At 53.3% G+C, this 42,504-nt stretch carries 44 protein-coding genes; 13 read left to right on the top strand and 31 right to left on the bottom strand.

The genetic code is table 11. From position 1 onward, the window contains the following. Positions 1-328: 328 nt before the first annotated feature. The 3 genes from CEE36_09005 (at position 329) to CEE36_09015 (ending at position 2,260) form a co-directional block, all read left to right on the top strand. Positions 329-1,312 carry a hypothetical protein gene (locus CEE36_09005; protein ID TKJ40871.1) on the top strand — a complete coding sequence of 328 codons (984 nt, stop codon included), beginning with the start codon at positions 329-331 and terminating at the stop codon, positions 1,310-1,312. A 9-nt stretch (positions 1,313-1,321) separates the two neighbouring features. Continuing rightward, positions 1,322-1,564 carry a hypothetical protein gene (locus CEE36_09010; protein ID TKJ40872.1) on the top strand — a complete coding sequence of 81 codons (243 nt, stop codon included), beginning with the start codon at positions 1,322-1,324 and terminating at the stop codon, positions 1,562-1,564. A gap of 258 nt (positions 1,565-1,822) precedes the next feature. Further along, positions 1,823-2,260, top strand: a complete 438-nt coding sequence (locus CEE36_09015) for a hypothetical protein (protein ID TKJ40873.1) — start codon at positions 1,823-1,825, stop codon at positions 2,258-2,260. Positions 2,261-2,414: 154 nt separating this feature from the next. Here CEE36_09015 and CEE36_09020 read toward each other — a convergent pair whose 3' ends face one another. From CEE36_09020 to CEE36_09065, 10 genes are all read right to left on the bottom strand, one after another. Further along, positions 2,415-3,242 carry an MBL fold metallo-hydrolase gene (locus CEE36_09020; GenBank protein ID TKJ40874.1) on the bottom strand — a complete coding sequence of 276 codons (828 nt, stop codon included), beginning with the start codon at positions 3,240-3,242 and terminating at the stop codon, positions 2,415-2,417. A gap of 39 nt (positions 3,243-3,281) precedes the next feature. Continuing rightward, entirely contained in the window at positions 3,282-3,860 is a 579-nt protein-coding gene (locus CEE36_09025) for a hypothetical protein (protein ID TKJ40875.1), read from the bottom strand. A gap of 166 nt (positions 3,861-4,026) precedes the next feature. Beyond that, a complete protein-coding gene (locus CEE36_09030; GenBank protein ID TKJ40876.1) occupies positions 4,027-7,710 on the bottom strand; it encodes a hypothetical protein in 3,684 nt (1,227 codons plus the stop codon). A 139-nt stretch (positions 7,711-7,849) separates the two neighbouring features. Then, entirely contained in the window at positions 7,850-9,088 is a 1,239-nt protein-coding gene (locus CEE36_09035) for a hypothetical protein (GenBank protein TKJ40877.1), read from the bottom strand. Positions 9,089-9,104: 16 nt separating this feature from the next. Beyond that, a complete protein-coding gene (locus CEE36_09040) occupies positions 9,105-9,413 on the bottom strand; it encodes a DNA methyltransferase (GenBank protein ID TKJ40878.1) in 309 nt (102 codons plus the stop codon). Further along, positions 9,410-9,943 (bottom strand): hypothetical protein, encoded by a 534-nt coding sequence (locus CEE36_09045; GenBank protein TKJ40879.1) that lies wholly within the window; start codon positions 9,941-9,943, stop codon positions 9,410-9,412. The genes CEE36_09040 and CEE36_09045 overlap by 4 nt, the downstream gene beginning before the upstream one ends. A 9-nt stretch (positions 9,944-9,952) precedes the next feature. Further along, positions 9,953-10,393, bottom strand: coding sequence for a hypothetical protein (locus CEE36_09050; protein ID TKJ40880.1), 441 nt, complete (start codon positions 10,391-10,393; stop codon positions 9,953-9,955). Then, complete coding sequence (locus CEE36_09055) at positions 10,394-10,918, bottom strand: GNAT family N-acetyltransferase (GenBank protein ID TKJ40881.1); 525 nt, start codon at positions 10,916-10,918, stop codon at positions 10,394-10,396. A gap of 112 nt (positions 10,919-11,030) precedes the next feature. Continuing rightward, a complete protein-coding gene (locus CEE36_09060; protein TKJ40882.1) occupies positions 11,031-12,494 on the bottom strand; it encodes an MFS transporter in 1,464 nt (487 codons plus the stop codon). A 55-nt stretch (positions 12,495-12,549) separates the two neighbouring features. Continuing rightward, positions 12,550-13,209 (bottom strand): hypothetical protein, encoded by a 660-nt coding sequence (locus CEE36_09065; GenBank protein TKJ40883.1) that lies wholly within the window; start codon positions 13,207-13,209, stop codon positions 12,550-12,552. A gap of 159 nt (positions 13,210-13,368) precedes the next feature. Between CEE36_09065 and CEE36_09070 the strand changes: the two genes are divergently transcribed. From CEE36_09070 to CEE36_09085, 4 genes are all read left to right on the top strand, one after another. After that, on the top strand, positions 13,369-13,731 hold the full coding sequence (locus CEE36_09070; protein ID TKJ40884.1) for a hypothetical protein: 363 nt from the start codon (positions 13,369-13,371) through the stop codon (positions 13,729-13,731). 659 nt (positions 13,732-14,390) lie between these two features. Then, positions 14,391-15,338, top strand: a complete 948-nt coding sequence (locus CEE36_09075; GenBank protein ID TKJ40885.1) for a mechanosensitive ion channel protein MscS — start codon at positions 14,391-14,393, stop codon at positions 15,336-15,338. 34 nt (positions 15,339-15,372) lie between these two features. Further along, a complete protein-coding gene (locus CEE36_09080; GenBank protein ID TKJ40886.1) occupies positions 15,373-16,533 on the top strand; it encodes a hypothetical protein in 1,161 nt (386 codons plus the stop codon). Positions 16,534-16,659: 126 nt separating this feature from the next. Next, complete coding sequence (locus CEE36_09085; GenBank protein TKJ40887.1) at positions 16,660-18,111, top strand: hypothetical protein; 1,452 nt, start codon at positions 16,660-16,662, stop codon at positions 18,109-18,111. Between the two features lie 126 nt (positions 18,112-18,237). Here CEE36_09085 and CEE36_09090 read toward each other — a convergent pair whose 3' ends face one another. Both CEE36_09090 and lexA read right to left on the bottom strand, forming a co-directional pair. After that, positions 18,238-18,885, bottom strand: coding sequence for an NYN domain-containing protein (locus CEE36_09090; GenBank protein ID TKJ40888.1), 648 nt, complete (start codon positions 18,883-18,885; stop codon positions 18,238-18,240). Positions 18,886-19,143: 258 nt separating this feature from the next. Next, entirely contained in the window at positions 19,144-19,707 is a 564-nt protein-coding gene (gene lexA, locus CEE36_09095) for a repressor LexA (GenBank protein TKJ40889.1), read from the bottom strand. Positions 19,708-19,789: 82 nt separating this feature from the next. On the opposite strand from lexA, the gene CEE36_09100 reads away from it, so the two are divergent. Next, positions 19,790-19,999 (top strand): hypothetical protein, encoded by a 210-nt coding sequence (locus tag CEE36_09100; GenBank protein TKJ40890.1) that lies wholly within the window; start codon positions 19,790-19,792, stop codon positions 19,997-19,999. Between the two features lie 104 nt (positions 20,000-20,103). Beyond that, a complete protein-coding gene (locus CEE36_09105; protein TKJ40891.1) occupies positions 20,104-20,328 on the top strand; it encodes a hypothetical protein in 225 nt (74 codons plus the stop codon). Positions 20,329-20,368: 40 nt separating this feature from the next. Here the strand turns inward: CEE36_09105 and CEE36_09110 are convergent, their stop codons facing one another. The 3 genes from CEE36_09110 to CEE36_09120 form a co-directional block, all read right to left on the bottom strand. Beyond that, the gene (locus tag CEE36_09110) at positions 20,369-20,614 is read right to left on the bottom strand and encodes a hypothetical protein (GenBank protein TKJ40892.1); all 246 of its coding nucleotides are present in this window, start codon (positions 20,612-20,614) and stop codon (positions 20,369-20,371) included. A 601-nt stretch (positions 20,615-21,215) separates the two neighbouring features. After that, positions 21,216-21,635, bottom strand: coding sequence for a hypothetical protein (locus CEE36_09115; protein ID TKJ40893.1), 420 nt, complete (start codon positions 21,633-21,635; stop codon positions 21,216-21,218). Beyond that, on the bottom strand, positions 21,601-22,065 hold the full coding sequence (locus tag CEE36_09120; protein ID TKJ40894.1) for a transposase: 465 nt from the start codon (positions 22,063-22,065) through the stop codon (positions 21,601-21,603). The genes CEE36_09115 and CEE36_09120 overlap by 35 nt, the downstream gene beginning before the upstream one ends. Before the next feature lie 915 nt (positions 22,066-22,980). Here CEE36_09120 and CEE36_09125 point away from each other — a divergent pair. From CEE36_09125 to CEE36_09135, 3 genes are all read left to right on the top strand, one after another. Then, positions 22,981-24,429, top strand: coding sequence for a hypothetical protein (locus tag CEE36_09125; GenBank protein TKJ40895.1), 1,449 nt, complete (start codon positions 22,981-22,983; stop codon positions 24,427-24,429). Continuing rightward, positions 24,426-25,718 carry a hypothetical protein gene (locus tag CEE36_09130; GenBank protein ID TKJ40896.1) on the top strand — a complete coding sequence of 431 codons (1,293 nt, stop codon included), beginning with the start codon at positions 24,426-24,428 and terminating at the stop codon, positions 25,716-25,718. The genes CEE36_09125 and CEE36_09130 overlap by 4 nt, the downstream gene beginning before the upstream one ends. A 196-nt stretch (positions 25,719-25,914) precedes the next feature. Continuing rightward, entirely contained in the window at positions 25,915-26,430 is a 516-nt protein-coding gene (locus CEE36_09135; GenBank protein ID TKJ40897.1) for a hypothetical protein, read from the top strand. A gap of 95 nt (positions 26,431-26,525) precedes the next feature. Here CEE36_09135 and CEE36_09140 read toward each other — a convergent pair whose 3' ends face one another. Further along, the gene (locus tag CEE36_09140) at positions 26,526-28,100 is read right to left on the bottom strand and encodes a hypothetical protein (GenBank protein TKJ40898.1); all 1,575 of its coding nucleotides are present in this window, start codon (positions 28,098-28,100) and stop codon (positions 26,526-26,528) included. 172 nt (positions 28,101-28,272) lie between these two features. Here CEE36_09140 and CEE36_09145 point away from each other — a divergent pair, with 172 nt between their 5' ends. Further along, a complete protein-coding gene (locus tag CEE36_09145; GenBank protein TKJ40899.1) occupies positions 28,273-28,644 on the top strand; it encodes a hypothetical protein in 372 nt (123 codons plus the stop codon). A 126-nt stretch (positions 28,645-28,770) separates the two neighbouring features. Here CEE36_09145 and CEE36_09150 read toward each other — a convergent pair whose 3' ends face one another. From CEE36_09150 to CEE36_09220, 15 genes are all read right to left on the bottom strand, one after another. Further along, a complete protein-coding gene (locus CEE36_09150; GenBank protein TKJ40900.1) occupies positions 28,771-30,423 on the bottom strand; it encodes a hypothetical protein in 1,653 nt (550 codons plus the stop codon). Beyond that, positions 30,224-31,345 carry a hypothetical protein gene (locus CEE36_09155; protein ID TKJ40901.1) on the bottom strand — a complete coding sequence of 374 codons (1,122 nt, stop codon included), beginning with the start codon at positions 31,343-31,345 and terminating at the stop codon, positions 30,224-30,226. The genes CEE36_09150 and CEE36_09155 overlap by 200 nt, the downstream gene beginning before the upstream one ends. Positions 31,346-31,669: 324 nt before the next feature. Then, positions 31,670-32,590, bottom strand: coding sequence for a cysteine synthase A (gene cysK / locus CEE36_09160; GenBank protein TKJ40902.1), 921 nt, complete (start codon positions 32,588-32,590; stop codon positions 31,670-31,672). Between the two features lie 51 nt (positions 32,591-32,641). Beyond that, positions 32,642-34,138 carry a hypothetical protein gene (locus tag CEE36_09165; protein TKJ40903.1) on the bottom strand — a complete coding sequence of 499 codons (1,497 nt, stop codon included), beginning with the start codon at positions 34,136-34,138 and terminating at the stop codon, positions 32,642-32,644. Between the two features lie 115 nt (positions 34,139-34,253). Continuing rightward, the gene (locus CEE36_09170) at positions 34,254-34,511 is read right to left on the bottom strand and encodes a thioredoxin family protein (GenBank protein TKJ40904.1); all 258 of its coding nucleotides are present in this window, start codon (positions 34,509-34,511) and stop codon (positions 34,254-34,256) included. 227 nt (positions 34,512-34,738) lie between these two features. After that, positions 34,739-35,428 (bottom strand): thiol:disulfide interchange protein, encoded by a 690-nt coding sequence (locus CEE36_09175; protein TKJ40905.1) that lies wholly within the window; start codon positions 35,426-35,428, stop codon positions 34,739-34,741. After that, positions 35,428-35,811 (bottom strand): thiol reductase thioredoxin, encoded by a 384-nt coding sequence (locus tag CEE36_09180; GenBank protein ID TKJ40914.1) that lies wholly within the window; start codon positions 35,809-35,811, stop codon positions 35,428-35,430. Before CEE36_09180 ends, CEE36_09175 begins: the two co-directional genes overlap by 1 nt. A gap of 649 nt (positions 35,812-36,460) precedes the next feature. Then, positions 36,461-37,651: an arsenical-resistance protein gene (gene arsB / locus CEE36_09185; GenBank protein TKJ40906.1), complete on the bottom strand. Its 1,191-nt coding sequence runs from the start codon at positions 37,649-37,651 to the stop codon at positions 36,461-36,463. A gap of 9 nt (positions 37,652-37,660) precedes the next feature. Next, positions 37,661-37,912, bottom strand: a complete 252-nt coding sequence (locus CEE36_09190) for a thioredoxin family protein (protein ID TKJ40907.1) — start codon at positions 37,910-37,912, stop codon at positions 37,661-37,663. A gap of 19 nt (positions 37,913-37,931) precedes the next feature. Beyond that, complete coding sequence (locus CEE36_09195; protein ID TKJ40908.1) at positions 37,932-38,204, bottom strand: 4Fe-4S ferredoxin; 273 nt, start codon at positions 38,202-38,204, stop codon at positions 37,932-37,934. 13 nt (positions 38,205-38,217) lie between these two features. Beyond that, positions 38,218-38,586 (bottom strand): hypothetical protein, encoded by a 369-nt coding sequence (locus CEE36_09200; GenBank protein ID TKJ40909.1) that lies wholly within the window; start codon positions 38,584-38,586, stop codon positions 38,218-38,220. A 33-nt stretch (positions 38,587-38,619) separates the two neighbouring features. Continuing rightward, positions 38,620-38,976 carry a transcriptional regulator gene (locus CEE36_09205; GenBank protein ID TKJ40910.1) on the bottom strand — a complete coding sequence of 119 codons (357 nt, stop codon included), beginning with the start codon at positions 38,974-38,976 and terminating at the stop codon, positions 38,620-38,622. A 277-nt stretch (positions 38,977-39,253) separates the two neighbouring features. After that, positions 39,254-39,571: a hypothetical protein gene (locus CEE36_09210; protein ID TKJ40911.1), complete on the bottom strand. Its 318-nt coding sequence runs from the start codon at positions 39,569-39,571 to the stop codon at positions 39,254-39,256. Positions 39,572-39,598: 27 nt separating this feature from the next. Further along, a complete protein-coding gene (locus CEE36_09215; protein ID TKJ40912.1) occupies positions 39,599-40,738 on the bottom strand; it encodes a hypothetical protein in 1,140 nt (379 codons plus the stop codon). A 146-nt stretch (positions 40,739-40,884) separates the two neighbouring features. Further along, positions 40,885-42,399, bottom strand: coding sequence for a hypothetical protein (locus CEE36_09220; protein TKJ40913.1), 1,515 nt, complete (start codon positions 42,397-42,399; stop codon positions 40,885-40,887). Positions 42,400-42,504 lie beyond the last annotated feature (105 nt).

Raw genomic sequence — 42,504 nt, forward strand, 5'->3', positions numbered from 1 at the left:
CGGCCTTGAGTCACAGCCTATTTACTCGTGCTTTAGAGTCAAATAAAAATTGTAGTACGGTTGCTGTGTTGTAATTTTGAAACTAAACCGCTTGAATCGCACAAAAGAAGCCAGCCTTAAGCGCGTAAGGTACAAAAATTCATAGCTCCATCATTTTCACTTGTCAAGACTGCAAAAAAAATTAAGCAGCTCTTCGGTAACTTTTTAAAAGCCCGCCAAGAAAGCCTCTTCTTACAACATTCCCGACCCTTCCGCCATCCGCACTGTCACCACCAACTCCTCATCGACCAGAGGCCTTGATCGGTTCCCAAACCTTAACGCGGTGGTAATGCACTCCATAGGTCTAAGTGATCGGACCCTTAAAGAGCTCAGTGAATTTCCTGATCTAGGGCTCATCTCCCTTTCCTGTCCGCCTACTCCATCGGTTCCCTTTTCCCGGACTATCGAGGTAACCAATGAGGGTCTTGTTCACCTTAAGAATCTTCCCCGGCTCAAGGTGCTTTCCCTGGATGACACCAGGATATCCAGTGCAGGGCTTATCCACCTCAGGGATGTCGAGAGTCTCAGGTTCTTATCCTTGCGAAACAATATATGTGACGATTATCTGGAGCATTTGGCGGCTCTGCCAAATCTTAAGGTTCTTTACCTGGATCATTCTTATGTTACCGACACTGGCCTGGTAAAGCTTGCCCCGCTTACCGGACTCAAGGTCCTGGGGCTGTCACATACCAGGGTAAGTGATTCGGGCCTTGCGATCATTAAAGGATTTGTGAATCTGCGTTGGCTCCTATTGTCCGAAACCCAGATAACCGAGGACGGGCTTTCCAATCTTTCCGGTCTATCCGAATTGCGCTGGCTGGATATCTCCAACAACTTTCTCACCGATAAAGGGCTTGCATACATTAAAGGGCTTGGAAAGATGATATGGATTAACCTTTCCGGCAACCGCATCAGCGATGCGGCCCTTGACAACCTAAAGGGTATGAAGCACCTTCGCTGGATATGGCTCAGGAGTACTCAGATTACTGACCAGGGTTTGGTCATCCTGTCTGAATTCAGAAACCTGCATGGGCTCGATCTGCGCAACTGCCGCCGCATCACCGACGCCGGCTTGCGTCACCTCGCGAAGTTAAAGAACCTGCGCTGGCTGTATATTGACGGGACCGACATCACCGACGCCGGCCTGCGTCATCTAAAGCGTTGCAAAAATTTGCGTATGGTTCGATTGTATGACACACGGGTATCAAAGAAAGGGATTGAAAGCCTCCGCAAAGCCCTACCCCACTGTGAGGTGATTGCCGAACCGTGGTGATAGGTTGGTTTGGGCTATACCCTGGGCAAGGGCAACATCACCGTATCCGACGAGGGCGAGCCGCGTGTCCGCTTTGAGCTCGCTGACGGCTCCGAAGGCATCGAGGTCTGCCTGACCGATGAAGCCAAGGCGCGAATAGCTACCGCCCACGACTGGCACGGCGCGGACAGGCTGGGACGCCAGATGCTTACCGACCCTGAGGAAGAACTCTTTATAGTTAACCACGCCGTAGCTGCAACAGGTAACCCTTAATATCCTCCCAACATGGAGCTTGCACTATCTTAAGGAGTAAGCCAATGTAGCCTATTTTTGGTGTGGGATTTACGAGGGGGCTAACTTCCACATCTCTTGAGTTATATCTTATCGGGGTCCCAGCGGCGTTGTGAAGCAACGGCGTGGGGTGATTATTTCATCTTCTCCCGGCTGTAGGCTATAATCTCGGCGTAGCGGCAACTCCGCGTTGCCGTTTTATAATCCTTGACTAGAAAGCCCGCTCGCTTAGAATCGGGGATGCATAAAGAACTCTCGCACGAGGAGACGCTTGCGTTCCTTGCTCGCTTTCACGGACACATCGGGCCTTATCTGGTGCTTGGCTACCGGGCTGGGGTTATTGCTAATCGTATTCTGGGTGAAGACCCGTTCTGCAAGCGTGCCCATACCATGACCGGATTTAAGCCCCCGATCTCCTGCTTTACCGACGGTGTTCAGCTTGGCTCGTGCTGCACCATTGGCAAGGGCAACATCACCGTATCCGACGAGGGCGAGCCGCGTGTTCGCTTCGAGTTAAGGGATGGTTCCAGGTCTCTCGAAATCTCTCTGAGTGATGAAGCCAAGGCGCGGATAGCTGCTGCCCACGACTGGGACGAAGCCGATCGGCTGGGCCGCCATATGCTTGACGACCCTGAGGAAAAACTCTTCATAGTTACCCACCATACGCCCAGCGGGTAACCCTTCCTCTCCTCCCGGCATGGTGGCTGGCACTGTCTTGGGGGCAGGATAGCTTCGGTACGGGATGCACGGGGGGACTTCTAAATCCTTGGATTGCATCTTATCATCGTAATACCGTTCCAGATTCCCCTTACGCTGCGTTCGATGGATCTATCTACTCAAGGCTTGACAGCTCAACAGTTCGGCCCACGCCGATCTTTAAGAATCTATCCTTGTAGTGCTGTGCAAACAGCTCTATCGCTCGGTCGCCTGAGCAATGGCAGGGCGCGGCATAGCGCACACCTAGTTCCTTGAACTGAGAGATGATTTTCTTAAGTTGAGCATCGCTGTGGCCTAAAAGATGGAACCCGCCCATCACCAGCAACACCTCCTCATCTGTAAGCTCTTTTGCCTTTTCGACGATCTTTACCACGCCGGGATGCGCGCAGCCGGTGATCGCTATCAAACCTCTATCTGTGGGTATTACAAGGGACTGTTCCTTTATCATGATTCCCATCTCGCCGGTGGAGAGGGCGTGCTCAGAGATCCTTGCCGGTCCAGCTACTTCAACGACTTCTGCACCGTGTCCTTTTGCCTCGTTCTTGATACTCGGGGGGAAAGACCTCAGAACGTAAACAGTAACGTTGGGGTTTGCGGAAAGGAAGCTTGCCAGCCCGCCTACATGGTCCCCGTGCTCGTGGGAAAGCACAACCATGTCCACTTGCTTGGGATCGATCTCCAGCTTTTTCACGTTGGACATAAGTATCTCGCCGTCGCCGCCTGTATCGAAGAGGATCGTTTTATCCAATCCTTCGATCACACAGGCAAACCCCCAGGCCGGCTCAAGACCTTCCTTCCATAACCGATTGTCGTAGACGACGGTTATCTTGAGGCCCTCGATACCTGTCGTCTCGATCTCCTCATCCATGACTTGCTCCTTTTTGTTTGCACGGCAACCGGCGATCAACGCCGTTGCTAAGATCGCTAAGATAGTCCTTTTCACCTTTTCCTCCTCCTTGCTACGGAAGCCAAAAAGGATCCTCTAAAGCTTGGCCAGACGCATCTCGAAGTCTCGAACCTTCCAGGTCTTGCGGATTTTTTCGACGGTGTGGCCCTCGGCCTCAAGCTTCTCCGCGTGGGTTTCCATCCCGCCCGGGAACTTGGGATTGAGTTCACCCTTGGACTTGAGCACCCGCCAGTACGGGGCGATCTTCTTGCGGCCCGCCGCTCGATCCTCCTCTGCGGCTTTAGCCACTATATTCAGGAAGATGCCGGTGGTCATGGGGCAGGCACTGTCCGTGCCGAAATCCTCGCACAGTTTGTCCATGATCTGCGCTACCGTGGCCAGTTTGCCCTTTGGTATCTTGCGCACGATCCCGTCGATTATCATGGGTGTGGCAATGATCATCTTGCCCTGCCCGAACCTGGGCTGCATCTTCGGCGGGACATCAACCACCTTCGGCTCAGCCGGCTTTTCCATCTTATCCCGCCAGGATTTCTTGGACTTCCAGGTGATCTTGGATTTGGACTTCATGCTCTCTACCTCCTTTGATCGGCTTATACTATACAAAACGAACAAGCTGTCAATGATTCTCTCCTCGGCGTTATCTAACAACGACATCTCTACCCCCTCCCTTGAGTGGAGGGGGTAGGGGGAGGGTGATTGGGCTCACCTCCTCCTTAATCCTCCCCCATCAAGGGGGAGGATTTTTACCACCACACCGTCCCTGCGGGACGACGAGGAGACCTCGAATAAAGGGAAAAATCAATAAACGCAGTAGCGCCCTCTATTTTTTATTTCGGTTTTCACGGCGCAGGGGCGCATCGCCGGAGGTGTTAAGTATCTCCGCAACCACCTCGTCGAACTCCCTGGCCTTGCCCTTCTTTAACGCGGCTTCGAACTCCTCGGCGGGCAGCTTGGATTTCAGCTCGGCAAGCAGGTTATCTGCTTTATCCCTGGTGTCTTTTTCTGCGCCAGGGTTCTCAATCACCACCGCGAGAAGTTCCAGCGCCCTATGGGGTTCATCCTTTTGGGCAAGCAGTTGTGCTGTTTCAACTAAAATGTCTGCTTCTGCCATCACGCGTTTTATTTTGGTTGCTAACTCTAAGGCATCCCGGAAGTAGCTGTCCGCTTCTTCATATTTGCCAAGAGCGCAGGCAACCCTGCCCAGGCCCTTCAGGGAGGAAGATTTCCCCCATGGATTGTCCATTCCCTTAGAAATTTCCAGACCCTCCTGATGCAACCTTCTTGCTTGCACCCAGGCTCCAAGAGCAAAGGCCACATCGCCCATGTGGTTCAAGCAGAAGACCACACCTTCCCGGTCGCCGACTTCCCTGGAGATATCAAGCGCTTCTGAAAGGAGCCCTCGCGCTCTTTCGTACTCCTTCTTGTAGAGCGCAGCCTCGCTCATGTTTCCAAGAACGATATCCATCCCCCAGCGGTGCCCCAGCTCTTTGTAAATGGCAAGGCTTTCGGCATAGCAGCGGTTCGCCTCGTCATGGGACCCCATCGCCAGAAGGGCGTTTCCCATGTTGTTGAGGGTCCTTGCCAGACCTCGGTAATTGCTCATCTTCCTGTGCACTTGTAGGCTTTCTTCACTCTTTGCCCTTGCTTCTTCATACTCCCCCTGATTTATGGCAATACTGGCCAGGCCTGAGAGGGCATTGCCTATCTCAACCTCGTCGTCGATCTCGCGGCTCAGGACAAGGCTTTCGGCAATGAACTCGCGTGATTTATCGTACTCGCCAAGACGGTGACAGATGGTTCCCAGGGCGTTAAGAACAAAGATGATCTCCTTTTTTGCATCGAGCTTGCAGAAGACAGGAAGAGTTCTTTCAAGAAGCGACTTGCCCTCCTGGTAGTCTCCCAGTCGATAGGTGAACGCTGCTTTGAAGGCTCCGACTTTTGCAGGCACCAGACCTTCGCTTCCCTCGAGCTCTGCCGCCGCCCAGGAAAAGAGATCCTTGCCTTCCGCGAAACGCCCTTGATGTTCGTAGAACAAAGAGAGGCTCTCAAGATACTTGGCGATCGTCACGAGGTCCTTTTTCCCCACCGCCCAGCGGAATCCTGCCCTGACGTTCTCCAGCTCTTCCCTGATCTCCTCTAAGGCTTGCTTTTGCCTTGCGCCCGTAAGCTCGTGCTCTCTTTGATGCAGGGCCTCCCCCTGGTAGGCGGCGTGGAGGTCTTTTGTCCTTCTATAAACCTCTTCATCCTCAGACAATTTCTCCTCTGCATACCTGCGTAGAACCTCGAGCATTTGGTAACGACCGAAGAGATCTTTTGTAATGAGCGACTTGTCTATCAGAAGCGAGAGCAGGGGCAGCGAGGCGCCTGCAATCCGCTCTGCCGCTTGGCGGGAGAAACCAGCTCTGAATACCGAGAGCCTGCGGAACGCTTCTTTCTCCTTCTCGTTCAGGAGCTTCCATGAGTAGTCGAAAACGAGCTTCAGGCTTCGGTGGCGCTCCGGCACGTCGCGAAGAGAGGTTGAAAGGAAGTCGTAGCCTCGCTCGATCTCCTCGGCTATTTCGGCCAGGGAGAGTGAACGCACCCATGAGGATGCGAGCTCTATCCCCAGTGGTATGCCTTCCACCAGTCTCGAGATTCGGGCCAGGAAGGGTCTGTCCTTTTCTCCTATCACCAGTCCTGGATCGAGGCGCCGGGCGTTCTGGGTAAAAAGCTGCACCGCGCTGTAGCTTTCGATGTCCGGGGCGGCTTCCTGGGATGGGAAATCCATCCCAGCGAGCTCCAGTATGGCTTCCCCTTGAAGGGCGAGCCTCTCCCGTGAGGTAACCAGCAACCTGAGCTTGGGAGCCTGTTGAAGCATCTCGGATAGTATTCCCGCGTCCTTGACCAGGTGTTCGAAGCTGTCCAAAAGGATGAGCGTCTCCTTCTCCCCGAGGAAGGCAAAAAGCTGGCTCTTAGGCTCCTGGCTGCCGTAGAATGAGAACTCAAATGAGTCGGCTATAGCCGGAATAAGAAGGTCTGCGGACCGGAGTGAGGCAAGCGCAACGAAGCGCACCCCGTCAGGGAAACGATCCAGGATCTCGGCAGCCGACTGGACAGCGAGGCGCGTCTTGCCGATCCCACCCGGGCCGAATATGGTTACCAGACGATTCTCCTCCAAGAGTCTCTTTGCCTCCTCTATCTCTTCCTCGCGCCCCACAAAGTTGGTGAGAGCGAGGGGAAGGTTATGTTCTACATATTCCCTCTTAACCCCGACCTTCTCTGCAAGAGGGGTCTCGGAGAAGTCCTCTCTAAGCAGCCATTTATTGTCTTCCCTCTTTAATACACCCCGGTTTATGAGGTAGGTAAGCCCCTTGCGGAGGAAGGCGGGGAGGCCCCTTGTCTGGCTGTGAAGCCAGCGGGTGAACTCAGATGGCGGTTCCCAACCCAGGGGGCTGCGCAGCCATACTTGAACTCCCTTCTGGGATAAAGGCTCAAGCTCCAACGTCTCCCAGAGATGGGTCTGAATAAACAGTCTGCGGGAGCTCTCGGAGCCCACGGTGTAGGAGAAAGCGACGATTGGTACCTCGCTTGAGGCGAGGAATCCACGCAGAAGCTGTAGGGTTGCTCCATCAAGCTCAGCGATGTTGTCAATCGCAAAGAGAAGTCTGGTTGTCCTCTTCTTACTTAAGAAATCCTCTAAGGCCTGCGTCAGTTTTTCTTTGGCTAACGACGTCAAGGGGCTCTCTTCGAATGCCTGCAGCGCCTGGGCAAGTGCAAATCCCGGCCTGAGTTTGGTGGCCGGATTGCCCTCGAGCCGGATAACCTCGTAGGCCTGCAGACCTGCAGCCATTGCAATCTCGGCAAGAAATCTTGATCTTCCCGAACCCCGGGGCCCGGTAACCGCAAGCACCCCTCTCTTCTTCTCTTCCAGCTGCTTGAGAAAATCCTGCACCTGCTGCAGCGCCTCGTCCCGTTCAACCAGGCGGGAGGCTTCATCAAAGGGCAGATGGATACCCCTTGCAGGGCTCTGCGCCACCACCTGTCCGCGTCCAGCGCGCTTGGCTTCATAAAGTCTGAGATCGGCCTCCTGAAAGAGCTCCTCTGCGCTGCGGCCGTCTTCGGGAAGACTGACCACCCCGATGCTCACCGAGATTGACAGCGGCGGGTTGCCCTTGAAGGGTTCAGAACCGGTTACCTCCAGAAGCCTGTCGGCAAGGGTAAGGGCCTGATCCTTGGTGGTGTCGGGCGAGATGAGCAGGAACTCGTCTCCTCCGTAGCGGAAGAGGATGTCACTATCCCTTATGGTGGATCGCGCACGCTCTGCAAACTCGGCCAGCACCTCGTCGCCCCGCGAGTGGCCGAAGCCGTCGTTTATGCTCTTGAAATGGTCTATATCCATAAAGAGAAGGGAGAGGGACCTGGCTTCTTCCGCAGCGCGCTCGGCTTCCTCTCTAAGCCTCGCCTTGAACTCCTCTTTTGAGTAGGCACCGGTGAGGTGATCTCTCGTCATCGATTGTGAATTCATCTCGTGGATCTCTCCTATCGGTTGTTCTACATCCCAGCAAACTATACCCTCGACGCAGTAAATGTCAAGGTTAAAAATCCTCCCTTTCTGCTTCGCAGAAAGGATCGGAGTAGAAAATCAGTAGGGGCCGATGAGGTTGTTATTCGGAGCCTGCTGGCTCAGGGGTTCTGGATGCAATCACCCCCTGAAGCTCGGCAACCACACCGGCTGTGTTAAATGCTGAAACGTTGCCGACCACCGCTATGATGTAGTTCTTGTCCGGACAATACAGGGCAATTGCCTGAAAACCGAAAATCTGGCCCTCATGCCCCCATAGTTCCTCTCCTCCGATCTCATGTCGAAAAAGCCCCAGGCCGTAACCGGTCAAGAGAGGTGCGCGAGGATCACGGAGATCGCAAAAATCCGTCATCTGATGAAGGGTCTTGGCGGACAAGATAGCACCGCCAAAGAGGGAATCCAGAAACCTGCCGATGTCCTCGGCGGTTGAGACCATTGCACCGCAAGTATACACCAGACTTGAGTAGGATGTGTTGTCGGGCTTGTGCTTATGGATCCCGGGAAGGGGAACCAGGTCCCTGTCGAAACCGGTTATACGGTTGGGAGCGGGTTCATGGGGAGGAAAAAAACTATGCTCAAGCCCAAGAGGTGCAAAGATTCGTTCCCGATAGAGCTCGTGCATAGCCTTGCCGGTTACCTGTTCGACGATCACACCCAGCAGTATATAATTCATGTTGGAATAAGATTCATCTGTTCCCGGATCGAACAGGGGTTTCTTTCTGGCTACAACCTCGATAAGTTCTTTAGGGTTCCACATCATGCGGGGATTTATTGCCGCTCTTCCTGCAACAGGAAAACTCCTCATGATATCCGGGATGCCGCTGGTATGATTCAACAGCTGACGAACGGTGATCCGCTCAGCGTTGGGGAAGTCGGGAAACCACTTTGAGAGGTTATCTTTCAGATCTAGTTTACCTTCATCAACAAGCTTCAGAACCACAGCGGCGGTAAACATCTTGGTTACACTGGCTACTCCGAGGATGTGATCCTTCCGCATCAAAGCCGTTCTCTTGAAGTCAACCGTTCCGCTGACCCCGAACCAGGTTTTGTTATCCGGAGTGCGAACATATGCCTGCAATCCAGGCATTTTGAGATTGTTCACTGCTTCGTCGAGTACACTCTGAAGCCTAGCCGCTGTCTGGCTATCCATGCTGCCCCAACCCTCAAGATCGCGATCGGCCGGCGGCAGGAAAACTTCGAAATATGGAGCCCGCGCACGCCTCACTGAAAAGATTACAATCAAAGCCACCACGATCACCAAAAGGATACATGGCAGCAATACATGCAATCTAAGCATGCTCCAACTTTTCGTTCTCCTCATTCAAACAGCGATCAGGTTATGGCTTCCACAAGAAACGGTCGAAGTCTATCTTGCCCTGCTCGTCAAGGGTGATGCCCTCCGCTTTCAGCAACTGCTTCTGGATTCTGTACCCCTCTCCGGTGAGTGAGATGGTGCCTTTGGAGTTTATCACCCTGTGCCAGGACAGGCCCTCCTTTTCTGACATGGAATGAAGGACCCTGACCACCTGTCTTGCTCCCCGGTAGTTGCCGGCCATCATGGCAATCTGCCCGTATGTTGCCACCTTGCCCTTGGGGATGCGCTTGATCGCCTCAACCACCCGTTCGGTAAAAGTTTTCTCACTCATTGTACTACCTCTTCTGGATTATTAATCTCTTTCCTTTGCATGAAGGACCAACGAATGTCATTATCATTGAACAAGACGAGGCAGGCACCGCCTTCTGTTTTCCTTTTAATATATACTGTGTCTGTGAATAAAATCGGTGCAACGTCGCCGACTTCAGTAAGAGCATAAAAGTTCTTCGGACGCAAAAAATATTCGGCCGCCTTCCGGTCGTATAGGACGAGGATTGATACAGCGCTTAATCTGCCGTTTTTCTCCAACACCTCCTCTGCTCTGCGTATACTCCATTCCTTTATTTCTTCCTCGGATAGTGGATGATCAACGTAATAGATTTCGGCAACCAAATCAGGCATGAAAAGGGGTAGTTTCACAATTCCAACCCTTTGAAAGGGACTTAGCAGATTACACGAGATAAGAGCAATCGTTAAGAAAACCAGATACGCTTTAAGGGCAGTGATTTTCCCGGCTACCATCCCTGTTGGGATGCGTTTGATGGCCTCAACCACTCTTTCTGTAAACGTATTCTCGCTCACGGCACCTCCTTACTTCTTTACAGGTTTGCGTTTAATGAGGAGCAACTGTTTAACGTCCTTTAGTGTCTGTTTTGAGGCCACCTTGATGAACAGCCACCGTCCGTCGTGATAGGCTTTGGCTTCTTTGATCATTTGTAAGGTAGACTTGCTGAGATTCGCTCCTAGAGCCTTTTCTGTCTGAGGAGGGTTGAGCACAACCTGGGCAATAAAACAACCTTTTGCCGGGAAAAGCGAGGTAAGCGCCTTGCCTGACTTACGATAACGTCGGGTCCAGCCGTACTTCTTGCCGTAAAAGAGAAACTCGCCTGCTATCTGGTAGTTTTCCTCGATGAACTGAACTAACTCATCCCACAAAGGCTTCGCCGGACCAAGCGCTGTCGAGATTTCATCGGCTGTTGGTTCATGCTCATTCTCTGTGAATACTCCTACAGCCATTACTCCTCCATTCATTCAACGTTCCTTGATAAGATGAATATCCTCCGGTTCCAGAGCGTAAAGCTCCGGATCGACCTTTTCCGCCAGTCTGCAGCCTTCGTGAAGATAAAACCCCACCGCAGACTCGGAGGGAACGGACGACACATAAAGGTATCTGGCACCTCGCTTCTTGGCCAGCTGCTCCGCTTCAGCCATCAACCTGGTGGCGATGCCTTGTTTACGGTAAGCTCTGCTCACATGTAGATAGACTAGCTGCAACATATCCAGGTTGTCTCCTCTGAATTTATGGCCAAGCACGGCAAATCCTGCCAGCCGGTCGCCGTCCAGCGCGCCCAGGAACACGCCTCCACGATCCACCTCAAATGCGGTCTTGTCCATCACCTTTTTGAAGTGTTCGGGGCTCCAGCCAGGGGCATCCCAGTGAACCGACATCGATTTTAGCTTCCCACCTTCATACTTGTATCCCCTTCTCACTATCTCAGAGCGATCTATCTCCTCGATCTTACCTACGTCTTTCCTGGTTAAACGCTCTATCCTCATTCTGTTTCTTTTCCTCTATAATCCTTCAGGCCATACGCACCCTCGGCCGCCAACTTAACCTCGGTATTCTAGAGAACTTCATGGCGTTGTCAATATAAGTTCCCCTTTTCCGCTACGTAATTACGTGTCGGGGTGAGGCTATCTCCCTGAAGTGGCCGAGCCTGGTGGCGAAGATGAGGGCGGCAACCACCACCACACTGCCGCCTGCAAGAAGGGTCAAAGGCGCGCCTATTCGGTCTGCCAGCCAGCCCATCAAGAGGTTACCGAACGGCAGCACCCCCAGAAGCGACATGGTGTATAAGCTCATGACCCTGCCGCGCTTGTCCTCGTCCACGATGTTCTGCACTAGGGTGTTGGCTGAGGCGAACTGTACCATCTGACCAAAACCCGCCAGGGCCATTAATCCTATGCTGAGATAGACGTTGCGTGAGAACGAGGAGGCGGCGATGGCCGCGCCGAAGATCGCAGAAGCGATGGGTATAACCTTCCACAGCCCAACGAAGCTCTTTCGCGTGCCGATGATTAAAGCCCCGATCACCGCCCCCACGCCCACCGCTCCCATCAGATAGCCGAAGGTGCGCGAGTCACCAGCGAGCACGTCCTTTGCCACCACCGGCATGAGATTGAGATAGGGTAGGCCCATCAAGGCGATGACCGAGATCAAGACAAGGATGGAGCGGATCGAGCCGGTGCCGTAAGCGTATCTGACCCCTTCCTTGAGGTCCTGCACCGGGTGGGAGTCCTTCCGGCGGTTCTCCATGGGCGCAAGTCTCATGAGTAGAAGACAGCAGATGATGACCAGGTAGGCGGCGGAGTTTGTTAAAAAGCAAATCCCTTCGCCTGCGAACGCCACCACCAGCCCGGCCAGGGAGGGGCCGATGAGCCTTGCGATGTTGAAGATGGCCGAGTTCAAGGCGATGGCGTTGCCCACGTTCTCCCGCTGCTCCACCATCTGCACTATAAACGCCTGCCTGGCAGGGATATCGAAGGCACGGATAAGCCCGTAAAAGAGGCTTAAGGCGATAATGTGCCAGAGCTGGATGACGTCTGTAAGGGTGAGCACGGCAAGCACAAGCGCCTGCAGTGATGCAAGGATCTGGGAGGTAAGTATCACCCGGTGGCGGCTTACGCGATCGATGAGTACTCCGGCAAAGGGGGAGATGAAGAAGTTGGGGATCATGGTGGTGAAGCCCACCACACCAAGGATGAGGGGTGAGTTGGTGATCCGGTAGACCAGCCAGCCTAAGGCCACCCGCTGCATCCAGTAGCCGATAAGCGATACCGTGTGCCCACCAAAGTAGAGCCTGAAGTTGCGATAGCCAAACGCACGGGTGAGAAGCTTGAGACCGTCCCTGCGCTTGGTGATGAAGTTCTTCACGTTGGCGACTGACCTGTCTTTTCGGGATACTCTGCGGACATTAAAGGACAGTGTATGGGCTAGAGGTGGATTGTCAATAATATAATGCTCCCTTTCACCCGGAGGGTGAAAGGATCGCAGAACAAGATCCTCCTTTTTCGGCCTTTGGCCGAAAAAGATCGGAGGGATAAAAGGTAGGCTGGCTTTTCGCCAGTCCATTAATTATTATCGGAGTGGAATTATGCTAAGCGAACCTGAGGGTCTCGGCCACGTGTTATTTGCCGAAGAAGCGTTTGATCCTTCTGGAAACCCCATTTACGATGTATCTCAGGGTAATATCTCCCCTTCTCTTGAAGATGCGGTTCATCAGTTTCGCCTTAAAGCTCCGAACCACGCCGAAACACGCGAACCAGGTCTTGATGCGCACGATCTCTTTTATGTCTATGAGCTTGTAGTAGCGCCTGATTATCTGACTACGGGTTTTGAACCTTCGAACATGGGCAGGGTCGTCCAGGGTGGGCAGACTGAACACAATGGGTGTTCCTTCTCTGATGTTTTTAATAACGGCAAGGTCGTCAGCCACATGTTCCAGTACTTCAAGCGCCACAATCACGTTGTAATCACAATTGTAGCAATTCGGATTCGTAGCGTCCCCAACCGTGAAGTGTAAATTTACCACGTCCTTTGCCATCTTTATGGCTTGCGGACTGAAATCGAAACCATGATAGTCCCTATAACCCTCGTCGTAAAGATAATTGGCAAACTGACCTGTTCCGCATCCGATCTCCAGTATCTTAGGTTCATCGATTCGCTTTATGAACTGCAGGATCTGTGTCCAGAGGACGTAGTAACGGGAATCTTTATAAGGGAGACGATACTCTTCGGAAGTTAAATAGATATTATCATAATAGCTTGAGGTTTTTAACTCCCCCATATTTTAAGAATAGGCCATATATCTAGGATGTCAATAGAACCTAGTTCGTGCGCCAAGAGATAGTTACCAGGTGGGTAGAGGGGTGTTGCAGGTATTTGAGAAAGCGGGGATCTCCTTTAGACTTACAAAAAGAGAACTAAGAAAGGAGATCCACCGCTTATGCAAGTATCTTACCAGAGGTTACACAAAATGAACCCCATAGAGGCAAGACGTATGATTATAGAGACTTACCCGAGATGTGCAAGCATCTCGGCAACGGCAAGAGAGATAGGGACATCCAGACAGGTAGTACGTAAGTGGATTCGCAGATACGAGGAGGAGGGAGAGAAAGGACTACGGGATCGTTCCCGCCGTCCTCACATCTCGCCTCGCAAAACGTCCTATCACCCCAAGCGGTTGCGAAGCAACCGCTTGGGGACCCCGATCTTTTCTCCAAAGGAGAAAAGGAGGGGGCAAACGCTTCTACCCTGCCCACTGGGCATGGGAAGTAAAGGAGCCGTTCTTTCACCCCACACGAACTGAAGTTCGTGCGGGGACCCCGATCTTTTGTCCCGAAGGGGCAAAAGGAGGGTTAAAGACGGACTCAGGCGAGGAGCAGCGTGCCCCTTGGGGCAAGAAGTTGCCCCATAGGGTATTTGGTGGCAAGAGTCCCAGAACGCTGGAGAGACTCCAAGAGACTCTCTATCAGCCCTGGAACGCTCAGTTGGCAAGGATACCTCTAGGTCGTAAGGGTTACAACGGCAGGGTGGAACGCAGTCACCTTACCGATGATCAGGAGTTCTATCTGCCCTGTATACTCAGCTGGAAGGATACTGACGATCTCTTGAGATCAGCTCAAACGTGGCAGTATGTCTATAATATCAAAAGGCCTCACTTCGGTAAAGGTATGGGTGGACTGTCTCCTCTTGCACCCTTGAGGGGCATAAACCAAACTCCAATCTCTTGGTTACAATCGCCTTGATGATAACTTCTGCTTCTTCCCTGTCGTCCTACTCGATGATCTCAACCCCCTTTTACCTGGTAACGATGTATTGACCATGGACAACCCTTCCGTTTGGGGGCATTAGCTTGACACATCGCACGAGGTGTTTAGTATTAGGGGCTGTGCTTCGGAGATAAAGGAGACTCTTTGGATCTGTAAGTTGCTTGCTTTTGAAAGTCAACGCATCGATCTTTAATCCTTGAACCACACGGAGGTGGATTTGAAAGATTTTTTTGCATCTATTGCAACAGCCTGGCCTGCGATCCGCGACTGGCTGCTTTCTACCGGAATCCAGATCGGCATAACGCTGGTAATAGCCGTGTTACTCACCTGGCTTATAGGGTTCCTTATCAAGCGTGCTCTGCGCAGGACGGAGGCGGCCGAGACGCCGGAGGCCATCGACCGGGCCAAGCGCCTGAAGACCGTCCTCGGCGCGCTGAGATTACTGGCTGGGGTGGTAATCTGGGTTATTGCGGGTATCACTATCCTGGGTCAGCTCAAGATATCCATCGGCCCGATACTTGCCGGGCTTGGTGTTATAGGCGTGGCCGTGGGCTTCGGCGCCCAGAGCCTGGTCAAGGATTTCCTGGCCGGTATCTTCTTGATAGTCGAGAACCAACTCAGGGTCGGCGATATCGTGCGCATCGGCGACGCAATGGGTGTGGTTGAGACCCTGAGCCTGCGAATAACCCAGGTGCGCGGCCTTAACGGTCACCTTTTTACCATCCCCAACGGCGAGATCAAGATGGTGGAGAACATGACCATGAAGTGGGCAAGGGCGATAGTCAAGGTTGGCGTGGCCTACCGCTCCCAGATAGAGCGGGTGATCGAGGCGCTGGGGAAGGCGGCGGCGGACATCAAGGCTGACGAGGCCTTCGGCTCCTATGTGCTGGAGACACCCCAGATCAAGGCGATAGATGACTTTGCCGCCTCTTCGATAGACGTGGCGTTGTGGATCAAGACCCAGCCTGCCAAGCAGTGGGATATAGGCCGCATGGCACGCCGCTACATCAAGAAACGCTTTGACGAGGCCGGTATCGAGATACCCTTCCCGCAGGTCACCTTAAGCATCGGCCCCAATGAGGCAGAACTTCTGGCAGTGTTCGGACAAGAAAGAAGATCGGCTCCCACCCCGCCACAAGGGTAGGATGTTGACATTTAAAGATCCTTAAGGAGGAAAGATGCGTAAGCTTACAATTTCATTGTTACTTATGGTTGCTGTTGTCTCGGCCCAGGAGATATACGGTGAGTGGATCGCCCAGCGCACAGGTGAGATCCTTAAGCTTTCAGAGGACGGAAGCTACATGTGGGGTTCAAGCGTGGGAAACTTCTGGATCGAGGAGGGGTCGATTCTGTTCCGGGACGCAGCTACCGACGATATCGCAAGCTACGCCCTGGGATTTGGCGGCGACGTGATGCAGTTCACCGATTACTGGATGGGTGCGAGGACGCTGTTTGTTCGCAAGGGTTCGCCTGCCGAGAACCTTCCTCCCACGATCCTCGAGGACGTGGAGTCGGTCTCGCCGCCGCTTTTAGCGGAAAAGGACGGGGTTTGGCTGCGAGAGCAGGATACCGAGCTGGCCTTCGAGGTGCTACATTTTATCATCGGTGAGGCCCTATCTAAAGAGGAAGGCAGCCAGCTTGTGGATGCGTGGATAGCCGAGTTTAAGGCCGCGCCTGCCGAGTTCAAGGCCCGGATAGGTTCATTCGCCGCCGCACGCGACGAGCTTTACCGCACCCCCGCCCCATGGGAGGTCGGCAAGCTGCGCCGCAGGCTCCTTTCAGAGATTTACAAGGAATCCAAGGATCTGCCCACAGGCGAACAGTCAGCCTTCATCCGGGCGGTATATCGGCATCTGGAGGTCCTTGCGTTCAACGAGAAAGAGACTCCTGCTCTCACCGACCGCGACCTTGAGGTCTATCTTGATTACGTAACCTTCCTTATCACCCTTTCAACCGGCAAGCCGACGGCGTGGCCCCAGGCACAGCGTGACTCGGTAGCGAGCCGGATCGTCTCCGAATTCCCGACCTACCCGCTTGCAAAGAGGGAGTTCCTTTGCTCTGCTCAGGTGCTGCTTGGCTACTTCGGCTACGCATGGGACGAGGCTGATGCGGCTGAACGCGGCCGAATTGCAAAGGGGATGCTCGGTGACGCCGCTGCATCAGATGTAGACTACGGGATGCTCGCGCCCGGTGTCAGTGTCACCACTGCCAAGGGCAAGATGGATGATGCTACACTTGCGGCCCTGGCGAAACTCCTTGCAATGGATCACAAGGCAACGATGAAGGCCTGGGCCGAGGGTCGCAGTTGGCCATACTACTATGAGATACTCACCCCATAAGAACGCTTGTGATTCTTATGTGGTAAGGCCTTGACTATACCTTATATGCAGGATACTATGAACTCCGGGAGGATCTAAGGAAGCCTAATGCGTGGGCGTTCAGTAGCCCTTTGGAGGGTATGAGCGGTGCTCTTAGCCTTGCTTCTTGCCTTGAGCCTCTCCGCAGCACAGGATGCAACCTGCTGCAACGAGTTCATCGTTAAAACAGCGAATTTCGGTGCCCTAAAAGGGTTTGCCTCGGGGTATGGGATCGAGGTTGCTCCCTTTATAACCTACCCCAACCCCTCGGATGAGGTGCTGGAGCTGTTCGGAGACTACTATCTAGTCACAATACCTGGCGGAGGACGCGTCTCCGTGGATAGCTTTTACTTGCTACTTAAAAACATGCCCGGTGTCGAGGAAGTTGAGCCGAACGCAATCCTTCAAGTGGGGCCCGAATTGGAATCCGCGAGCCTAGAAGAGACGTTTAGCACCCACGATTCAACTTTCGAAGGACCATATATACCTAACGATTGGGGTTATTGGTATCAATGGAATCTCCATACCACGAGAGCAGACTGGGCATGGAACATAACGAAGGGGGATTCAAATATCGTAATCGCAATAATTGATTCCGGTGTAGATACGTCGCATGTAGACTTGAGGAATAACCTGGTTGCAGGCTACAACTTTACCGATAATAACACGGATATTCAAGATACCTACGGTCATGGTACGCGTGTGGCTGGCGTTGTTGCGGCGGAGATAGACAACTACGAAGGTATAGCCGGTATAGCCGGTGGGTGTAGGGTTATGCCTTTGAGATGCATGGATGATTCGGGTGATGTAAAACTACGCCAGGCGACAAATGCGATTCTGTACGCGGCGGACAAGGAGGCAAAGATAATTAGTATGAGTTTCTCCGGAGGGGGCAGCTCTGCAGAAAGGCGGGCAATAGATTATGCCTGGCGCAAGGATCGTTTTTTATGTGCATCTGCCGGCAATGAGAGTCAGGATACTTCAAATCTTTATCCAGCGGCCTACAAGCATGTTATGTCAGTAGGTGGTTCAAATAGGGATGATGAAAGATGGAGTGATGAAGATTGTGGTTCCAATTACGGGGAATCGGTTGATATATACGCGCCCGGAGAACATATTTGGACAACCCTGTTGGGGAGTAATTACGGAACCTGTAGAGGGACTTCTTACTCTTCCCCTGCCATTGCGGGATTGGCTGCGTTGATCTGGAGCGTGCATCCTGAATATACAAACGAAGAGGTTTGGGATGCCATAATCTCAAGTGCGGACACAATAGAGATCGATGTAGGGAAGGTATTAAGGATGAACTGCGATTTGTTCACCGCTTCCGCGCCGAGCATCCAGAAGGACACCTTATCCTTCGATTATACCGGCACCAAGCCGACGGACTACAGGCTTACCTTCTACGACGTATCCGGCCGCAAGGTATACGAAACCCATGGATCGGTCGGCGAGATGGGGCGCATTGATCGTCATCCTCCCTTACCTCACGGCGTTTACTTCTGGGAGATGCGGACCCGGTTTGGCACTGGCACAGGGAAGGTCGTCTACTTAAAATAACTATCCATGACCTTACGGCCAGGGGTCACTTTTTATTCCCGGGGGGACGGGCACGCGCTCATCGGGGTGAGAGCCGTGGTGAAATCAGCTTGGAAGAACGGACTAAAACCTCACATCGAGGATGGGTCAGGTTTTGCCTTCTGGTTTACGCATACTCTTCGGGCGGTAGTCGCGGTGGTCAATGCAAGAATCGTATGTGGCTTTGTCGATTCTGATCCAGTCGGTCTTGGCAATGCCTCGTCTTTTGTGAGTGGGACTATATGGGAATGCGCAAGCAACCTTAATCCACCGGTTCTGCTCCTGAGCAATTATACGTATCTCTTCGGCTGCTTCCGAGAAATCCTGATCCTCACTAAAGATAAGAGCCACGTCGTATTCTCGCCGATGGGCCAATCTTATAACATCCAGAGCGATTCTCACATCCACACCCTTCTCCTGACCCAATAAGAAGGTATGTTGTGTTCCATCAGGCAAAGTTACTGTTATGTTGCGATAGCGCAGGGGCCGCGAGAAGATGTAAACTCCTTGATGGCTCAGCACTCTCAGTTTTAGAGACCAGAAATTATGCCAGAAAGCGTTGTCTGAGGCCTCTGGAATCCCGGTATAGAACCTTACTCGGCTCAATTGCCAACCTTCATTTTGACAAACAAGTTTCGATAAAGCCGATACATCATAATTCGGGTAGGTATAGCCAAAGGCTTCCCGAGCCGAATGGAATAGATTTTGTCCGTCTATGAAAGCTATTGCTCGCTTTACTGAAGGTTCGTCTGGCATACTTATCCTCCAAAGAATAACCCCGCCCGGGCCTTTCGGCGTGTCGAGCGGGGAGCAATTTGTATGATTATTATAGTCAAGATTCGCTCCTTGTCAAGCCCTCCTCTGGAACATGGCCTCCCCTTAACGCCCCCAAGGTCACTAAGTAACCGCGAAAAATCACACTCAACCCTGCGAGTCGGCCCTCGGTCCGTCCGACTGCGATCTTTTACCCCTAACGGAGTACAAGTGTCCCTTCTGGGACAAAAGGAGCAATAATCAGACGTATTCTCTTATAACCCCCAGCACCTTGCCTACGATCTTGAATGGGCCGGTGATCAGATCGTATGCCGGGTTTTCGGGTTTTAAGGCGTAGGCATCGCCGTGCATCACCAGCCGCTTGACCGTGGCCTCGTCCGCAAGCCTTGCTACCACTATGTCCCCGGCCCGCGGCACCTGGTTGGGATCAACCACCGCCAGATCGCCCTCCATGATGCCAGCATCAATCATCGAGTCGCCCTTGACCCGCAGCATGAACGAGCGGCGCCACCGGGTGGCGGTGAAGATCTCCTCCACGTCTTCCACGGCAAGATTGGGGATGCCGGCAGGAACACGACCAACTATCGGGATGCCCCACGGCTCGATCTGAATCGCGCGAGCGTGGCCAAGTTTACGCTTAATGAGTCCCTGCGCTGCTAAGCCGTCCAGGTGAACCTTGATGGCCTTGGTGCTCGCATAACCCAGCCCCTTGGCAATCTCGCGGATCGAGGGCGGGTAGCCGTGCTCTGCCGCAAACCCCCTCACGAACTCGTATATTCGCATCTTAGGGTTTGGCAGTCTCAATATTCACTCCTTAATATTATATTGTAAACAGAAAATCTCTCTTGTCAACCCACGGAGACTCGAAGAGGCTTATGCGGCGTTTTTGGATACGTTCCTTGACAGGGATATCATCGCGAGGGAAAGCGAGGCTCCGAAGGGCGACGCTTGCGGGGTACCGAAGGGCGACACTTGCGGAGCACCGAAGGACGACGCCTGCGGGGTACCGAAGGGCGACGCTTGCGGGGTACCGAAGGACGACGCTTGCGGAGTACTCTCGTATGTGGCGGAGCATGAGGATCTAATGATACCCTGAGGATTTCTCGATGCGCTCGAATAAGTAGGGGCAAGGCATGCCTTGCCCTCCCCCCGGCTATCCCGTCGAGCAGATTTGTGGGGTAATAATATGCTGGACAAAAGATGGTCAAAAGATGGTCAAAAGATACCCAAAAGCTACCCAAAAGTTGGTCAAAACCCCGGGGTCCCCGCGAAATTGTGAAGCAATTTCGTGGGGTAGAAAAAGGTGGACAAGGGCGCGACTCCGTCGAGATTGCAAATTGCAAATATCAAACTGCAAATTTCAAATTGCTCCGCAAGCGTGGCCCTTCGGTGCAAAATGGATTGACGGTTTTCGGGGTAAAGTGAAGAATTGGATGTAAAGGTGACGAATTGATGAGTTTTCAGGCTATGCAGCGGAAATAGACCAACACTCCAATACCAACAGCAAAAGGAATAGTATAGAAAAGGATAACAACAAGATGAGCAGCCTAAGGTGGCATTTTTTTTTTACGGTAAAGGCCAGGGATCGGTATTTCATCAACATATCATTGAAGTGCATTTGAGTTTCGAGAACTAACTTGTACTCTTGGAATACCCTCTCGACCTTTTCTCTAGTAGTTTCTTTGAGTGGTGTTATGTTCATCTCAAACACCCAACTTCCCCTGTTTGTCCTTATCTTTGGTGATACGCTCCGCCCGCTTGAAGGTTACCTTATTCCTCCTCGACGGGAAAGGAGTATCACCTTCCCCCGACACTTCGTGTCGACCCCTTCCATCAAGGAAGGGGAATTCTTCGTCTGGTATGATAATCCCCCTCCCTGGTGGACAGTGTGCCCCTTGGGGTGCTAACTTTACTGCACCCCATAGGGTAGGGGGCTAGGGGGAGGGGTAATGGTTACACACCCAGCTTTCCCTGTTTGTCCTTATCCTTGGTGATCCGCTCCGCACGCTTGAAGGTTATCCCAATTTACCTCCCCCTCCCTTTTATTCCCTCCCACCAGGGGAGGGATAATATAGGGTTAGACCACCAGCTCTCCTTGTCTGTCCTACATTAATATTACCTCCCCCTTGATGGGGGAGGGCAGGGAGGGGGTGAAACTCTTATCACCTTCCCCGCCACTTTGTGTTGACCTTTTACTCGACAGGAATACTTACGCTAACAAGGAAGGGGATTTCCCACTCCCTGGTGGACAGTGTGCCCCTTGGGGTGCTAACTTTACTGCACCCCATAGGGTAGGGGGCTAGGGGGAGGGGTTACACGTCCAGCTTCTTCTGCTTATCCTTGTCTTTGTTGATTCGCTCGGCTCTTTTGAAAGTGATATCGTCAGGCGCTATCTGCGGAATCTTCAGACGTTCAATTCCCTCCAGAAGTCCTTTGACGGTCAGCACCTGCACCCTGGGGTAGTCCTTGTTCATAATCTCGGAATTGTAGAACCCTGCCGATGCCGCCTCTGACGGGATGTCGGAGCGCTCGGAAGGCTCGTAAAGAAGGATCAAAGCACCCATCACCGCCTTTTCCCGCTGCATGGTTCCCGCAAGATCGCGCACGTATGAGACCTTGGGCTTGGCGTCACTCTTGACCTGAACTATGACCTTCTGCGGACTGCGGCGTTTGCTTCGCGTCAGGTTGGCCCGCTTATTATATCTCTCTTGGACCTGAGAAAGGATAATCATCTATAGATTCGACTAACCCTTTGCGAACAGAATTTCCCCAGATGTAACGAGCTACTACCTCTATATCTTCATCCTTTCGTAAAATATGATCGTAGTATCCTCGTTGCCAAAGGAGCTTACCGTATGAATTCTTAAATCTATAGGATGTAATTTGTTTGAACGATTTCATCATTTTGACGAAATCGGTATCTTCACCGCCCCCAAGAAGAAGATGTAGATGGTCTGGCATAAAGCAATACGCCAAGATACTGAATTTTGCTTGTGAGCAGACGGAGTGAAGGGTTTCTAGGATATCATTGACGACCTTTTCGTCTTTGAAGATCGGCGATTTGTTATGAATGCAGATAGTTATGGAATAAGCGTATTGGCCTTTGTAGTCGAGGCATTGAAGTCGGGGAGCAGGTTTTCGTTTAGGAAGTTCCTGAACCATTCAATCATTATCGGGCCGACCTAAAGGTCGGCCCCTACGTCAATAAACGGCGGATCGAGGTAGATAAGGTCAGCCGACTCGGAGGCAATATTTTCCCGCAGAACATCCAGATTACCGCCAAAGTAAAGCTGGTTGCGAAAGTCCCACCGTCTGGGGCGCCACTCGGTGTTCATAGGTGATAATATACAATGGTTGCCTGTTGTCAAGGAAAGGAATAAAAACGGAGACCCCTAAAAGGGGCCTCCAAAGGAGGGGAAGACTCCTGAAAAGCCTTCCATGTCCAACCAAAATACTCCTACCATCGCCTGCTTTAGGCGCGGCATACATAATTATAGTCATTTGGGGGCGTTTGTCAAGGCCGGTAATACACCTGTCACTGCGAGTAATTTGGAGAGTGCACGGCCCCGAAGAACGACGCTTGCGGAGTACCGAAGGACGACGCTTGCGGAGTAATCTCATATGTGGCACTAACCGAAGATATAAGTGCAGCTTGGGATTTTCTCGATCTGGTGCTATGAGATCGCCACCCTTCCCCGTCTCCTTTGGAGACTGACGGTCGGTCGCAATGACGGGGTGTTTCTTCAGTATATTTGTTTTGTTGCCAGGTGAACCTGAAGATTGACACTACATCTTGCGATCTTTTATCTTAGGGCTAGGCAACCCTAAGATCACAAGTGTCGCCTTCGTAAAAAAGGAGCATGAGTTTTTGGGGTCCCCGCGGGAACGGTTTGCGTTCACGTGGGGAAAAAGGAGGGTGCTCTCTATGTTACAGTCACGCGCAGCTTACACTCCTAACCTCTTGACAAACCTGTATTTAGGAGTATAATAGGTGTTATAAATTATGCATCTCTGGGATCAACCCCTCCAGCCGAGGCAAACACCGTGGTCCCATGGGTTTGTAGATAAGGAGGACTTATGAAGGAATTGACCGAGCGGGCAGTGGAGACCGCCAGGCTCGCCGGGGCCGACTACGCCGACGCCCGGGTGCTTACCATCCGCGACCAGGAGATATACGTCCAGGACCTTTCACCGAAGTCGATTCATGATGTCACAGACGCAGGCATCGGGGTGCGTGTTCTAAAGGACGGCGCGTGGGGATTCGCCTCCATAAGCCGCCATGACAAGCGCTCGGCGGAGAAGGTCGCGCGTGAAGCGGTCACGGTCGCCAAGGCCTCTGCCCTTACCGTTGGCAAGGATAGGGTAAGGCTGGCCGCCGAACCCGTCCACAAGGATCGCTTCGAGACCAAGCTCCAGATTGATCCCTTCTCGATACCCATAGAAGACAAGTTGGCCATGCTACTTCGAATAAACGAAATCATGCTCGGGGTCAAGGGGATCGTCAAAACGCTTGCGAATACCCGTGTCACCCGGCGCCACCAGTTCTTCGCCTCTACCGAAGGTTCGGCAATCGAGACGCTTATAACCACGGTCAACGCCTTCTACATGGCAACCGCGGTGAGCAAGGGTGACAGCCAGACACGTAGCTTTCAGGACTATCCACTTAACAAGGGCTGGGAGCACATCGTGGCGCAGAAGCTTGAGGCCAACGCACAGCGCATTGCAGAGGAGGCGGTGGCCAAGCTCTCTGCCGCTTATCCGGACGAAGGCAAGATGGATCTGATCCTTGACCCCACCCACCTCTCCTTGACCATCCACGAGTCGGTAGGTCACGCGACCGAGCTGGATAGGGTGCTTGGATACGAGGCAAACTTTGCAGGCACGAGCTTTGTAACGCTGGACAAGAAAGCGGACAAGTTCCGCTACGGCTCGGAGATCATCAACTTCGTGGCCGACAACACCCTTGCGGGCGGGCTTGCCTCCACCGGATACGACGACGAGGGGGTGGTCTGTCAGCTATGGGACATTATCCGCAACGGTATCTTCAAAAACTACAGCTCCACGCGCGAGGTGGCGCCACTTGCCGGATACAAGCGCTCCTTCGGCTCTGCCCGTGCCGACAGCTACGTCTCCATGCCAATCAACCGCATCCCCAACCTTTGTTTGAAGCCGGCGAATAAGAGCATCTCGCCTGAGGATCTTGCGGCGGACGTCAAGAGGGGCGTCTGGATCGAAGGCAGAGGAAGCTGGTCAATCGATCAGCGGCGGCTCAACTTCCAGTTCGGCGGAGATCTGTTCTACGAGATTCGCAACGGCAAGAAGACGAGGATGCTGCGCGACGTCCTTTACCAGTCGATCACCCCGGAGTTCTGGGGTGCGGTGGACAGCATCAGTGGTAAGAAATACTGGGAACCCAGGGGCTTTAGAACCTGCGGCAAGGGTGAGCCCATGCAGGTAGCCCAGATGACCAACGGCGGACCGTGGATCAGGGTGCGCGGAATCCGTGTTTCAAGGGGGAAGAAATGAACACCGATTGGCTAAAGCAAACCATAGAACGCGTGGCCAAACAGAAGGAGGCAGAGGAAGCAAGCCTTTATCTTAATATCGAGAATGAGAACCTTTCCCGCTTCGCCGAGAATCATATCACCCAGAACACCACCCGCCACCGTATTCGCCTTTACATGACCGCGGTAATGGGTCGTCGGAGAGGATCGGCCGAGACCTCGGATGTCTCCTCGCGCGGCGTGCTTTCCGCCCTGCGCAGGGCCGAGGCGGCTGCTAAAGCCTCTCCCGAAGACCCCGAGTTCATCGGCTTACCCCGCAGCCAGCGCTACCTCAAGATAGAGCGGTTCTTCCCTCAGACGACCGAGCTCTCCGTGGACGCCAAGGCCAGGGTGATCCGCGAGGTAACCGCTGAGGCCGCCTCGCGCAAGATGAAAGCGGCAGGCATCTACAGGACAGGCGACTACGCCGTCTTCGTGGCCAATACCGACGGACTTTTTGGCGAGCACCGCTGGACCCAGGCCGAGTTCTCCATAACCGTCCGTACCGAAAACTCGGCTGGCTCGGCCGTGGCCGAGGAGGAGGATCTCGCTGCTATCAACCCTCAGGCTTTGGCCATCGAGGCGTTCCGTACCGCGGAGATGACCCGTAACCCAAAGGAGATCAAGCCCGGCCGCTACAAGACACTCTTCACCGCCCGAGCCTTCAGTGAGATGATACCCTTTGTGGTATACCAGATGGATCGCCGCGCCGCAGACGAAGGACGAAGCTTCTTTGCCGATAAGCTCGGCAAGAAGATACTGTCAAAAAAGATCTCGATGGTCGCAGACCCGCAGAACCCGACGAATCCAGGAAACCCTATCGATCTCTACAACGACGGTGTGGCCCGCAAAGAGGCGGTATTCATCCAGGAGGGGACGCTTACTAACCTCTGGTGCATGCGTTACTGGGCAAAGAAGCAGCGTATACCACTTGTCTCGCCCTCGTTTAACTTCTCTATGCTCGGCGGCAGCAGGAGTCTGGATCAGATGATTAAGCGCATAGACCGCGGGCTGCTCGTGATGCACTTATGGTACATCCGGTACGTGAACCCGATGGAGTTGATCCTTACCGGGACCAGCCGCGACGGGTTGTTTTTGGTAGAGAACGGTAAGATCAAGTGCGCGGTAAAGAACATGCGGTTCAACGACTCCCCGATGCGATTTCTTCGCAATCCGGCGTCACTTGGGACAGCGGAGCGCCGCGGCGGGGCAATGATGCTTCCCTCGGTGCTGGTTGCCGACTTCAACTGGTCAAGCGGGACGACGTTTTAATACCCCACGGGATAGCTTCGCTCTCCCGCGGGGACCCCGGATATGCACCCCACGGCGGCACTCCGTTCCGCCGCGGGGCCCCGGGGAGATAAAAAATTTAAGGGGCTGGCGAAAGCTAGCCCTACTGCTTTCTCTGAAGGTCTGTTGACAAGCATCTCAAAGTGAATAGCATAAGCAGAATAAAGGAGGAGCTCTAATGAGCAAGAAATCGAGACATAAACAATACGTTGACATGCCCCAAGCAATAAATGAGGTCGCTGACGAGATCAACCGCACGCTAAACGAACGTAAAAAAGACAAATATTTCCAATCGATAATCCTGATGTACAGCTTCATCGAGAACCTGCTCAAGTGGCTTGTCTTTGTGAAGATCATGTGGATGAAAGCCGATAAGGAACTTAGCGGGAAGGAGATGAAAGAACTCGAGAAGTTTTGCAAACATCTCAGATTTTATGATGCATTGGAGGCGGGTTTAATGATTGATTTGGTGGATTTTAATCTATATAAACGGATAAACGATGTGAGAAAAGAGCGAAACGACGTGCTTCATCAATTTTGGATATATCGTCACCGAGACAATTTGTCAGTGTTAAGAAAAAAGCTGGAGAAGCTTGCAAGAGTGAGCAATACGCTTGTTGGGATTTTTGATGACCTCACTCAAGAAATTGGCATTGAAGAGGTCTATGAGATACTTTTGTGGGGTGACGGATAAATACTCTCGGGGGCCGACCTTGCGGTCGGCCCCTACGCTTTCCCTTGCGATCCTTTACCCTAAAGGGCACACGTCACCTTCGGAGAAAGGGAGCATCATTTAAGTAGGATCATCTTCCTTATCTCTCGATAATCACCTGCCTCGAACTTGCAGAAGTAGACTCCGGCCGGAACCGCCTTGCCTGAGCCATTGCGAGTGTCCCAGGAAACAGTGTGATAGCCAGCATCTTTTCTTCCACTTACCAGTGTTCGCACCGCCCGACCTGAAGCATCGTAGATCACGAGGCTAACCTCGCTCTCCCTGGGGAGCTGGTAAGAGACGGTGGTGAAGATCGTGAATGGATTGGGGGAGTTCTGGGTGAGCCGGTATGCGGTCGGGGTCTTGAACTCCTGCTCTCCGATACCGATCTCCTCGATCGTAACCGTCAGCGAGCCGGCCCGCACAACGGTCTCATCGCTCAACGACTGCACGGTCATAATCACAGTATCCACTATCTCTTGCTGCATTACTGCCAGACAGTCGAGGGGCAAGGCTACCCTGACTGGAAGGATTATCCAGTCCTCGCTTGCCAGCGGGAAGTTGTAGTCGGCGGGTTCCAGCCACCAGTGCTTGGTATCGCTAGTTGTCGCTGTGTAGTTGTCGGGTTCCAGCCCCATATTGCGGATATAGTAGTTGACCTCCACCGTATCATTATGAGCGATGAATACATCCTGGGAGGGGAAGCAGTCCACCTCGTAGGGGGGATAGTCGAAGTGCAGCCAGAAATGTATCCACCAGTTGGGGGCTATGAAGATGAGAACGTCCTTTGGAGGGTCGATGACTATTATGAGTATCTCCAACGAATCCAGGACCGGCTCGGCAGGACCTTGCGGCAGCCACACCGTGTCAGGCTCAGGATGAACCTCGTCACCAGGATGTCCCCAGTAGAACGCCCACTCGTAGACCTCGTTGTCGCCCTCGTATCCTGCTCGTGGATCCAGGCCGGTGGTAAAGAAGGAGTTGTTGAACCCGTAGCTTCCGAATACCCCGTAGTACTCCGACCAGTCCCAGCCAGGGTCGCCTGGCTCGGGGTTACCCGGGAACCAGTGCACATCAGTGGTTGGATCGTCGTAGACCCTGACTATGAAGCTCATTTCAGCGTCGTTTATGAGGTTGTTACCGCCGACTTCAGGGATCAGGTGGCTATTTTCAAGTCCATCGGAGAGTTTTATCCATGCGGTATCGTTTTCAGCATCGTCTCCGCCGAATATCCAGGCCTTTACGTTTATACCTTCAAACGTAAACTCCGCAACGTTCCAGTCATTGTCGTCTCTCTGCCGGAACATCGAAAGATCACTTGGCGGCGGCTCTCCCTCTATGTCATGAGCGAGGAAGTAGACAACGCCTGGATAGAATGCTGTATGTCCTGAGGAGCTTACCGCCTGCCATCCGTGTTTGTGTTCGTGATAGAAGAAGCCGGCATTGGGATAGGTGCCGTCGTTGAACCAGTTCGGGAACCTGCCGGCCCATGCCCACTCCTCCCAGTTGGTCGCCTTTCCGTCCCAGATTGTGGGGTCGTGCGGGGTCTCCAGGCAGTAGCCGCGCATCGGCTCAAACGCTGCTACCTCTACTGCTCCAATCAGCAGCAGCAATGTGGCAAAACATAGCCACTGGAAACATGACTTTCTCATTTTGCATCTCCTCCTAAGGTTGATCGTAATCCACCAACTCTAGCTTGGTTTTTATTGCGGGGTTTTATTTGTGTTTCGCCTCCTCTCGCTCGTCGAAGCGAGCAGTTTTCGGTTTAGCGTCTACATGAGATTATAGTGCTGATTCCGGTTTGTCAACCCTTCGATAATCCTGATGTACAGCTTTATCGAGAACCTACTCAAGTGGCTTGTGTTTGTGAAGATTACGTGGATGAAGGCCGATAAGAAACGTAGTAGGAAGGAGATGAAAGAACTTGAGAAGTTTTGCAAGTCTCTCAGATTTTATGACGCAATGGAAGCGGGGTTAATGATAGATTTGGTGGATTTCAATCTATATAAAGGGATAAACGAGGTGCTTCATCAGTTTTGGATATATCGTCACCGAGACAATTTGTCAGCGTTGAGGAAAAAGCTGGAGAGGCTTGCAAGAGTGAGCAATAAGCTTGTTGGGATTTTTAATAATGACCTCACTCAAGAAATCGGTGTTGAGGAGGTCTATGAGATACTTTTGTGGGATGACAGATAAACCCTCTCACGGGCCGACCTAAAGGTCGGCCCCTACGCTTTCTCGTAAGTCGACCCGTTTGAAGTCCGGGCTGACCTGGATGTCATCCCCTACGAGAATGAAATACAACCGCTTTCCCGTACACCATTACTCGGCTTGATACACCTCTCCCGCAGGTTCCCTCAGCCACGGTTTATAAAGAACCAGTTCGCTTACTCCATCGCCTGGACCGGCTGCCGAACCCCACCAGTTGTGCCTTGCATCCACAGTCACCGTGCTGTCGGTATTGCAAGCCCCGTAGCCTCGATTGTCGGTTATGTTATTGTAGGCAGCGATCAAGTAGGAACCTTCTTCACTTCGTATTCCGTCTCCGCCGTTGCTGGAAAGGTTGCAATCCTCGATTGTAGCTGAGGAGTTACGAATGATATACACCCCGTGAACGGCGCTTTCGGCTATATCGCTGCCCGTTATCCGGTTGCCGGTCGAGGTGGAGTCTATGAGGATGCCGTATCGGTTACCGACGATCCTCGTGCCTTCGATTACGGTGGAGTCGGAGAGGTGGCCAAGCCTTATGCCTACGCTGTGGTTGTTGCCGATTATGCAGTTTTTGATTGTGTTGCGGTGTCCGTAATGAACAGGGATTGCCTCCCTCGCAGGAGATGTTGCGATGTTGACGCCGCCAAGGACGTTGTCGCAGATCACGCAGTCCTCGATCACATTGTGGCAGGCCGAATCTGCCAGGAATATCCCTTCCCAGCCGTTTCCTTTGATCGTATTGGCCTTGATGGTATTATGAAGGCACCTGCCGAACACCAGAAGGCCCCGGCGAAAGCTCCTGTTGATGGTGCAATTGGTTATCCGGTTGTAATCGGCATCCCACAGATAGAGGCTTCCGCATTCATCGGGCGCGCGTGAGTTGCCGATAACGACACAGGAATCTACCACGTTGGAATCAGCCGAATCCAGCATCAGGCCTGTCCCGTAGTTGTAGCTTATGCTGTTTCCGATCAGCGTATCGTGCTTGGAGGTATGTAGGCACACCCCGCGTGAGTTGCTGTCTATCTGATTGTCAACAAGTCGCGCACCAACAACCGAGTAAAGGAAGATGCCCTGGAAGTTGCGGGTTATCCTGTTTCCCTCGATCACAGGATTATCCGCTTCGATGTAAAGTCCGCGATCGCTCCAATCCTCGCTTGCAAAGCCGCACTCGTGAAGCTCACTCTGCCTCATCTCGAATAAAGCGCCTTGCCTGACGACGAAGCAAAACCGGGCGTTGCCCTTGGAATAGCAGGGCAATGAATCGTCGTCATCGTCGCCGTCGGTGATCACCGAACCGTTGCGTACGAACATGGCCGCGCCTGAGTCTACCTCGATGCGGTACTGACCGTCCTCTCCTACGTTCATCTTGAGCGTGACATGGTCAAGGGTCAAGCTGCCGCCGGGATGAACGGTCAGGTTTTCGTTCAGAACGATCGTCGTATCCTTAAGCATCACCGTGTCGGATACGCCCCAGGAGGAGGGATCGGATACGTTCTTCCGGGCAAGCGCGAGACCTCCCAAAAATAACACAGCGATGAGGAACCCCGCGCCCTGCTTTCGCCTACTTTTGTTCGCCACTTCGCTCTCCTTTCCGGGTGTGGGTGTTACGGGCGTTGGGAACCCGGCACGAAACCATACCCCAAACCGGGGTTTCGATGGTTGGCACTGACCGCACCAGCGCACGCAGGATGCCCCGAACGTCATCAGGCATCTTCTCAAGCAGTCTATCCTTCTCAAGCGATTTCGCGAACTCCGCTCCATCGGGTTTAGCGAAGAAGCGAAGGTCGGTGAAGCCCATCCTTTCAAGAAGATCCTTGAGACTCACAGGATCGTAGCCGCGTGCCTCTGAGTATTCACCGTCAACGATCTCTGCCAACGCCTCATCAAATCCAATATTGACCTTTTCAAAGTCCGTAACCGGCATACCTTTTTTCTTGGAAAGGACAGATTCCATAACCGGCTGTAGCTTGTGGGCGACCTTTCCTTTCATATCAAGCCGCAGCATGTAGCGGCGGTCAACATGGGGTTCTGTGATTCTTAACTCGTACCACAGCCAGATTTCATCGGTGAAGAATGCCCATGAAGCCTTCTCCCATACGGGACTGAGTTGGTGTGTTACGGGGCGGTCTTCCTCTTCTATAGCGACAGGTGATCCTGGCTTGAGCACCCGTTTGACTTCTGCAAGGATGGCTTCAGGATCGCCCATGCATTCCAGGGAGGTGCACAAGGTGGCAGCGTCGAAGGAGTTATCCTCGAAGGGCAGATTGTTTTCTTCGATCACTTCGAACCGGGTGTTACGGGTGCCGGGGTTTTCCATTCGTTCTGCGATGGCCCGGGCGGTGGCGATCTCCGAAGGTGACGGATCAACCCCTACCACCTCGTGGCCGTACCGGGCGAGATAAAAGGAGGGAAACCCGAATCCGCAGCCAACGTCAAGGACTCGCTGCCTGCCCTGGACCACGTGCGCGAACCACTCGCCCCGGCAACCGGCCATTATTGAACGCTCCCAGTCGTCAGGGTTGAGCTTGCAAGGCTTCCGATACCAGCCGTCCCAGTCCACACAATCTCGGAAGCGGAACGCCTTGTTGCGAACCAGTCCGCCGGTCTTGCGTGGACGCAGCCTTACCCAGATTTTTTTCTCCGTCTCGGTTGGTTTAACAACCGGAAAATTTTCTTCGTTCAACTCTTTCCTCCAGGTGTTGTCACAAGTAACTCAATTAAGAGACTTACAGTTCCAGATTTTATTGGAAACGTATTGGACTAAGGCAGCGTCCCTTAGAACTCCCCCCGAACGCCTGGTTATTTGTGGTCTATCTAGGGTCGGCTAGGGTCGGACGAACGGAGGGTCGGCCTTCATCCAACTTGCGTTAGTTATGTACAGCATCGAAACCTCCTTATGTTTGATCGTTAGCTTCATTATAAATATACGCATTCCTCTAAGGTTGTCAAGTAGCCCCGACAGCCTTCAGATCTTTCTGCGATCTTTGCCCTGTGGGCAAAAGGAGCATCAATATAGTCCTTCCACACTGAGATACCGCTCGCCTGAGTCGGCGAAGACGCAGACGATCAGTTTGCCCTTGTTGTCAGGACGTCTGGCGAGTTCCCGTGCGGCGAAAGCAGTCATGCCTGAAGTGATTCCGGCAAGTATACCTTCTCTCAATGCAAGCTCCCGGCAGGCGGCAAAGGCGTCTTGCTCAGATACGGTGATTACCTCGTCCAGCAGTTCTCGTTTGAGAATCTTTGGCACGAACCCCGGGCTGGTTCCTGCCTGTCGGTGGGGCTTGAATATGCCGGCCGAGATCATAGGTGCTATCTCCGGCTCCACTCCCACGACCTTAAAGGACGGCTTGCGCGGCTTTATCACCTGGGCCGTGCCCATAAGCGTCCCGGTGGTGCCGAGGCCTGCCACCAGGATGTCTATCCTGCCGTCGGTGTCGCGCCAGAGTTCCTCTGCGGTGGTCTCGGAGTGTGCACGGGGGTTCGCGGGGTTTGCATGTTGCTCGATGTAGAAGGAGTTGGGAATCTTCTTGAGTAATTGAAGCGCCCTTTCCTTGGCTCCTTTTGTCCCCTTGCTGGCCGGGGTAAGCTCGAGTTGTGCTCCTAATGCCCGCAGCAGTTGTTTGCGTTCCTGTGATTGGATCTCGGACATGCAGATCGTAAGCCTGTAGCCTTTTATTGCACAGATAAACGCCAATGCCAGCCCGGTGTTTCCAGATGTGGCCTCGATTATGGTGCTATCTTTATTGATCTTTCCTTCCTGCTCTGCCGCGGCGATCATGTAGGATACCGGCCGGTCCTTGACGCTGTATGGATTAAACATCTCCAGCTTGGCGGCAATGGCGGCATCGAGGCCTGCACCGAACTTCTTCAGATATACAATTGGGGTGTCCCCTATAAGATCAAGGATATTCTCTTTAATGTTCACCACTCCACCTTCGGGTACACCTGTTCTTCGGGGTCCCCGGTCATTAGAAGGTAATTAGTGTAGATAAACGAACCTTCCCGATCCGGCCCCAACGGCGGTCCTAAGCTCCCAGAAGTAGACGCCTGAGGAGACTCCTGCATCGCATTCGATTCGTCCTCCTGGGGGTATCTCCCCGTCGTTTGAGTAAACTTCCCGTCCCGCGGCGTTAAAGATGCGAAGGGTGTAATTTCTCAACTCAGAGACGCGGTAAGCGAAGCTGATTCGACCTTTTTGGATTTCAGCGCAGCGAATCTTTAAACTGTTTCCCCTGTCCTCAGCAACCTCAACCACGTCGAGCGCGACCCGTGAGTTTATCCTCAGCTCATGGCTAAAAGGGATGGTGTCTGCCGAGGCGATCATCTTGTCCCATACGTCTTGATTGGTGTATTCAAGATATACGCTCGCGATCAAAGCCGCCAGACCCGCGACCTGGGGGCAGGCCATCGAGGTTCCGTCGCGCCACCCGTAGTAGCCGCCCTTCTCGGTCGAGAGGATACCCTCGTAGCCCCCACCCGGCGCAAATATCGCCACGCTCTCCCCGTAGTTTGAGAACTGCCACCTTGAATCCCCGGATGTGGTGGCTCCAACAGAGGCAACGTGCTCGTAGGCGGCAGGGTAATCCGATCTTTCTTCCCTTTTGTTGCCTGCTGCCGCGCACAAGAAAAGCCCCTGGCCCCACGCGTAGTTCACCGCGTCCTCGAGCACCTGAGAATGGGTTCCGCCCAGGCTCATATTGACGACATCTGCGCCGTTGTCCGCCGCATAGATAATCCCCTGGGCAAGATCCGCGTTCGTATAATCCCCGCCGCTGTCGGCAACCTTTAAGGGCATGATCGAGGCGTTCCCGGCCATCCCGGCTATCCCCTTGGAGTTGTCGATCTTTGCCGCGGCGATTCCCGACACGTGGGTCCCGTGCCCGTAGTCATCCTCGATATCGCTGGTGTCATCAACGAAGTTATATCCAGGCACGAGGTTGGCCTGTAAATCCTCATGGTCAGTGTCAGCGCCGGTGTCAAGTATCGCAATAACTACGCCTTCACCAGTTGTAAGGTTCCATGCCCAGTCGGTTTCGGTGATTATCTTGTCCCACTGCTGCGGAAACATCGGGTCGTTTGGGGTGTAGGGATGATGAAACGTGTCCGGCAGGATTGGGGTTGCGTCCGATCGGGATTCTGCAAACTCGATGTGTTGGAGAAGGTTCGGTTCGACGAACTCCACGCCGGACAGGTCCTCTAATCTGTGGAGCAGATTTTCAGTTCGCTCGCTGTCTTGAGCCGACGCGAGCCAGTAGCATCCAAATCGTTCAATAACCTTTGCCGATGGGTTGGGATAGGTGATCAGCGGGCGAAGCTCAAGATCATGATCGGGGGCGAAGTTGTGCAGCGCCTGTGCGTCTTGCGTCTTTACTATGAACTCGTTGCAGGATTCCTCTCCATAAAGAGCCGATTGAGCCAGCAGAGCAAGTATCACCGCTCCTGCCAGCATCCCACGGAGAACTGTCCACCTGCTCATCTTGCCTCCTTAGTCCGTGTTGACTATATCGGTATTCCAGGCGCTGTCAAGAGGCGGCCCGTAACACTGCCCGCCTTATGTCCTTCGGTTGGCGACCGGCCCGGATGAACTTTTACTAAGGGCCTGCGCCTGCGTTTCGGAGAAGGGAGAAGACCTCGGGCAGGGTGGGCACCTTGCCTTCGATAACCTTTTCCCCGTTGATGAACACCGCCGGGGTAAACATCACCCCCCGGTTTATCATCTCATTCATGTCGGTGATATGCTGCACATCGGCGGCGATTCCCATCTCGCTCAATGCCCGCATGAATAACTCCTGGGTTTTGCGGCACTTTGCACATCCCGCCCCGAATACCTCTATCTTAAGATCAGACATATCCGTCTCCTTTAAGATTATCGGTTTAGTCTAAACTCCCCTCCCTTGATGGGAGGGGGTAGGGGGAGGGTGATTCATGATAAAGAAAAGAACTAATCCTCGTTTGGAGCTCACGCGACACGATGAAGCTACAACGTAGGGTGTAATTCACCCCCACCCTAACCCTCCCCCATCGAGGGGGAGGGAATTCTCAAATCTCGCTCCTTTTCCAAAAAGACCACGCAGCTCTAAACACCCAGATAGATGAAATAAAGCCCCACTCCGAACAGCAGTATCCCGGCCACGAGCTTGATGATCCGGTTGACCCTCTCGGTTTTTTCTGATGAGATGAGCTTCTGGGCGAACGCGGTGGATACCCCGGCGGCGAACACCAGCACCCAGTGGCCAACAGCGTATGTCAATAAAAGCCCCATCCCGTAGGGGATGTTCTTGGTGGTGGCGGCAAAGGCAAGGATAAGGGCAAGTATCGGGGCAGCACACGGCGAGGAGGCGATTCCGAAGAGAAATCCCAATAGCAAAGCGCCCCAGATCCCGGTTTTTTTGACCTTTATCCGCTTTAGCCAGGGAAGCTCGAACTTCAAAAGACCGACGAGGTTAAGTCCAACAAGGAACGCGGCACCGGCAAGGATAAAATACCACACCCTTCCTTGAAGGCCAAAAAGACCGCCCACGTAGGCGGCGATACCGCCCAGAATCACGAAGGTCGCGGTAAGTCCGAGCATGAACATGAGGCTGTAGAAGATAGCCTTCCGGGTGGAACCCTCGGCGTAGCCTCCAACATAGCCGATGGAGAGGGGTATCAGAGCCAGCACGCAGGGACTGGTGGAGGAAATGATACCTCCGATGAACACACCAAGGAATGCCAGTGCGGGCGCGTTATTTATCCACTGCTCGACGTTGCCAAGCAATCCTTCCATCAATCAACACCCATGGAGTTAAACTGAGTGATAATCTCTTCTTTGCCCATGAATCCCACGTGGCGCGCAACCTCGCTGCCCTGCGCGTCGTAGAATATCTGGGTGGGGATGACCCGGATGCCTATCGACCGGGTAAGCTCCATGTGCTCGTCTATGTCTATGATAAGCACCTCTGCCCTGCCCGCATACTCCTTCTTGAGTGCCGTAAGTATGGGCAGCATCTTCTTGCATGGTATGCAGGTTCCTCTGCCGAAGTCTGCAAGCACCGGACGTCCGGTTACCAGTGCGCGATTCAGGGGATCGTCCGCGGTGTGACGGGCAAGCCACTGCTTGTTCCATGAGATCTGAGCCGACGCCATCAAGGAGGAGATAAGATCATCCATCGCCTTGGTCTTCTTTTGATTTCCCAGGAAGGTCTCGATGTTGCCTCTGACCTGCTCAAGGCTCGCCCCCTGCATCTCGGCCTTGTGCTCGTTGTAGTAAGCCTCAATCTCTGCGTCCGAAACGGTAACCGATGAGGTCACCTGACGCTGGAGCGCGGTGATGAGGTCGTCTGCGGCCTTTTCATCGCGGCTGCCCATGCCCCTCCGTTCGGCTTCCGCAACCAGAAGCTCCTCGGTAACCAATTGATCCAGAAACCCCTTGGGGTGCTTGCGAACGGTCTCCTGTGCTTCGGTCATCAATTTACCCAGCCGGGCGTTGAAATCCGCCTCGGTTATCTTGTGACCGCTGACCATCACCAGATAGTCCGGCTCCGGCTCCAGAGCTACCGCAACCACCTCGCCGGTCATGGAGTCGGTTTGAACCAGGGTATCGGATGGCTCCTGAGCGGTTGCCTCCTGAGCAAGGGTGTCGACACCAGACTGCGCTGCTCGTTGCTTATTCCTGTTCTTGATGAGAACCACTGCCACCACCGCCGCGGCCAACGCGGCGAGGACCACTATGAGGATTATGGTATTCTTCTTCATCTCGTCTCCTCCTTACCCCTCATGGGGCGAATAAGGGTTATAGCGATTAAAACAAATCCTTGCACTAGGCGCTTCTTGTAAACCAGCTTTTTGTGGCAAGTGAAATCTTTACCAAGAGAAGCATCACCGGAACCTCGATAAGCACGCCCACAACCGTAGCAAGTGCTGCTCCTGAAGAAAGTCCAAATAACATCGTTGCAGTGGCGATGGCTACCTCGAAGTGGTTTGAGGCACCGATCATGGCCGAGGGAGCTGCGTCCTCGTATTTCAATTTGAGAAGCTTCGCCAGGCCGTAGCCCAGCCAGAAGATGAGGTTGGTCTGGATAAAAAGGGGTATGGCGATCCAGAGAATGGTGAGGGGGTTGGTGAGGATGACATCACCCTTGAAGCTGAAGAGAAGCACGAGGGTAACGAGGAGCGCAGTGATGGTTATCGGGGTGAGCACCGGCACGAACCGGGCGTTGAACCAGTCCTCCCCCTTGAGCCGGAGGATCAGCTTGCGGGACGCATAGCCTGCCGCCAGGGGCAGCGCCACGTAGATCCCCACCGAGAGCAAGAGTGCCTGCCAGGGGATGGGAAGACGCCCAACACCCAAAAGGAACCCACCTAAAGGTCCATAGAGTGCAAGCATGGTTAACGAGTTGATGGCCACCATCACCAACGTGTGGGCGTCGTTTCCCTTGGCCAGATACCCCCACACCAGCACCATCGCGGTGCACGGAGCGATGCCCAGCAGTATAGCCCCGGCAAGGTAGCTTCGCCACAATGGGACGGCAAGCATCCTGACCCCGTCCACCAGCACAACCGTACCCGCGCCGTGGGCGGCACCGACCGGCAGGTTGAGTCCCAGAGGCATCTTCACGTAATCAATGGCATCGGGACCGATAAGCCCGCGGAAGATAACCCCCAGGAACAGGATGGCGATTGCGTACATGGTGAAAGGCTTTATCGCCCAGTTGATGAACAACGTGAGCCCGACAGGCTTCAGGTTCTTGCCTGCCGCAAGCACCTTCCCGAAGTCTATCTTAACCATGATGGGATACATCATAAAGAAGAGACAGATCGCAATGGGTATGGATACCACCGGCGCCCCGTTCACGTTTATCGAGAGTCCGTCAAGGAAGGATGCCGCACTGGGTGCTAACTTGCCAAGGCCGATGCCTGCCACGATGCAGAGCAAAACCCAGACGGTCAGATAGCGCTCGAAGAACCCCAAGCCTTTAGGCTTCTTATCAATAAACGCTTTGCTCTGCATGAGGAACGGTTACTCCAGGTTCTGCTTGATTAACTTCTTAACCTCCGGCATGGTGGGCACCTTGCCTTCGATTACTTTGTCGCCGTTGATGAACACAGCAGGGGTGGACATAATGCCGCGCTTGACCATCTCGTCCACGTCGGATATGTGCCTCAGGTCGGCTGGAAGGTTCATCTCACTGAGGGCGCGCATAAAAAGCTCCTGCGTGTTCATGCACTTGGGGCATCCTGGCCCGAATATCTCTATCTTGAGGTTCGACATCTTCTCTCCTTTCTGGGTGTTATGAGGCCTGTGCCCGAAGCCTGCGTATCGTCTCGCGCAACTCCGCAAGGCTCATAAAGGAGATCGCCTCACCCGAACAGAGGTTGACGCAAGCACTGCACCCTAGAACGCAGTTGTGAAGGTTTTCGACAACAGGTCTATTGGAAGCCTCATCCCAGACAAAAACCTCGTTCTTGCAGAAGTTATAGCATTCCTGGCAGCTCGTGCATTTCTCGTAGTCAATGCTTGGATGCCAGGGGATCTTCTCCCTTGGGATATCGCCAAATCCCATCTCTGATGCTCCTTTAGGTCTTTGGGCTCAAGCCTTCAAAGGCTTCAGTTACCCTCTTCATCGCCTCTTCGGTGGTCATGTTGCGAAGGTCAAGGGCAACCACCTGCTTGGCAAAATCTATCCCTTTCTTCTCAAACGGGTCGCGGAACATCTTCTTCTGCATCCTTGGATCACAGCCGCCGATTACATAGGTAACCCCTGGCTTCAGGACCTCTTCAAGGAAGCGGTCGCCGTCATCAACGCAGAGCTGCGGATGAATGACAGCATATTCCGACTCCAGCTCGTTGCGCACGTAGTTCAAAAGCTTCCAGAAGTTCATGTCCTTGAAACCGGGGCACTCACCGGTGCAGTTGCACATTATAAATCTGGGCTTTTCGCTCATCTTACTTCTCTCCTTTCTTTTCTTTAACGAAGTTCATTGATCCCTAAGAGGGCAGCGCCTGCCCTCGGGCTCCTCGGATTCAAGGAGTCTTGCCATCTTCTCGCTATCAGCCAAGGTTTGCTCATCGTCTCTCCCGGACTCCTCAAGATAGGAAAACAGAGATGGGGGAAGGGAGGCGGCGGCGCGGTAGAATATCCAGCGCCCATCCCTGCGCTCCTCGATTAGAGCTGCGTCCCGTAATGTTCTTAGAGCGTGGGAGATACGCGACTGTTCCATTCCAAGCACACTCTCCAGCTCGCATACGCACAGCTCCTGCTTCAATACCAAAAGCATGATCCTCATCCGTGTGGAGTCTGCGAGCGCCCTGAATATCTTGGTTGTCTCTTCCATGACATGATTATATGATCATTTGTTCATTTGTCAAGCCTCCCTTTGGAATCAGGAGAGACCGATATGACGAACACCCCTCCTGGCGGATATGCCGGGGTTTGACCCTGATTCTGAAGAGGATGGTATCTAAAAAGCCGCGCGGAGGCGCAGCCTTCGCGCGGGTCCCTGACAGACTTTATGGTTGGGTTAATCCTTTTTAAGTTTTGGTTTTTGCCTCCTTTATGTTTATGCTTGCAGGCCAGTCAAAAAAAATCACCACAGGGCTTTAGGGGAGGCTCTAGGTTTTCTTAAGGTCGTCGGGGCCCACACACTCGTCTATGTCACTAACCCTTTCGAATGTGTCGTAGACATCCGGGGGTATGGTGCATCCGCACATCTGTTCGATTTGATTGATTAAAGGTGGTGCGTCTTCGGGCCAGGAGCGGCCTCCCAAGCCGTCCAGTGGTGTGTTGGCCGTTACCAGATCGCATGGGACGTTCGCCCATTGGGCGACTGCGTTGTAGATGTCGGTCGTGGTGCAATCGGCCCAGACAGGGCTTGCAAAAAGCCCAAGAAGCACAACTACACCAAGAAGCAAAGCTATGCGCTTGTGCATTTCTTACTCCTTGTTTTTAGGGGTTTTTCAGTCTGACAGGGGAATCTCGGAAAGCCAACGCTGGGTTTCTTCCGCTTCCCGCTTAAGCCCCAGTCTGAGGTAGCTTTCGTGGGCCCTTGTTAGCAGATGCCTGAGCCCGGGAAAATCTAATCCAACCTCGCTGATAGCCGAGCGAAGACTCTCATGCAAACTCTGGAAACAATCCGCGCTGTTGATCTCTGCTGCAAGATCAAACGCCTTTCGATACCCCTGAGCGGTTGTTTCTTTGTCACCCTTCCAGGCAGCCGTCTCCGCTCTCGTCAGGGTGATTACGTGTGTGAGTGCCGGGGAAGGAACCTCTTCGGCCAATCCGGTGGCCTCCTTCAGCAGCAACTCCACCTTGTCAAATTCACCCAGATGGCGATAAACTGTGGCAAGGTCGCATAAAACCATGGCAAGGTTTGTGACGTCACCAACCTCTCTGTAGAGTTCGCTTGCCTTTTGGAGTTCTGGAAGGGCATTGGGGAACTCGTCCTGTTTCAGATATATTGAACCCCTGCGGAAATGGGCACTGGCCTTAAGAACTCTGTCGCCTTTTTGCTCTGCCAACTCATCGAGCTTTTCAACGCTTGCGAGTGCCTCCTGGATGCTGTCTTCCCGCATAAAGGAGAAAGCCATGCGGCTGTAGCAGACCGCGAGCAAACGCCTCTCGTTTACCTTTTCAAAGCGAGCGCGAACCTTCTTTAGGGTATCAAGGGCACGGATATGGTTACACCGTCTTTGGTCAAGCATCGCCATGTTCAAAAGCACCACACCCTCAAGGCGTGTATCGCCATACACCCCGGCCAGGGTAAGCGCCTCACTCCACGCCATGTCGGCTGCCTCGTAGTTGTTCATGCGGAAAAAGATGCTACCCATGGTAACGGCGCTGTTGTATGAAAGGCGGTGATCTCCGCTCCTGTGTGCATGCTCAAGGCCGATTTCTGCATAGGAAAGTGCGCGCCCCAGCTGTCCCTTACGACGACAAGCCTCAGCGGCTATGCGGTTGAGCTCCGCGCCTTCCTTTTCTTCAGGGTAACACTCAAGCCCTTGTATCGCTAACTTTAGTGCCGCGTCCACCTCACCCTTCTTTAAGGCGACACGGGCTTGCTCCAGGAACTTCCCGGCCTCTAGATCCTCAACGGGCATAACTTACTCCTGCGCCCTCTTTCTGATGTTTTGATTTAACTCGATTATACTTAGATAAATATAGTTTGTCAACCCCTCTAGCATGGTAACGATGTGTTGACCGGGATCAGCAAGCGAACGCTTTGCTTTCGCCTGGGGCAAAAAAATTACCTCACGTAGACAAACTTGCCTGAGCTTGTCCCTTCAGATGTCTTGAACCGCCAGAAGTAAACGCCTGAACCGAGAGCGGGATTGCAGGAGATCTCTCCTTTTGTATCCGTTCTGCCTCTCTCTGCATAAAGTTCTCTGCCCGTGACGTCAAAGATGCGCAGGTTATAGGAAGTAGACGCAGGCAGGTCGTAAGTAAAACGGATAACACCGCTTTGAACGCTTGCAGCCCAGAGACCGATGGGTTCCGGTTTTCGCTCCTCAACGGCTATAATCTCCATCTCTACAGCATTTCTTGAGTTCATGCGCAGGATCTTACCAACATCTGAGTCTATGGTGTCGGCACCCTGGATTATGTTATCCCAGACCTGCTGTGGTGTGGCGTGCGGGTATGCGGAGAAGAGGAGCGCGGCCAGGCCGGCGATCTGCGGGGTTGTAAACGACGTTAGCGATGTGCCGCCGTAGCCTCCGCCGCGTTTGGTCGAGTACCCTCCGGGCGCGAAGATGTCGACCTTCTCTCCATAATTGGATTGGGGTAATCTGGTATCCTCTTGGTTTGAGGCCCCAACCGCCATCACCCGCTCATACGCCGCAGGATACCCTACATTGGTATTGCCGGAGTTGCCAACGCCGGCGCATAGGAAAAGTCCCTGCTCCCAGGCGTTGTTGAGTGCGGTCTCAAAAGGCGTGTAGGCACCACCTATAAAACTCATGCTTATCACCTTTGCACCGTTGTCAGCGGCGTAGTTTACGGCGTTCACAGCCCAGTTGAGATACATCGCACCACTGTTATCTGCTATTCTGAGCATCATGATGGACGCAAGCCCTGCGGTGCCGGCTACCCCCAAATTGTTATCCATTCTGGCTCCGGCCATGCCGCAGACGGTCGTTCCATGCCCCTTAACATCCCAAACATTCGTATTGTTGAGGGCAAAGTTGTAGCCGTCCACAAGATTATCCACCAGGTCTTCGTGGGTGGTGTCAACGCCGGTGTCTATTATGGCGATAATTACACCTTCTCCTTTGGAGGTATTCCAGGCCCAGTCGGTTTCAGCGATCGGCTTGTCCCACTGTTGATCGTAAAGAGGGTCGTTGGGCGTATAGGGATCAGCAGGGTTCATGCCCTGCGAGGGCGAAAAATCTTCTACCGGCTCTTCATCCCAGCCAGGTGCAAGATACACCCTTGCGTTAGGCTCAACGTAGGCAACTCCTGGAAGGGTTCCAAGCATCTGGATCCGGTCTTCTGCCGCGGATTTTGACTCGTCCGGGAATGTCAGCACATAAGAGTCGCCGAATAGCTCCATCGTCTCCTTTGATGGATTGGGGTAGGTGATCAACGGAGAAACCTCAATCCCATGTTGGGCGGCAAAATCCTCCAGGACTTCAATATCCGCTGCCTTAACGATGTAGGAGTTAGAAAAGGCTCCATCTTCTTCAGCGGAAAGGCTCAATGGGAAGCACAAGACTGCGAACGCGGCTCCCACCATACTTAAAATCACGCGACGTCCACGCATTTATCCTCCTTGGTTTAGGCTCATTATATCCCGGATACGAAGAAAGGTCAAGTTTTTCTAGTTGGTGCGCCAAGAGATAGTTGCCAGACAGGGGTGCAGGCGCAG

This window comes from candidate division TA06 bacterium B3_TA06 (assembly GCA_005223075.1).
Taxonomy (GTDB): domain Bacteria; phylum Hydrothermota; class Tepidihabitantia; order B3-TA06; family B3-TA06; genus B3-TA06.

Bases quoted from the DNA above. Each gene is read 5' to 3' on its own strand.
- CEE36_09005 (TKJ40871.1), top strand. From the start codon at position 329: ATGCACTCCATAGGTCTAAGTGATCGGACCCTTAAAGAGCTCAGTGAA.
- CEE36_09015 (TKJ40873.1), top strand. From the start codon at position 1,823: ATGCATAAAGAACTCTCGCACGAGGAGACGCTTGCGTTCCTTGCTCGC.
- CEE36_09025 (TKJ40875.1), bottom strand. From the start codon at position 3,860: ATGTCGTTGTTAGATAACGCCGAGGAGAGAATCATTGACAGCTTGTTC.
- CEE36_09030 (TKJ40876.1), bottom strand. From the start codon at position 7,710: ATGAATTCACAATCGATGACGAGAGATCACCTCACCGGTGCCTACTCA.
- CEE36_09035 (TKJ40877.1), bottom strand. From the start codon at position 9,088: ATGAGGAGAACGAAAAGTTGGAGCATGCTTAGATTGCATGTATTGCTG.
- CEE36_09040 (TKJ40878.1), bottom strand. From the start codon at position 9,413: ATGAGTGAGAAAACTTTTACCGAACGGGTGGTTGAGGCGATCAAGCGC.
- CEE36_09050 (TKJ40880.1), bottom strand. From the start codon at position 10,393: ATGAATGGAGGAGTAATGGCTGTAGGAGTATTCACAGAGAATGAGCAT.
- CEE36_09055 (TKJ40881.1), bottom strand. From the start codon at position 10,918: ATGAGGATAGAGCGTTTAACCAGGAAAGACGTAGGTAAGATCGAGGAG.
- CEE36_09060 (TKJ40882.1), bottom strand. From the start codon at position 12,494: ATGGACTGGCGAAAAGCCAGCCTACCTTTTATCCCTCCGATCTTTTTC.
- CEE36_09065 (TKJ40883.1), bottom strand. From the start codon at position 13,209: ATGGGGGAGTTAAAAACCTCAAGCTATTATGATAATATCTATTTAACT.
- CEE36_09070 (TKJ40884.1), top strand. From the start codon at position 13,369: ATGCAAGTATCTTACCAGAGGTTACACAAAATGAACCCCATAGAGGCA.
- CEE36_09080 (TKJ40886.1), top strand. From the start codon at position 15,373: ATGCGTAAGCTTACAATTTCATTGTTACTTATGGTTGCTGTTGTCTCG.
- CEE36_09090 (TKJ40888.1), bottom strand. From the start codon at position 18,885: ATGCCAGACGAACCTTCAGTAAAGCGAGCAATAGCTTTCATAGACGGA.
- CEE36_09105 (TKJ40891.1), top strand. From the start codon at position 20,104: ATGGTCAAAAGATGGTCAAAAGATACCCAAAAGCTACCCAAAAGTTGG.
- CEE36_09115 (TKJ40893.1), bottom strand. From the start codon at position 21,635: ATGATTATCCTTTCTCAGGTCCAAGAGAGATATAATAAGCGGGCCAAC.
- CEE36_09120 (TKJ40894.1), bottom strand. From the start codon at position 22,065: ATGGTTCAGGAACTTCCTAAACGAAAACCTGCTCCCCGACTTCAATGC.
- CEE36_09125 (TKJ40895.1), top strand. From the start codon at position 22,981: ATGAAGGAATTGACCGAGCGGGCAGTGGAGACCGCCAGGCTCGCCGGG.
- CEE36_09130 (TKJ40896.1), top strand. From the start codon at position 24,426: ATGAACACCGATTGGCTAAAGCAAACCATAGAACGCGTGGCCAAACAG.
- CEE36_09135 (TKJ40897.1), top strand. From the start codon at position 25,915: ATGAGCAAGAAATCGAGACATAAACAATACGTTGACATGCCCCAAGCA.
- CEE36_09140 (TKJ40898.1), bottom strand. From the start codon at position 28,100: ATGAGAAAGTCATGTTTCCAGTGGCTATGTTTTGCCACATTGCTGCTG.
- CEE36_09145 (TKJ40899.1), top strand. From the start codon at position 28,273: ATGTACAGCTTTATCGAGAACCTACTCAAGTGGCTTGTGTTTGTGAAG.
- CEE36_09150 (TKJ40900.1), bottom strand. From the start codon at position 30,423: ATGGAGCGGAGTTCGCGAAATCGCTTGAGAAGGATAGACTGCTTGAGA.
- CEE36_09165 (TKJ40903.1), bottom strand. From the start codon at position 34,138: ATGAGCAGGTGGACAGTTCTCCGTGGGATGCTGGCAGGAGCGGTGATA.
- CEE36_09170 (TKJ40904.1), bottom strand. From the start codon at position 34,511: ATGTCTGATCTTAAGATAGAGGTATTCGGGGCGGGATGTGCAAAGTGC.
- CEE36_09175 (TKJ40905.1), bottom strand. From the start codon at position 35,428: ATGGAAGGATTGCTTGGCAACGTCGAGCAGTGGATAAATAACGCGCCC.
- CEE36_09180 (TKJ40914.1), bottom strand. From the start codon at position 35,811: ATGGATGATCTTATCTCCTCCTTGATGGCGTCGGCTCAGATCTCATGG.
- arsB (TKJ40906.1), bottom strand. From the start codon at position 37,651: ATGCAGAGCAAAGCGTTTATTGATAAGAAGCCTAAAGGCTTGGGGTTC.
- CEE36_09190 (TKJ40907.1), bottom strand. From the start codon at position 37,912: ATGTCGAACCTCAAGATAGAGATATTCGGGCCAGGATGCCCCAAGTGC.
- CEE36_09195 (TKJ40908.1), bottom strand. From the start codon at position 38,204: ATGGGATTTGGCGATATCCCAAGGGAGAAGATCCCCTGGCATCCAAGC.
- CEE36_09200 (TKJ40909.1), bottom strand. From the start codon at position 38,586: ATGAGCGAAAAGCCCAGATTTATAATGTGCAACTGCACCGGTGAGTGC.
- CEE36_09205 (TKJ40910.1), bottom strand. From the start codon at position 38,976: ATGGAAGAGACAACCAAGATATTCAGGGCGCTCGCAGACTCCACACGG.
- CEE36_09210 (TKJ40911.1), bottom strand. From the start codon at position 39,571: ATGCACAAGCGCATAGCTTTGCTTCTTGGTGTAGTTGTGCTTCTTGGG.
- CEE36_09215 (TKJ40912.1), bottom strand. From the start codon at position 40,738: ATGCCCGTTGAGGATCTAGAGGCCGGGAAGTTCCTGGAGCAAGCCCGT.
- CEE36_09220 (TKJ40913.1), bottom strand. From the start codon at position 42,399: ATGCGTGGACGTCGCGTGATTTTAAGTATGGTGGGAGCCGCGTTCGCA.